Source organism: Leadbetterella sp. DM7, from assembly GCF_040829825.2.
In the GTDB taxonomy this organism is placed as follows: Bacteria; Bacteroidota; Bacteroidia; order Cytophagales; family Spirosomataceae; genus Leadbetterella.
In genome coordinates this window covers 1-57,671 of record NZ_JBFOLH020000008.1, presented here as the reverse complement: position 1 = coordinate 57,671, position 57,671 = coordinate 1, and the positions used below count along the sequence as shown (strand labels likewise).

Genomic DNA, 57,671 nt, shown 5'->3' with positions numbered 1-57,671 from the left:
GACGGCGAGCAGGCCAGCAAAGGCATTGAGCTGGAGATCCTGGCTAACCCGGTTCAGGGCTGGACCCTTATGGGTGGATACGGGTATAACGACAGCAAGTTTGTCCGGTCTACACCCGATGTGGAAGGCCGGAGACCCCAGGGGTCCGGACCGGAGCATACGGTGAATTTCTGGACCAACTATACCTTTACCTCTACCGTTCTCAAGGGCCTGGGAGCAGGTATCAGCGCCAATTATGCCAGCGAGGCCCTGGCTGTAAGCCTGGCACCAGACGGCGACCTGGTTGTGCCGGCCTATACCCTGATAGGCGCGCACCTGACCTATGACACCCCGAAATGGAAGCTGGGTATCAAGGTAAATAACCTCACCAATGAAAAGTACTGGATGGGCTGGACCAACATGATCCCCCAAAGACCCCGGCAGGGCATAGTGACCGTGGGATATAAGTTTTAGAAATACAATTGCTAATCACCAGGGAAACAGGATAGGGAGCCGCAATGCGGCTCCCTTATTCATTTATTCCCAACTTATGCAATTTTCTTACTCCTGATCATCATTTCCTCTGAAATTATTTGAACACAAAGGCAGGAACCCAGCTGGCAGAGGCCCTGGAAAACTACCTCTTTGATAAGATCACGGCCTTCCCGGTTTCAGCGCTTTTCCGGGCCGCATCCAGGATCTCCACTACCAGCATATTGTTTCCCAGCGAACTGAGGTCATAGGGCGGGAGGCTTACCTCGTTCCGGATCACCGCTTTGAACAATGAAAACGGGTCGTCATACGGTTTTTCCCTTTCAGGCAGCTTCTGCCGGGTTTCGCTGAAACCGTCATAGCCTTCGGCCATCCGTAAGCGCAGATCGTATTTATTATCGGCATAGATAGCCCCCGTAAGCCCGTAGATCTCCATATCTTTCCGGCCTATAGGCCAGTTCCAGGAAGGCTGAATGACGGCATTGGCATTATCGTACGTCAGAATGATGGTGGCGTCATCGTCGGCTTCCGGGTTATTCTCCGGCTGAAGCTGCTGAAAAGCGGCCAGCACACGCCGGGGTTTCTGACCATTCATGAGCCAGGTCATCAGGTTCGCGCCGTAGCACCCGAAGTCGGTGCTGGCTCCACCGCCATTGTACCGGGGATCAATGAGCCAGTCGAGAAACTCCCGGTCTATCCCGATCTTCTTAGGCCCCCTGTGGCCGTCTCTGACCACCACTTTCCGGATCCCGCCAATGGTTCCCTCCTTTACCATTTCAGCCGCCCGGGCGTTAGTGGGGTACCAGGTCGTCTCATAGTTCGTCAACAAATGAATACCGTATTTTTTAGCCAGGGCCTCCATTCTCCGGGCCTCTTTCAGGTTTATGGCCAGAGGCTTCTCCACCATCACGTGAATGCCGTGTGGCGCCGCCTTTTCCACCACTTCCCGGTGTCCGGAAATCGTATTGAATGCCGCTACGGCTTCCGGTCTCTGCGCAGCGATCAGCTCTTCCATGGAATTATAGACCTTATCGGGAGAAAAGCCGTACCATCCGGCATATTTGGCGATCACCTCCTTGTCCTGCTCCACAATGCCCACAATCTCAAAATCGCCCCGCTTCTCACTGGCGAAAACCGTGTGCACATGGGTATGCGTCAGGCCGATCACCCCGAGCCGTAAAGGCCTGTTATCCTGAGCATAAGCCAGCAAAGGGAGGAAAAAGAACAGGAAAAGGGTCTTGATTTTCATGGGTTTAAGTGCTCAGGTGTAATAATCTGTTTGTCGATGTTCAAATATATAATTTTTTCTTACTTTTGGACTACCATTACGACTTTAATATGAACCAAGAAAGTTATCCATTCAATTTTATTGATCAAATCTTTGTTTTTGAATTTGAGAGCATCAGCCCGGGCAAAACAATCAAAAAGCTGGTCGAGATTTCATTAGTTGATTATGAAAATCAGGTTTTCAATATAGCCCTTGTAGACGTTTTACCAGATAATACCCTGAGTGATTTAACCGTCAGTAATAATTCGGATATGCCTAAAGTATTAGCTACCGTTTTCAGGGCTTTAGATCAGTTCTTTAAATTCATACCAGGGGCAAAAGTTCTTTTATCCGGAAGTACCCCATCCAGAACACGGCTTTACCAAATGGCCATATCCAAATACCTTTGTGAATTAGAACTTAAATTTAATTTTTGGGGTTTTATAGGAGATAAATCCGAAAACTTTACAAAAGGGAGAAACTATGAAAGGTTTACGATTTCACTAAAACAATTGTGAAGATGAATACAAAAAAAAAACGGGAAGCCCCTCGTGTTTTTAAAACCCTGGAAGAGGCCAGAACTGTCTGGAGAAATGAAGCCAGAGAATTCTTGAAGAAGGTGGACATCGCGCAGTTGGATACATTAATTGCTCAAAAAAGGCAGCGTCAGACTAATTCATAAAAGGTTCTCCTTTCCTTAAAATAATTGGAGCCCCAACAAGCGGAGACTCTGCAAAACTACCTCTCTGATACGACTACGACCTTGCCGGCAGCTTTTGCCGGGTTTCCTTATACAAAAAAGCTCAACCCGTTCATGACGAACGGGTTGAGCTTTTTCAGGGGAATAAATAATTATTTTACCTTTACAATAGCGGTGATCCGGCCGCCCTCCACCTTCAGGCCTTTGGCGGCTTTTGCGCTGGCCACATCAATAGAGTATACCCAGCTGCCTTCTGCTGTATTTAAGCCGATGTAAACCGTTTTACCGTCATCGCTTACGGTGTTATTGTTGTATGAGGCAGACGAAGACGAAATTTCGGCAGGTGTACCCGTAACCCAGGTAAAGGTTTGGTTGTACACATCGGCAATGGCCAGCTTCCTTGCGCCGGTGGTAGCGTTTTTGTCACCGTACATGTACAGTAAAAACTTACCGTCTTTTATATAGGTCTGGTTGGAAATATGGTGCCCGCCTGATTTTTCCTCTACATTAAAGAAGTAGCTCTTGTCAAATTCGGTAGCATCTTTCTTCACCCGCAGGAAGGCCGACGGCTTCTTGGAGGTCAATACACCGCTGTTGGTTCCTGCGGCCGGAGAAAAAGCGTAAACGTCTCCTTTCTCATCTACCGCCAGCCCGTCGTTAAAATAGGCGCCGATGTAGCCGGTCCGGTTGTCTTTGATCACTTTTTCGAGCGTAAGATCGGGGTAAGAGAATACCGCAATCCAGGAGCTGTCGGCGTAAGCCGTTCCGAATACATCACTGCAGCAGCCCTTGATGCTCATATAAGGGGCAAATACTTTGTTTCCCACCTGTTTGGCCCAGGTAAAGTGTGCTCTTTCCCCGTTTCCGGCCAACTGAACAATATTGGCCTGCTTTTCACCCACAATCTGGGAGTTTTCCGTATTGATCCGGAAGAAGGTGGCACTTTCATTCCCGCTGCGGGGCACCTTAATGGTCAGGATATCGTCATTGACCACGGTAAAGACCTGTACGGTCTCGCTCTGGAAGTCGGAGATCTTCTCCAGCTTTCCGCGGTCATCCAAATGATAGGTGGTAACGGCTCCGGGGTTTCCCTGGCCGTAAAGCAGGCTGAAGAATTTTCCTTTGTGCGACAGGTAATACCGGTAGCTTCCGTCCTGCTCAATTCCCTGCCCGATGGTGCTGATGGTACCCTGGGTCAGGTCATCGGTGGTCAGCAGGTAGTCTGCCACGCCCTGTGAGCCCACAGGTGCAGAGGCGATAACATAGCGTGATTTTGCCTGAGGTTCCGGCTCCGGCTCGGGATCCGGCTTGGTTGTACTTTCAGAGCAGCTCATTACAACACCTGCCAGCAGTGTTGCCATTACTATTAATTTAGGTGACTTTAACATAATATATTGATTCATTTATTTACTGATGAAATACCTGGCTTTCAGGTAAAAGGCCCGGCCGGGTTTCTGCAGGCTGAAATTGTCATACAGCCGGCTGTCAAGAAGGTTCTTGCATTCGAGCGAGAGGTTATACTTCCCGTCTTTCATGGTATAGACCACATTGGCATCGTGAGAAAGCTGCCGGGGAATATCCAGCTTATCGTTTCCGAGGCTGGGCCAGTAGAGGTAATACGCATGAACATACAGCAGGTTATACCCTACCGACAGCATGGTACCTTTTTTACCGGCTATATTTTTAAAGAAAAATGAGGCGTCAGTATTCCCGAAGAGGAAAGGCATATTGGGGATCCTGTCGCGGTAGAGCGGGCTCACAATGGTGTAGCCTTCTTCGTATTTCGTGTTATTCCGGAGATTCTGGTACGTGAGGTTGGTACCGGCGGTAAACAGGTGGCTGTACGAATACCTGAACTCCCCGTCCAGGCCGAAGTTGGTCACGTCGGCCAGGTTATCCATTACCTGCTTGGTCTGGTTATTGTTCAGCCGCGCGCGTATAAATCCACGGGCATCCCGGTAGATCACATTCCCGTCAAGACTGTACCGGTGCCGGCTGCCGATTTTTCCTTTGTGGTCAAACCCCAGGTTATAGTTGTAGCTCGTTTCGGGATCCAGCTCAATATTTCCTTCCAGGTTGATGAGGTCACCGAAGAGCTCATCGGTTTCGGGCAGGCGGTAGCTTTTTTCGAAAGAGGCCTTCATCTGAAGGTTGGAGAGCAGGTAATAGGAAGAAGCGAGGCCGTATCCTACTTCATTGAAGGTATTTTCCTGCACCATGTAGGCTACATCGCCCCAGTTTCCGCTGGGATTATAACTCTGGGAGTATTTGTTCCACTGGTGGAAGTACTTGACAAAGGCTGAAGTGCTCCATTTTTCATTGGGATCGTATTTATAGCCAATGCCCAGCACATTTTTGGTGTTTATTTTAGGGAGATCGTATTTTTCGTCCTGGGGGAAAAGCTCATCCGAGCCTTTCCGGTTAAAGGTATTAAAAACATTATTGACGGTAAGGGTATTTTTGTCATTGACCCGGTAGTTTACATTGGCGGTGACCAGCCCGTTATTGTTTCCGAAACGGTACAGCGACCGCTCTCTTTCGCTCCCCAGGCCCTGGTACTGCTTGTATTGCTGAAACCAGTTGTACCGGCGGTAAACGGTATCCACATTCTGCTCTTTCCCGAGGTTATAGTTGGCATTGACGGTCACGTCAAGTCCTTTGACAAGAAGGTCGCGCTTCATATATTTCAGCGAGGGCATGACGATGCTTCCTTTCCGGTACCACTGCCCGAAAACGCTGACCATCCTGGCACCGGTCTGGATTTCGGCCCGGTTCTGGCCCAGGGTCACCCCTACCAGCAGGCGGTCGGCATATTTTTTCCCCACTACCCCGATGTTGGCAATGAGGGTCTCGTTATGGTAATTGTCGTGGAACCGTCTTACCCGCTGGTCCCTGAAGTATTCTCCCGTGTTAATATCAGCTACGTCAACGTTTACCCAATAGTTGTTATCCGAATAATTCTGGAATGCGTTGAGCTGGAATGTAAAGCCCGACTTCGTGGTTATCCCGGTGTTAATGGCGGTACGGTGGGTGTTGAACGAACCGAAAGAGTAGGAGGCATCCAGGTAAGACCGCTGGTTATTGGCCGTAACAATGTTGACGGCCCCGCCCAGGGCATCCGAGCCCAGCCAGATAGGTACAACCCCCTTGTAGACTTCCACCCTTTCGGCCAGGTTGATGGGGATATTGTTGAGCTGGAACGACGAGCCGAAGTTGTCCATCGGAATGCCGTCAATAAAAAATTTTACCTGGCGGCCCGTAAAGCCATTCAGTGAAAAATTGATCCGGGAACCCAGTCCGCCGTTCTCCCGCACCCGAACGCCGGAGACCCGGTCAAGGGCGTGCGACAGGTCGAGGGTGGAGTTGTGCAGCTTGCCGGCATCAATGGCCGTAACATTAAACGACTGCCGGTTCACTTCCCTGACTTCCGAGCGGCCTATGACCGACACGTCTTCCAGCTGGTGCGCATCCGGCTCCAGAACGAGGTCTAGCCGCTGATGCTCACCCGCTTTTAATACGATTTTCCGTTCTACCGGCTGAAAGCCCAGGAAAGTTACCCGGAGGGTATACGCACCGGGCGCAAGGCTGGCCAGTGTATACCTGCCGGCCTCTGTTGAGAACACCCCTTTGGAAATACCGGCCAGGTATAACGACGCTCCAGGAAGCAATTCTCCGTCAGCACTTTTGACTGTTCCTGAAATAGTACAATTATTCTGTACCTGGGCCTGCAGCTTTCCTACACAGATGGTTATAAGGAATATAAAAACAAGAAGTAGAGTTCTGGTATTCATAGCAAACTAGTTATTTAAGCAAACTCCTTTAGACGAGTTCATTATTTACGAGGGCAAAAGTATCTATATTTTTATTTAGACTAATTAAAAATAGTATTTTTTTCTCTTGTGCCTGGAAAAAGGCAGAATTAGTTTAGATTATTATTGGTATAGTACAATTTTATTGTTATTTTTATTTAATCTAATTAAAATTTAAAAACATCTTCTAATTTTGCACCATCGAAACCCTCCGGCGGGGCTCATTAAACCTTTTATACCGGATGTTTACATTTATTTGTTTTCTTTTTATGTCGGGATTCATGTTGTGGATGAATACCTCCCAACGGATCACGCAGCCTGCTAAAACCGGCTTTATGGCTACCTTACCGGCCCGGCCGGGTCCGGGCAAATGGCTGGCTACACTGTTGTTTGCGGTAGCGTTTTTCCTGGCTGTCCTCGTCCTGGGAACGGGTAGCGGAATTTTTGCCTCGGTGGTTATCCTGATGGCGGCAGGCGGGCTCACCGTACTTCTCCGCCCGTTTAATTATCTCGGCAGAAGAGGTGTACTGCTCATTTTTATTATCTGCTTACTGCTTGAACTCCTGTTTAACTATGCCGGCCAATAAAAAATATTTAACCCGGTCTCCCTGGATGAGGCTGAATAAAATTCTTGCCGGAAGCGCCGGCGGCTACCTGGTTATGGTAAGCTTTCATGTTTTCCTGGGTTACGTGCTTCCCCGGCCCGAGGTTATGGCCACCGCGTTTTTTTCCGGGTATATCCTGTGGGCATTCTTGCTGCTGTGGGCCTTTACCACCCGTCACATCTGGAGGCTCTGGATGTTGTACCTGGCCTTAACCTTTCTTTTCCTCCTGCCTCATTTTTTGAAAATTACCCCTCTCTATGGATCTTAGGAAATACAATATCTACTTTCATACGCATACCATCAGCGGGATCATCATTGCCGCGCTGCTGTATGTGATCTTTTTTGCCGGTTCATTTTCTTTTTTCCGGGATGATATTACCGCCTGGCAGAAGGGACGGTCTGCCGTATCGGGGAAAATAGATGCCGACTACAATTTCCTGATGGACTCCCTGGCCCGGAATTACAACCTCCGCGGGCGGGACTTCGGATTTTACCTCCTCCGGCAGGGGCACGGTACCTACCTCAATATGTCTTCTTCCAAAGATACCACCATCAGCAAGCCGCGGAAAGAGGCTCCGGCTCGCGGGCGCGGGAGACGAGGGGGCGACAGCGATTCGGCGTATTTCCTGTACCATTTTACCGACAAGAAGCCGGTTACGTATACCGAAGGCTACGATATGGGCGAGTTTCTGTACCGGCTGCATTTCCTGGCGCAGCTGAACCAGGTTCCCATCCGTATCGGCACTCCTTTCGGGTACCTGCTGGCAGGTATCGTGTCTTTCCTTTTCCTCTTTGCCCTGATCACGGGCCTGCTGCTGCATTGGGACAAGATCGTATCCAATTTCTTTATATTCCGGCCGTGGAGCAAGTGGAAGACCGTATGGACAGACATGCATACCGCTTTGGGGGTGATCGGCTTCCCCTTCCAGTTTGTTTTTGCAGTAACGGGCATTGTACTGATCGTTAATTTCGTGCTGATCTCGCCCTTCACCCGGCTGCTCTATAACGGCGACCAGGAAAAAGTATACGAGGAGCTCGAATACAACATCCCCATGAAAGCCGAATACAGCTACCGCCCGCTTGCCGGCTCGTTTAACCTGAACGCGTTTGTCAGCCACTGGCAAAATCAATGGGGGGAAAACCCGGTAACCCGCATTAATATCATTAACTACCTGGACAGCAGCATGCAGGTGCTTGTAACATCCAAACCTGACCCGGCAGAAAGCTTTGCGGGCTCGGGCTATGCGCTTGTTGATGTGGCTTCGGGTAAGGTTCTGCAGCAGAAATCACCCGTTTCAAATACCCGTTACATTGACCGGGTAAAGAGTGTGCTTTACCACCTTCATTTCGGTGATTTCGGCGGTAAACCCCTGCGGATCGTGTTTTTTCTGCTGGGCCTGACCGGGTGCCTGGTTATTATTTCAGGAATTGTGATCTGGCTGGTAGCCCGCGATAAGACCGCCACACCCCGCCATAAACGGGTATTCAACTTCTGGGCCAGTAATTTCTTCCTGGCGGCCTGCCTGAGCATGCTCCCGGTCACCGCCTTTACCTTTATTATGATCAAAGCCCTGGATGAAGTGAACCAGTCGGTCATTTATGATGTCTATTTCTACAGCTGGCTGATCCTGGGAATCTTTTTAATGGCCTGGAGAAATTTACCCCTGATGAATAAGATAACCCTGGGGCTTTCAGCGGCTTTGTGCCTGGGCGTACCCCTGGCCAACGGGTTCTGCGGCGGCCTCTGGATGTGGGATACGTATATACGGCACGAATGGGATATTTTCTTTATTGATGCCCTGTTCCTGGCGCTCTCAGCCGTATGCGGATTTGCCTTATGGCGGGTGAAACGGGATGCCCGGCCGTTCAAAATTATAGGATGATGAAGTCTCCCGGCCAGTTCCGGGAGACTCCCCCGTTAAATTATATCCGCACTATTTTCTGAACGGTATCTCCTTTCTTAATGGCGTCGTCTGCCTTTCTGGCCGACTTGTTGGTCACATATACGGTACCCGTATTTTTATCCAGGACAATGGTATTGGCCAGTCCTTCGGTAGGTACCCGCTCTTTCACCTTATACGTTTCGGTATCAATAACGGCTACTTCTTTTTTCTCGCGGTTGGCAGTAAACAGCAGGCCGCTTTTTTCATCGTACACCAGGCCTATGGGTGAAGCGTCATATCCCAGGTAAACCTTGTCAATGATCTCCCCGCTGCCGGCATCCAGCACGGTGATGTTATTGTCGTTCGACTGGGAAACAAACAAGCGGTTCTTTTTCAGATCCAGGGCAATATTCAGCGGGCAGTACGACCAGGTCTTCCATTTCCCTACCAGCTCATTGGTTTTGGAATCATAGACCAGCACATTCCCCTGCATGGTGCCTGAGTCTGTGACATATATCCTTCCCTTCCTGCTGTCTACGTTCAGTCCCAGCGGAAACGCCCCCGGTATGGCTATGGTTTTCAGGTATTTATTGGTTTTCCCGTCTACCACCCAGATAGAAGGATCACCGTGATCGGAAACGTACACCAGGTTCCTGTCCTCATCTACCACGATCTCCCGGATCTTGGATTTCTCACGCCCGCTGGGGATAAGGGTACTTTTCCGGGTTTTCAGATCCACAGCACTGATGTTCTGCTGGATAGAATGCCCCACGTACAAGGTTTGTGTCCTGGTATTGATGGCCATACCAAACGGGGTGTATTTCCCGATATTGATAGAGTCTTTTACGGCCAGTGTAGCCTCATCCAGGACATAGACGAACTGGTCTGTTTCCGCCCTGAACCCTCCTTTGGGCCCCGCCACATACACACTTTTGGTGACCGGGTTGTGCACCAGCTGGTAAATGCTGGCATTGATCTTCTGAACGGCATCTACTTTGAACATTTTAGGAGCCACCTCCTCTTTTTGCTGGGCAAACGCGCCTAAGCATACCATTGAAAAGCCGAGCACTGCTATACTTTTTTTCATGTTGATATTTGATGGTTAATAATACATATTCCGGCCATTTGACCGGTCAGGGGCAAAATTAATATTTTTATTTAGACTAATTATAAATAATAACAAAATCTCTTATAATTCCGGAGAAAGAAGGCATACTCCGCCGGTACGGATCATCAAAGCTCATGGCAGGTTACCCCACGGCCTGAAAGGTTTTCAGCACACTTTCCAGCCCGGTGCTTCTTGAGCCTTTCACCAGGAAAAAGGTGTTTTCAAATTTCATGTCCAGCAGCCAGTTATGCATGGAGAATTTATCCGTAAAGTAGAGGGCTTTGGGTAAATACGGGAGGGCGTGCTGCATATTTTCGCCGTATAAGATCACGTAATCAAAACCCAGGCGGCTCACCAGCTCGCCCAGGGCGGCGTGCTCTTTTTCAGCGTAATCGCCCAGCTCAAACATATCGCCCAGGATCACCACTTTCTTTTTGGGGGTCTGCAATGCCGCAAAGCTTTTTACCGATGCCTCCATAGACGACGGGTTAGCGTTATAGGCGTCCATCAGGAAGGAGTTGGAGCCCGCTTCTACCGTTTGTGAGCGGTTATTATCGGGATTGTACCCGGCAATTGCCGCGGCGGCGGCGGCTTCTTCCACATTGAAATACAACCCAATGTTAAAGGCCGTCTGCATGTTGTCAAAATTGTATTTCCCGCCGATGTGCGAGGTGTAGCGCTTGCCGCTGTGCGGAGCCGTGAATTCAACCACGGGGCTTTCGGCTGTCATTTGCAGTGCATTTTCATCGTTTCCGTAATACACCACCGGCAATATGTTTCTTTCTTTTACCAGGCTGACCACCTTTTCATCGGTAGCGTTGACAAAGACTATCCCGCCTGATTTTTTCAGGAAGTCAAACAGCTCGCCTTTGCCTTTCCGGATCCCTTCTTCTCCTCCGAAGCCTTCCAGGTGTGCTTTGCCCAGGTTGGTAATGAATCCGTGGGTAGGTTCGGCGATAGCGCACAGCAGCTCAATCTCTTTCTGATGGTTGGCCCCCATTTCTATAACCGCTACCTGCGTATCATCGGGCATAGACAGCAGCGTGAGCGGTACGCCGATGTGGTTATTCAGGTTTCCCTTTGTAGCGTGAACCTTATATTTTTGTGCCAGTACCCGGGTCAGCAGCTCTTTATTGGTGGTCTTGCCGTTAGAGCCCGTCAGCCCGATCACCGGCACGTCAAACTGTTGCCGATGATATCGTGCAAGCCGCTGAAGGGTTTCCAGCACATCCTCAAACAGAAGGCAGCGCTCGTTGACCGCATATTCCGCTTCATCTATTACGGCGTAGGCCGCTCCTTTACCCAGGGCTTCTTCCGCAAAGGTGTTTCCGTTGAATTTGCCGCCTTTCAATGCGAAAAAAATACATCCTTCGGTAATATTCCGGGTATCAGTGGTAATTCCCGTAGCGGTTTTATACAGCGCGTATAGTTCTTCTGTTGACATCTATTGTTTTGTAAAATCTTTCAAATTTCAGCAATTTTCATAACTTCGTAATTCATTATGGAAGAAACTTTTGAAACCTACGTATCGGCTTCGGGGAAAACACTGAAGATCGTTTCTGACGCCCACAGCGTTAAAGATATCAGCTTTGTCGAAGAGAAAGGCCCGGATTCTTCCACACAGCCGGAGATCCTGGAAAAAGCAGCCCGGCAGCTGGAAGAATATCTTTCGGGGAAGAGAGAAACATTTGATTTGAAGCTCGATCCTGACGGTACTGATTTTCAGAAGAAAGTATGGGATCTGCTGCAGACCATTCCTTTCGGGAAAACCAAAACCTACGCCTGGATGGCCGATCAGCTGGGCGACCCCAAGGTGATCCGGGCCGCCGCCTCTGCCAACGGGAAGAACCCCATTGCCGTTGTCATTCCCTGTCACCGGGTGATCGGCTCAGACGGCAGCCTGACGGGCTATGCCGGCGGACTGGACAATAAACGGTTTTTGCTGGAGCTGGAGAGGGCGAACGGGGTACTAACCTTATTCAATTGACAATTGACAATGTACAATTGACAACTGTTTCATTGTCAATTGTACATTGTCCATTGTCAATTATTAAAACAGCCACTTCAGCGCCTTCGGGAACTCCTGTCCCCAGCGCTTTTCATTGTGCAGCCCTTCAGGATCAAGCTCTGCTTTGATCTGTACTTTTTCAGACGAAAAGCCCTGTCCTTCAATGGTTGAAATCAGCTTTTCAATATTGGTAAACATGGTGGTACTTTCTTTTCCTCCACCATAGATATAAATTTTGGTATCGAGCGGATTAAAAAATTCCACCGCATCAAAATAAATTTTGGGGCTGGTCCACAAGGCCGGCGAGAATACCATTAAACGGCCGATTTTCTCCGGGTACATCATACCGGTATATATGCTGATGAGGCCGCCCATAGAGCTGCCGCCGATACCGGTAAACTGGCGCTCAGGCAGGGTACGGTATTGCTCATCGATCAGGGGTTTCAGCGTACGCACAATAAACGTGGCATACCGCATACCTTCTCCTTTCTGGTTTTCTTTCGGCGTTTTGTAGGGCGAATATTCCGAATTCCGGGTTTCGTCGCCGTGATCAATGGCCACTACGATGACATCCGTCTCTCCCTGTCTTTTCAGCAGCGAGATCCGCTTGTCAATTTCCCAGTTGCCGTAAGCCGAGCCGTTTCCGAACAGGTTCTGGGCATCGTTCATGTACAAAACCGGGTAGCGTTTTTCCGTATTCGTATGGTAATCGTGCGGCAGGAGAACCGATATTTTCCGCTTCCGCTTCAGCTGGGGAATTTCAAAGGCATCCGAGAATATTTCCACCAAAGGCATGGTTTCCTCATCAAACGGCGTGTAGCCGTTCTGCCTCCATAACGGCACGAAATCAGGATTTCCGAGCTCTTCCTGGTCAAAGAGGCGGTTCCGGGGGCTGTTTCCCAGCACATCCAGCTCTACATTGTCCCAGCCTCCTTTAGTATATTTATAGTACGTTTTTTCTACCAGGTCAGGCACTTTATCCAGGCTGATCCTGAACCGGCCTTCGTCTACCCTGTCCATAATGAAATCAGGGTCAGCAGGATTCCAGTTACAAAAATCTCCAGTCAGGAAAACGGGCCGGTCGTCTTTTATGCGTGTTTCTACTTCTAAAAACATTTTTCCAATTAAACGGGACACAAATTTAACATTTATGTATAAACATGCTCAAGGTAGAGACGCAAAATTTTGCGCCTCTACCGGCACCGTTATATTTCCAGTATCCTGAATCCTTTGGCCGGAACCTTCACTTCTTTCTGCCACGATGACCCGTCCAGCACATCTTTCATGCGGGCCCCGTCAGGGATCATTTCCGCATAATCGCTGCTTCTGACTATCGTTTCTTCTTCGTTTTTGTTGAGAATGACCCACAGCTTTTTCTGTCCGTCGAAACGGAAATAGCTGTAAATCCCGTTTTCCGGCACAAAATGCACCAGCTTCCCGTGATGCACCACCGTGGCGGTCTTCCGCCAGTTAAAGAGCTGACGGGTGAAGTCCTGCAGCTCTTTCTGCAGCGGAGAGAGGTTTTCGCCTGTAAAGGCATTTTTCAGGTCTCCCGGCCAGCCGCCGGGCATATCGGCCCGTAATACCCCGTGCTCTTCCGAATCCGGGTTAGACATGCCTATTTCCGTGCCGTAGTATACCTGGGGAATCCCCCGTACGGTAGCCAGGAACGCCAGTCCCATTTTGAATAAGCGCGGGTCTTCTTTTACCTGGGTAAAAAAGCGGTTCATGTCGTGGTTATCACCAAAAACCACCAGGTTATCGGGTGCCGGGTACAGGTAGTCGTCTGAAAGAGCCTGGTACAGGCGGGCCAGCCCGGTATGAAAACCTTCTTTTTCGGTTAGCGCCTGGCCCAGGGCCGCCTGCAGCGGGAAGTCCATCATTGACGGTATGTACGTTTCGTAGCCGTCTTCGTTGCGTTTCCCTTTCTGCCAGTAGGCAATGGTATTGGCTTTGGTGGTCCATTCCTCTCCTACCACATTCAGGTTCGGGTATTCGGCCAGGATGTCTTTCATCCATTGGGTAAGGAATGCTTTTTCAGAATACGGCCAGGTATCTACCCGCAGGCCCGACAAGCCCGCATATTCGATCCACCAGATGGTGTTCTGGGTCAGGTAGCGGGCCATAAAAGGGTTCCGCTGGTTGAGGTCGGGCATAGACGGTACAAACCAGCCGGCCTTCATGGCCTCCTGGTCTTTTTCAGAGGCATGGATATCCTGGTGCACTTCGCGGCGGTGGTTGGTAGGCTGGAATTTCCCGCCGTTGTTGATCCAGTCGCTGAAAGGCATATCGGCCATCCACCAATGGTCAATTCCGCAGTGATTCGGAATCACGTCCATAATCCATTTCAGGCCCATGGCATTGGATTGACGCACCATTTCTTTGAACGACTCGTTGCTGCCGTAGCGCGGATCGATCCGGTAATAATCGGTGATCGAATAGCCGTGGTAGGTGACCTGCTGCAGGTTGTTTTCCAGGAGAGGCATGCTCCACAGGGTGGTGAAGCCCATGTTTTTTATGTAGCTGAGGTGCTCGGTAATGCCCCGGATGTCGCCGCCGTGCCGGCCGTTATAGTGCGATCGGTTCAGCTTTTCTTTGGTGTCAGGAGTGTTATCATTGCCGGTATCGCCGTTGGCAAAGCGATCGGGAGTGATCAGGTAGATCACGTCTGAGTTATCAAAACTTTTGCGCGAAGCCGAGTTTGCCACCCGGTTTTCGAGCTTCAGCGTACGGGAAATTACTTTCCCGCCGGCCGATGTGAAGTCGATCTTTACATCGCCCGCTTGGGCCGATTTCTCAATCTTCAGGTCAAGAAAAAGGTAGTTCGGGCTGTCGGCCTTGTGTGTTTTCACCAGCTTCACCCCGTTGTATTTTACAGAAGGCCGGGTTTCGGAAATGTTCTTCCCGTATACCAGTACCTGGAGCCCGGGGTTATGCATGCCTGTCCACCAGACCGACGGTTCCAGGCGCTGGATTTCCTGCGCCGACAGGGATATGCAGACAAAAAGGAGTACTATTATTTTTTTCATTTAAATTTCTTTAATGACCAAACGGTATAACTTTTAGCTGAAGTGCTGATCTCTGCCCGGCCACCCGCATCGGTAGTGAGCGTCAACCCGCTATTCCCGGAATAATCATAGATTACAGCATTCTTCCACGGTGTTACAAGGGTGCGCTTAATAGTGCGCGATGCATTATTCAGCGTTACCACCAGGCCGGGAGTAGCGCTGTCACCGCTGCGCTGCGCCACGTAAAAATCCGTATCGGAATACAAAACCACCAGGTTTCCCGCGGCCAGTGAACGGTTAATTTCAATCAGCTTTTCCAGGCGGGGCTTTGACAGGATACTTTCGTAATCGCTGTAAAAAATGCAGGGATAGCCCGGGTGGGTCAGGATATACGCATAGGCCAGCATCCGGTTTTCTGCCGAGCCGATGCGGTTGCCCTGGTTGGTGTCTTTCTCGGTATCGTGGTTGTTGACAAAGGTCACGGCTTTTTCCGGGTACACTTTCCAGAGTGCGTTCCGCTCCCCGAGAATTTTCATATTGTTGCCGTCAAGGGCTTGCTCCAGGTTATAAAAATTGGCAAAATCAAAGGCCCGGATACCGGTTTTATCTACCCAGGTTCTCAGGTAGTCGGTATTGCCATCCCATGCTTCCAGTACCCCGAAACCGCCTACGGCATCCATCCACGATTTCACCACCGAGGGATCAAAGCCCTTTACGTAATCAAAACGCCAGCCGTCAAATTTCATGGTATTTTTATAATACCGCGCCACGGAAGAGTCCGATTCCCATAACCATTTTTTCACATTGGGATTTTCGTGGCAAAGATCCTGCTCTTCAAAAAACAGGGCCTCGGCGTCCCGGTCGTGGATATGGTTGGGATGAAAGTCTTCGTAGCTGCGGTTAAAGCGGCCCGAAGCCGGCCGGAATAAGGTATAGGTCTCCTTGTTCCGGTAAGGATTGTATTCCGCCTGGCCGCCGCTGTTGTGGTTCAGCACAATATCTGCAATGACCTGCATCCCCAGCCCGTGCGCTTTGGAGATCAGCGCTTCCAGCTCGGCTCGTGAGCCGAAACGGGTTTTCACGGTACCCATCTGGTTATATTCCCCGAAATCGAAGTAATCCATAGGGTCATAACCCATGGAGTACCCGCCCGACATCCCTTTGGAGGCCGGCGGCAGCCAGAGGCGGTCCACTCCTATTCCCTTCCAGTCGTCCAGCCGGGCACTAATGGTATTCCACCAGGCCTGACGCGGTTCCACATCCCAGTAGAAGCCCTGCATCATCACGCCTTCCGGCCGCAGGTAAGAGGTAAGGTCTTCGGGGTTGGTGCTGGTCTTCGCCGGGTCATTGCCGCTTTTGCAGGCGGCAAGAGCCAGTACGAGAAGGAGAATCCTGATGCTTTTTTTCATAGCCATAAAGAGTATCTGAAAGATGGGGTACCAGTGTCACCTCGGGCGAAGACGAGAGGCGTTTGGTTCTCGTCTTCGCCCGAACTGACACCAGCACCCATACTTGTCAATAACAAGGTGACAAAGGTACCCCTGCCTGCAGTTCGGGCGTAGCCGGGGCCTTCAGACAGCCACGTATATTTTACTTCTTCGTCAGCTTATACGTAGGTGTTGAACCGGAGAAGTCCAGCACAATATCGTACGTTCCGGCTGCTACCTTGATGTTATCGCCACCGGATTCCAGTGAGCCGTCAGCCCCGGTATCGCCGTAGTTAAGATCCCAAGCATTGTCAGCCCTGAACTTGATCTCCCCGGCTTTCAGCACCACGTTCCTGGCAACCCACACTCCTTTGGTATCAAAGTCGGCAGCGTACTGCGAATAATCCAGGTCCATCAGCACGTCCGGTCCGTCCCATCCGTTCGGAGAGGCATCGCCTACCACACCCCACAGGTGCGTTACCGGCAGCAGGCTGTAGGTATTATCGTTCAGGTTCATGGTCACCAGGTATTTCCCGGCAGCCACTTTGATGTTATCGCCGCCATCGTCAAGGGTACCGTTGGCCCCGTTATCGCCGAAGTTAACTCCCCAGTCAGCGTTTAAACGGAACTTCATTTCTCCTTCTTTCAGGGTAATGATGGTTCTCCACTGATCAGAGAACGGATCGTAGGTCATTTTTCCGTCAGGAGTAGCGCCCCAGTCGTTAAAGGCACTTCCTACTATGCCCCATGAATATTTCTCGAGCTTGTAGGTCAGCTTGCCCAGGTCCAGGGTGATTTTATAGGTTCCGGCAGTTACCTTGATGTTGTCTCCGCCGGCGTCAAGCGTTCCGTCAGCCCCGCTATCCCCGTAGTTCACATCCCATCCTGAATCTTTCCGGAATTTGATCTCCCCATTTTTCAGGGTGAGGTAGGCCACGTATACCTCGTTCTGAGCCGTTCTGTAGAATGGCCCGTCAGGAGTAGCGCCCCAATCGTTATAGGCATCGCCTACCACGCCCCAGGGCGTGCTCAGATCCAGCACATTCGCATATGGTGTAGCGCTCAGGCTGGCTACCGGTGATACGATAGAGGTAGCAGAAGACAGTACAATGCTTACGCGTACATCCAGGAGGTGCACTTCGTCAGGCTTCAGGCCCAGGTTTAGCAAAATGGCGTTCAGCTCGGAGCCTTTGAATTCCTTTTTCAAAGCTGAGCCAACCGAGGTGCTGTAGCCTTTTGAGAAGTCTCCGCCTTTCTTATCGATCTGGAGCAGGTAAGACGGCGCTGCCGCGTAACCGAAGTCAGGCGCTGCCCAGGAAACGGTCAGTACCGGGTTGCTGGCTTCGTCTTTGCTCAGCACCAGTGAAGGGGCCGAAAGCGTGATCTGGGTACCGGCGCCCTCGTTCATGACGGCCCTGATCTCATCTTTCTCACACGACCAGAGACCTGCCACCGCAAAAAGTATAATTAATATTCTTTTCATTTCTACATTCATTTTAGCGTTGTTTAATAACCCGTGGTTTGCGTAAGATTAGGATTCACCATAATGGCCTCCGCAGGTACCGGGTACAGCTTGTACTTGGCATCTACGGCTCTTCCGCCCTGTACTCCGCCTTTCCAGGCCCACAGGTAGGTATCGGTCACCAGCTGGTTAAAACGGATCAGGTCGGTTCTGCGGTGTCCTTCCCAATACAGCTCTCTTGCACGCTCATCCAGGATGAACTGCAGGTTAAGTGACGCATCGGAGATGTTTCCGGAGGCATTACCATAGGCCCTGCTTCTTACGGTGTTCACATAGCTGAGCGCCGTAGCCTTATCACCGGTGGTTGCTCCTCTTAAAACCGCCTCTGCATAAATCAGGTACATTTCTGATAAGCGGAAAACCGGGAAATCGGTATCGGTGAAGTTCCTGTCGGGGTGATTGCCTATTCTTCCGTCCACATAGTTATTGGTCCATTTCTTAACGTGCACGCCGTTATTGAAATTGGTGATGTCATCAATTTCGTTTTCTACCGGGTCAATTTTATATTTCGACGTGGTAAAGAGTGCCCGCTTGTCGTTGGTAGTTGTGGTATTTCCTGAGTAAAACTTACTGGAAAGACCTTTGGTGGCCCGGTAACCGGCCCAGCCGCTGCCTACATTGTAATCCGGGGCATCGTCTCCTGAAGCAGCATGTACCAGGAAGGTCGTATTGCCGTGTCCCTGTGTCATCAGTCCGTCACAGTTAATGGCCCAGATCACCTCGTTGGTCTGGGTATTGTTATCTGCCTGGAACAACCGGTAGTAATCGGTGCTAAGCGAATATCCCGACTCAATCACTTTTTTAGCATACGTGGCGGCTTCGTTGTATTTGCCGGCGCCGGTATAGGTTTCGGCGTTCAGGTACATACGTGCCAGAAGGGCCTGCGCAGCGGCTTTATCCACCCGTCCGTATACGTTTGACCGGGCAGCAGGTAAAAGCTCTTCCACCGCTTTAAGCTCGGTTTCGATATACGCAAAGATCTCGTTGGCCGGCTTTTCTACCGGCGTGGTTCCGGTCTGGTCGGCTTCGGTCAGGAAAGAATACTTACCGAACAGGTCCATTGCCACCCAGTAATTAAATGCCCTGATGAATCTTGCTTCTGCCGCCATATTTTTGATGTTGGCAGCATCTGCACCGCTAAAGCCTCTTTCCGATATTTTGGCATCGGTTGCTTCTCTCAGGAAGGCATTGATCAGGCCGATATTCCATATTGGCCGGGCATAGGCACCTTTAATAAACGGATCGGAGCTGGTCCAGGCCAGGTTATGAAAGTCTTTGATGGTCTGGTCATTCCATGCACAAACGGCCTCATCGGTAGGCAGCTCCTGCAGGTTAAAGAAAGGCCGTATGAAGGAAATCTGTGATCCGCCGTCCAGTCCTGAAATATCAGGGGAGCCGTCACCTTCATTTCCTCCCAGCGAAAGGCTGCCGTAAATTTTAGCCAGAACGGAGGTATACCCGTCCATGGTAGCGTATGCATTATTCGGCGTCATGTCGTTCTGCGGGAATAAGTCCAGCTTATTGGAACATGAGGTCACGATGCTCATGCTCAGGAAGGCTATCGCTATATTCTTAATGATATTTTTCATATTTTATCTCTTTTAGCTCGTCTTAAAAATCAAAGTTCAACCCGAAAGTGTACATTCTCGGACGCGGATAAATGGTATTATCCACCCCCGTGCTGGATGAGTTTTCCGGATCTAAGCCGCTGTATTTGGTAATCACGAACACATTGTTTACGCCCGCGTTCAGGCTGAGGGTGGCGTTTCCAAATACTTTTCCGACATAGTACCCTACATTGATATTGTCTAGGCGGAAGAAGGAGGCATTTTCGATATACAGGTCAGACTGGTACTGGTTGTTATAGAAACCGGTGGTCAGCAATTCTGTAGAGGCGTTGTTGATGGTCAATACCGGATCCAGCAGGTTACGCATCACCGAACGTTCCGAACGGAAGTTGTTATAGAGGTAGTTTCCGAACATCCCGTGGCCCGATGCCCTGGCCGTCCATTTTTTGTAATTGATGGCCGTATTTATCCCCAGCAATGTATTCGGAGCCGGCTGCTTGTACAGGTAACGGTCGGCATCTGAGATCTGCCCGTCGCCGTTCCTGTCCACATACACGCCTTCCAGCGGTTTCCCGTTGTGATCGTATACCTGCTGAAACACATTGTAGGCATAAGGCCACTGGCCGATCATGTGCAGGCCGATGGTGTTACCGGTACCCCCGGCTATACCGCTCACGGGAATTCCCGTAAAGTTGGGGTCATCCTGCTTCCTTAAAGAAACAATTTCGGTTTTCGTTTTGGTAATGTTGAACCCGATATCCCACCGGAAGTTGTCGTTCAGCACCGGCGTGGTGTTTAATACAAACTCCATCCCCTTGTTGGTCAGGTTACCCACATTGGTAAACACGCTGATGTCAAAGGTAGATCCGTAGGCCACCGGCGCTACGGCCAGCAGGTCACGGGTGTCTTTGTTAAACCATTCTACCGTACCGGTGATCCGGTTGTTGGCAAAGCCGAAGTCCAGGCCCACGTTAGTGGTGGTAGTGGTTTCCCATTTGATGTTGGCATCTACGGCCGCCGGGCGTAAAAACTGGTAAAACTCATCCCCGAACTGGTATTGCGCCGTATTGGAACCGTAGGCATAACGGGCCATGTACGGGTAGTAGTTGTTAAAATCCTGCTGACCGGTTACCCCCCAGCCTACTCTCAGCTTCATTTCCGAAACCGCTTTCGACCGGGCAAACAGACCTTCTTTGATCTTCCATGCAGCAGCCAGGGCCGGGAAATAACCTACCCGGTTCTCAGGCGAAAATTTCGAACTCGCATCCCTTCTCAGTGAGGCGGTCAGCAAGTAGGTATCATCAAAGGTATAGTTGATCCTTCCCAGGTAAGAATCCAGGCGATATTGCGGCCTGTCGGTAGCAAATGCCGGAGCGCTGTTCGGGATAATTTCAGACCGGTCTGCGCTGTAGGCCGGGTTCATGAACACTTCTGTCAGGAAATCCTGGTACGAGTGCAGAGCCAGCACATCAAATTTGCTTTTGATTCCGGGCAGGTTTTTTTCGTAAAATGCGGAAACATCCCACAGCTTATTCGATTTCTTCTCGTCTTCGTTCTTGTAATACCCGTGTGTACGGTAGTTGGAAGCCGCCAGGGCGCTGATGGTTTCCGTACGGTTACCGTTGGTATGATCCAGGGCCAGGTTTGTACGCAGGCTCAGTCCTTCTATCCACGGCAGCTTATAGTCCAGCTCCACGTTCCCGATGAAGCGGCTGGCTTTCCGGGCGTCGTTTCTCAGGTCGAGCATAGCCAGCGGGTTTCTTCCGGCCAGGTTGTTCCAGTCGCCGGTAGAGGTCAGCCATTCAAAATATCCGCCATACGCATTGTCGGCATATACGGGTTGGGTAGGGTCCATACGAAGCGCCGCTCCTACGGCTCCTTCGTCAGCCTTGCGGTTCTGCGTACCGGCCACACGTGCGTTGATGTTGACCGAAAGGGTGTTATCCAGGAACTTAGGGCTCAGGTTAAGGGCACCGGAAGTTCTCTGGAAATTATCGGTTTTCAGGAGACCGTTCTGGTTCGAGTACCCTAAAGATACCCTGAACGGGATATTTTTTACCGATCCGCTGGCGCTCAGGTTATTGTCTGTACCGGTAGAGTTCCGGAAGATCACATCCTGCCAGTCGGTATTTTCGGCTCCCAGCATGTCTTTGTAGGTATTGTTCCCGGTAGATGCGGCATGTGCGTTGATCAGGTCTCTTACCTGGTCACCGTTCAGCATATCTACTTTTTTGGTGATTACCCCGGCAGAGAACTGGGTGTTGAAGTTAAAGCGCGGCTTGCCTGAAGCTCCTTTCTTGGTGGTAATGATGATCACCCCGTTAGAAGCTCTTGAACCGTACAGGGCTGCTGCCGAAGCATCTTTCAGCACCGACATGCTCTCAATATCGTTCGGGTTAATGGTGTTCAGGAGGTTATCCGACCCTTTGATGCCGTTTCCTTCCACCGGGATCCCGTCAATAACAATCAGCGGGTCATTCGAAGCGTTCAACGAGGCCGCACCACGGATACGGATGGTACTTCCGCCACCGGCAGAACCGCCTCCGGGGGTTACCTGGAGACCGGCAACCTTGCCCTGCAGCAACTGCTCCGACGACTGGATATTTCCCTGCTGGAAATCTTTGGCATTCACGGCGATCACCGAACCGGTAAGGTCGGCCTTTTTCCGGGTACCGTAAGCTACCACTACCACTTCTTCCAATAACTTGGGATCATCAGCCAGGCTTACATTGATCACCGACTGGTTACCCACGGTTACCTCCTGAGCTACTTTTCCCACATAAGAGAAAACCAGAACGGCGTTGCTCTCCGGTACACTGATCCGGTAGTTCCCGTCTACGTCGGTCACCGTGGCCGTGGTGGTTCCTTTCACCATCACCGTGGCACCTATTATTTCCGAATTATCCCCGGCATCCGTTACTTTCCCGGTAACTGTCTTTTGTGCCCAAGCCGTGGAAACCGCCATCAGGAATACGAGCAGACCCGCCATATTCCGGAACGCGAAATTCCACTTCCTCAATCGTACGTGTTTTTGCATATGAATTGTTCAATAAAATGGTTAAATACAAATAGCCCTACCTCTCTGTATTGGAAGATACATATAGAAAATAGGAAAATTCTGCGACAAAGATACGGCGGTCGCCTCCTACGGGTCGCCCCGCCTTGTACAATTTGAATAAAAAATTGTATTACAATATTTTGCTGATAATCAATAACTTATAAAAACAAAAGTGCCGCTTTTAAAAGCGGCACTTCCTGGTTATCCGAAACCGGGTATTGAAACAGAGCTGATTCTATTCCTTAATAGCCCGGATTTTGCTTCAGGCTGGGGTTGGTGGCAATCTGATCAGGAGGGATGGGGAACAGCCGGGTATGAGCCGGTGATGCCGGCTTAAACCGCCAGGCATTGTTGAATTTCCCGAAACGGATCAGGTCCTGGCGGCGGTGCAGCTCCCACGACATCTCTCTTCCTCTTTCGGCCAGAAGCTCATCAAGGGTCAGCTGTGCTGCCGTATACGGCTTCACGCCCGCTCTTTCCCGGATGATGTTCACATCGGCCAGGGCGGCAGCGGTATTCCCGAGGCGCAGGTTGGCTTCACCCCGCATCAGGATGGCATCGCCGAGGCGGAAGATCACGAAGTCGTTATCCTGCTGGTCAATGGGGTTGTTCCGCTGAATTTCATATTTGGCCGCCCTTGCTCCCCTTACACGGGTATCAGCACCGGCCGGCATCACCAGCGCAGGCACTTCGGGGTTCAGCACCAGCGGGATGTCGTCATCCATCAGCGGAGTTACACCGTCTGCGGCATACCGTTGTCCTACCATCCACATTTGCTTACGGATGTCATCGTCAGTAAACGAATAATAGTGTTCGGGCACGGCGCAGGGTCCGTTCCACGGGCTGTTTCCTATGTTAAACTCCAATTGCTGGCGGTAGTGCAATACCGGCATCTGGATATTAAAGCCTGTTCTTTTGGTCCGGTCAAAAGCCGTAGCCAGTATGATCTCGGGAGAGTCCTGGTTCCGGGCCGAGAACGTGCTGAAGAAATCAGCCGGCAATGAAAACTTACCCGATTCGATAATGCGGGTGGTATAGTCTACAGCCTTGGCCCACTGGGGCGTTCCGGTATAAACCTCCGCATTCAGGTATAGCTTGGCAAGGAGCATATCTACCACGTATTTGTTAAACCGGGTATAGTAGGCCCCGCCCACGGTCACGCTCAGGTCAGGATACACCTCCAGCAGCTCTTTTTCTATGAATTCAAATACCTGCTTCGTGGTACTTTGCGGCGGATTTCCGGACGACACCCCGTCTGCAATAATCACGTTTCCGAAATTATCCATAGCGATGTAATGGAAAAATGCCCTCAAAGCCCGTAATTCTGCCAGCTTAGACGGTTCAGACACAAATTTCATCTGCAGGTTAATGGCTGTAATGGCGTTATAGCACCAGCTCCAGATGCCGTTAAAGCGGCCGTTATCCTGGGCAGCTTCCCAGGTATGGGTATACATCCGCACATGCTGACCGCCGTCGCCCCAGTCACCACCCCGGGTAGGGATCATCATTTCATCGGTGCTGGGCTGTACCCAGAAGAGTGTAGGCCAGTAGTCTCCCACCCGGTTATAAAGCGGGCCGAGAAGGGCTTCCTGCTGCGCCGGGGTGCTCCCGAAGCTTTCAGTAGGTATGACATCGTAGGTTTTCTCCGTGAGGTCGGTACATGCCTGTGACATTATCAGAGCCCCTACAGCTAAAATTCTATATATTCCTTTCATTTTCTTCAAAGTCTTTTTAGTTAAAATGTAAGATTAACTCCCAACTGGAACGACCGGGTTTTAGGATAAACCGTCAGATAATCCAATCCCAGTGCATTAGGCCGCTGCGAACTGTTGTTCTCCAGGTCTCCCCGGGTCTGAAGCTCAGGGTCAATCCCTTTGTACTTCGTAAAGATCAGCAGGTTATTGCCGCCCAGGTAAATCCTGGCGTTGGAGAGGGTTTTACCGTTTACCGGCACGTTGTATCCCACCTGCCAGTTGTCCAGCCGTACGAACGACCCGTTCTCTACCCACATGCTGGTCAGCCGGTTGGTCTCATAGTTATCGGGCAACGTGTTTACGTCTTTCAGCATATTGGTTTCCAGGATTGATCCCGGAATCATCAGGTTATTCCGGATGTTGTTCAGGATGCTGTTTCCGAATGTTCCTCTCAGCTGGAAGCTCAGGTCAAAGTTGCCGTACCTGAACGTATTGCTCAATGCACCGGTCAGGAAAGGCTGCGGGTTGCCGGCTGAAATCGGGTTGCCTGCCTTGAATGCTTCGTACGCATCGGATACCGACACATCGGTGGTGTTGCCTTTTCCTTCAGCTCCTTTCATGACTACTTTTCCTTCTGAATTAAATTCTACGAAAGTAGGCACATAGTTAAATTCACCCAACGGTCTGCCCGGGGTCAGGTAAGAAGCAAACACATCGCTTAGCCCGCGTCCTCCGAAGGGGTTAAAGCGAACCTGGCCGGTAGAGAACTGGTCGTTTGACAGCGAAACCACCTTGTTTTTGTTGTACGAGACAACCAGCTGAGGCGTCCACGAAAAGTTTTTCTTCTCGATCACAGCTCCGCCAAAGCTAAGCTCCAGCCCCGTGTTTTTCATGGTTCCCACGTTAGCCAGGATGGTAGGGGTAAAATAATCTACCCCGTTGGCAGGTACGCTGTAGTTGTACAGCATGTCCCGGGTCAGCTTGTTGTACCATTCAATCGTACCCGAATACCGGCCCGAAGCCAACTGGAAGTCGAGACCCACGTTAGTGGTTTCCAGCACCTCCCATTTCAGGTTAGGATTGGCATTCTGCGTGATGGCATAGCCGGGAAGGAAATCGCCCACGGCTCCGTCATAGTAGGTGCCGCTTAAGCCGTACAGCATGATCGAGTTATAGGGGTTGATCCCTTCCGAGTTACCCGTTTGCCCCCAGCCCACTCTCAGCTTCAGGTAATTCAAGCCGGAAGGCTGCCCGAAGAACGCTTCGTTGGAGATGATCCAGCCCGCACCAAACGAAGGGAAAAGCCCCCATTTGTTGTTGGCTCCGAACTTAGAGCTTCCGTCTTCTCTCAGCGTGGCGGTCAGGTTATAACGGTCTTTCAGGTTCAGCGTGGCCCTTCCGAAGAAAGAGATCAGCTTGGTCTGGTTGCGGTAAGAAGTGGCATAACTATTACTGGGATTGATCAGGGTACCCGAGCCGAGCCCCAGGTTATCAATGGTCACAAAGTCGGTTACAAAACCGGTATTGGCGGCTGCGAACCCGTCGTTGTCATTCTGCTGGTACGAATACCCCACCAGGAATGCCATGTTTGATTCGCCGCTCAGTGCCTTAAAGTAATTGGCGGTCAGCTCCATCAGCTTACTTTGCGCTTCGAAATACGAGCGGCTGGCCCGGCCGTTGGCTCCCTGGTAGGCTTTGATATTGGGGTCGGTCCAGTAATCCGTTACGCCGTTTTCGCGTTGGATCTGCCCGCTCGCCCCCAGTGTGAAGCCGTCAAAAAGCTCGTATCTCAGGATCAGACCTCCCTGAACCAGCTTTTTATTCTGCTCATTGGTGTAGTTTTCTATCATGGCCACCGGGTTAAACAGGCTGAAGTTACCCAATACTTCATAATAGCTGCCGTCTGCATTTTTTACCGGGAGAGTAGGCAGGAAGGTAACCGCCCTTTCTATGGCTCCGCCTATGGTATATTTGTTCAGCGTTTCGGTATAGGCCAGGTTATACTGGATGTTCAGCCGGTTATCAAACGCCTTTTGGTCCAGGTTGATCCGGGCGGTGGTCCGGTTTAGTCCCGAGTTTTTGATTAAGCCCTCCTGGTTCAGGTAGTTCACTGAACCGCGGTAGGTAAGCCCCTGCGAACCGCCCGAAATGCTGAGGTCATGGTTATGCACAAATGCGTTCCGGGTAATCTCTTTCACCCAGTCGGTATCGTAATAGTTCCCGCTGGCATCTTTCGGAAAGCGCAGGTTGTCAGATAGCGCACTGGCTCCTTTGATCCGTGTTACGGCATCGATATACCCGGGACCATCCAGCAGATCAAACCGCTTTGAAATAACGGAAGTACCGATATAATTGTCAAACGAGATGGTCGGCTTGCCCACTTTTCCTCTCTTGGTGGTGATCAGGATCACCCCGTTTGCCGCTCTTGAACCGTAGATGGCCGCTGCAGAAGCATCTTTCAGCACATCCATGGTTTCAATATCATTCGGCGAAATGGTATTGATGGGCACACCGATCATGCCGTCTACCACATACAGGGGATCGCTACCGCCGGCCAGTGAGGTATATCCCCGCAGTCTTACGGTAGGGCTCTGGGTGGGGTCACCCGAAGGCTGCGTAATGACCAGCCCGGCTACTTTGCCCTGGATGGCCTGCAGGGGGTTGGGGTTGATACCGGCGTTCAGATCCTTGGAAGCAATAGAAGATACCGAGCCCGTCAGGTCTTTGCGTTTGGCCGTACCGTATCCCACCACCACCACTTCCGAGAGGCTCGTGGTTTCATCTACGAGGCTTATGTCAATGAGGGTCTGTGCTCCTACCACAACCTCCTTGCTGACTTTACCGATGAAACTGTAAACCAGCACTGCCTGATCATTGGGTACCGTAATTGAATACCGGCCGTCTACACCGGTCATCGTTGCGTTGGTTGTACCTTTTACAGCTACGTTCACGCCCGGCATGGCCGAGTTATCGGTGGCATCTGAAACCGTACCGGTAACCGTTTTCTGGGCAAATCCGCTGCTGCTGAAAAACACGGATAAAAGTAGAACGGTCAAAGCCCTCCAGACTTCCGTTTTTACACGAAATCCCGAATGAAGAAAAAATAGATTTCTTTTCATTACTGTTTATTTAAGGTTATGTTTAAAAAATAAAATACATCCAGATGTCGATCTCCCTGCAGGTCGTTTCCTGCTTTATTTATATAAAGCAAAGTTGACTGCTTTTACCTAGAAAGATTATCTCCCTATTAATTGCTTTTTGTTCTCTATTAATATTTAAGGAAAAAACAGGACAATTCCCCTACAGGGGCCGGGCAGAGCCGGGTGCATATTATGCTCTCATAATCAGCTCATTCCGGAATTCCATAGGTGTTTTTCCCTTCACCTTTTTAAAAACCTTGCTGAAGTACGACTGGCTGGAGAACCCGCATTCAAAACTGATATCCAGCATGCTTTTAGGAGTAACCAGCATCTGGCAGGCTTTCCGGATCCGGTAGTCGTTCACAAAATCGGTATAGGTCATACTGACCATCCTCTTAAAATAGTTGCAAAATGCGGGCACCGATAAGTTCACCAGGGCAGCTACTTTTTCAATATCCACGCCCTGGTGGTAATTCTGCTCCAGGTGCTCGTATATTTTCCGCAACCGGTCCTGGTCCCTGTTCGTAAAACCGTAGGTGTTGACCGATCCGTTGAGTACAATATACTCTTTCGATGCCGCCAGCTCCTTCAGCACGCCCATCATAACCAGGAAACGTTCAAACGAAGACAGCCCGGGAAGTGCCCGGATTTTTTCGCCCACCTCTTTTTTGGTTTGCCCGTAAAAGCACATCCCGTAGCGGGCATTTTCCCACAGGGTTTCAATGAAGCGGATCTCGGGGATACCCGATGCATCCCGGCCGAAGGTGTCGCTTTTAAACTGAACCACGATTTCCTCATGCACTCCTTCTGAACCGTACCCGAAGCCCGAATGCGGCAGTTCAGGTCCTATCAGCACCAGGTCGCCGTCCTGGTAATAGCTGAGGTGATTGCCCACATGGCGGCGGCCGGTTCCTTCACATACATAGACCAGCTCCCACTCCGGGTGACAATGGTAATTCCAGAGAAAATTATCTGCCCTGACCTTGTGGTGCAGCAGCTTGAATGAGCTTCCCTCATCCAGCTGAATAATTTCAACGGGAGTCTTCGTGTTTAAAAGACCTGCTTTCATGGTTATAACTTAACAGGAAAACAAAAATATTAATATAATACAAAAAAACCACTATTCCGTGCTATTTATTTTCCCTCCTTCCGGTTACTTTTGCACAGGATTTGCCTGTCACATCTCTTTCCGTTCCGGTGAAAAAACCGGATTTAAGCCCCATGAAAAACCGGAAAATCAAGATCTCCCTGTTTATCAGCTATTTTGTTTTTGCCATCCTTTTAAACAGCGTGGGCATCCTTATTCAGCGATCGGTGAACCAGTACGGCACAGATGAGCTCAGCGCCGGTTTGCTGGAGGGCTTCAAAGATCTTTCCATTGCCTTTGCCTCTTTCCTGGCCGGCTCATTCCTGCCCCGTTTAGGCTATAAAAAGGCAATGCTTCTCGCGCTGGCACTGGTTTTCTCCGGGTGCCTGATCATGTATTACGGCAATTCCTTTAATGCGGTCAAAATCCTGTTTACCCTGCTGGGCATTTCCTTTGCCTTTATTAAAACCTCGGTTTATTCACTGACGGGGCTGCTCACAACGGGTGAAAAAGAGCATACGGGTTTTTTAAGCGCTATAGAAAGCGTCTTTATGATCGGCATTGCCACCGCATTTATCGGGTTTCCCCTGTTCTACAGCGATACGGATCCTGACGCCTGGCTGAACATTTACCCGGCCATTGCCCTCCTGGTGGCATTTTCCTTTATTTTCCTTCTTACTTCTGATTTCTCCGCTCTTACACACAAGTACCCCGCCGTCAACCCCCTTCATGACCTGAAGCAGATGTTTTACCTGCTGAAGAGGCCGGCCGTACCGGTGTTTGCGCTGGCGGCATTGATGTATGTTATGGCCGAGCAGGGCATTATGAGCTGGCTGCCCACTTTTAATGAACGCGTACTTCACCTGCCTGAAGCCCTGGCCGTCAGGATGTCGGTCATCCTCATCCTGTCTATTGCTGCCGGGCGCTATGTTTCGGCACTTCTGGTCAAAAAAATGAGCTGGCTCCTGTTGCTGCTTATCTGCCTGGCAGCGGCCGGCCTGATGGTGATTACGGTGCTTCCTCATGCCGCAAACCCCGGTGCAGAAGAGATAAAAACCTTATCCGATGTACCGCTCATTGCCTGGGTATTTCCGTTGATCGGCTTCTTCCTGGCTCCCGTTTATCCTATGGTAAGCTCGGCGGTTTTAAGCAGCACCGAAAAAATCTTCCATAGCCCTATGGCATCGCTCCTGGTGTTTTTTTCTGCCCTGGGAGGTACCGCAGGCTCACGCCTGGCAGGATGGCTTTTTCATACCATCGGCGGGAGCAAAGCCTTTTATTTCTCCCTTATCCCGCTGACGGCCCTGGTGATCTGCCTGCTCATGCTCCAATTGATCATCTCACGGAAAAAAGTATAAAGCCGGCACACTCCGGTTGCTTCAATAAGTTTTTTAGGACAGATGCTGCCAAAAGCAAAACCAAATTTTGTATATTTGATTTTCACTAAAACCTGTTTTATGAATCACTTATCCGACTTCGAAAATACCCTGTATGTCAGTACGCCGGGTCAACAGTTCCTGAAAGAAAGCGCCAAATGGGCCAAATTCCTGGCTATTGTAGGTTTTGTAACCACCGGGCTCATTGTTCTTGCAGCCGTTTTTGCCGGTTCTGTTTTCGGTTCGCTCGCAGCTACCGCACCTGAGCTGAATTTTTTCCCCACCGCAGGCATCACCATTACTTACCTTATCTTAGCAGGGCTTTACTTTTTCCCCTGCCTTTATCTCCTGCAGTGGTCCCAGAAGCTGACCCTGGCCCTGCAAAGCGGCAGCAGCGAAGACCTGACCGTGGCATTTGAAAAGCTGAAAAGCTTTTTCCGGTTTGTGGGGATTATGACCCTGGTCATCCTGTCTCTGTATGCCCTGATGCTGATATTCCTTGTTCTGGGTGGCGGACTGGCTCTTTTGGGCACCGGGTTGTAGGCCTTCCGGAATGCTTTACCTGCAATTGGTGTTTATACTATAAAGCAGGAAGCTATTTCTATGGATCTTTATATTAAAAATATGGTATGCCCCCGGTGCATCGCCGCGGTAGAAGATTTACTGAGAGAGCAGAATATTCCTGTTCTTAAAGTAGGCCTGGGGCATGCCGTTTTAGCCGGTGAGCTCCATAAAAAGCAGGTCTCAAAAGTAGAGTCCGGGCTGAAAAAGCTGGGCTTTGAACTGCTTGACGACAAACGAAAGCAGCTGGTGGAGCAGGTGAAAAACATCATTATCCGCTCGGTGCACCATACCCCCGAAATACTCCATAAAAAGAACCTCTCCGACCTTCTCAGCGAAGAGCTGGGCCAGGACTACAAGCATATCAGCACGGTTTTCAGCGAGCTTACGGGTACCACCATTGAAAAATTCCAGATCCGGCACAAAATAGAACGGGTGAAAGAGCTGATTGTTTATGACCAGCTGTCGCTCAAGGAGATCGCCTTCAGAATGGGCTACAGCAGCGAAGCCTACCTGAGCAACCAGTTCAAAAAGGTCACCGGCTTTACGCCTTCTCATTTTAAAAAGACCGGCGAGCACGAACGGATGCCTATTGATCAGTTGCTGTAGCACGCATTTTCAAACTATTCTCGAAAATCTTATCCCTTATTCAGGATTGAACATAACCTATTCCGTTTTTGTTTATTTATTACAAAACCCTTACCTTAACTCAGGATTTATTAAAGCATCAATTAAAAATCTATCCGACGATATGAGTACGAAGATGATGACGGCATACGATCAGCTGATGGCAGAAGGCATGCAAAAGGGAAAGGAGGAGGGAATTGCCGAATTACTGCAAAAAACAGTTCTGAACGCGTTCGGCAATGGCTTTGATGTAGCCATCATTAGTTTGATTACCGGGGAAAGCCGGGAAAAATAAATCATATCCTGGTACAAAACAACCGCATTAAGTATACCGATTAACATTTATGGTACGAGTTATCCTCCTTCTTCTCATCTCCTTCCAGGTAGCCGCTCAAACCTCTTTTCCAAAGCTGGAAAACAAATCGCGCTTCACGGCCGCAGAAAGTGCCCTGATCCGGAGCGGGGATACCGGCCGTATGATGCGGGTAACGCAGACCACCAACCCCGAAGATTTTAAAATCCTGACCGCTGTATCTGACGACATTGCCTTTGACGACCCGTTGCTGCCCCTGCTGGCCCGGCGTATGTACCTCTCGGTTACCGACAGCAGCACCAACGGTGTGGGTATTGCTGCACCCCAGGTCGGCATTAACCGGAACCTGATCTGGGTAAAACGTTTCGACAAAGCGGGCACACCCTTTGAATTCTACATTAACCCGAAAATTACCTGGAAATCTGAGCTGCTGCAGCTGGGGGCCGAAGGCTGCCTCTCCATTCCCGACACGCGCGACAACGTGATCCGGAGCTACGCCATCCAGATCACCTATAATACCCTGGAAGGCGGCTATTTCACAGAAGTAGTGGAAGGGTTTACCGCCGTGATCTTCCAGCACGAAACCGACCACCTCAACGGCATTCTTTTCCCGCAGCGGGTAGACGACCAGAATACGCAGGAGTTCCGCAAATCAGAAGAGAAAGGAAAAACGCTTTTGTATAATAAAACGAATAATAAGCGCATGTAGGAGGAGTGAACCATATAAGGCATATGAGTCATACAAGTGAGGATTTCAAAAAGCCTGTATGACTTATATGCCTTATATGGTTTTATCCGGGCGCAGCGAGGATTCCCGCACCACCATCTCCGATCGCAGCACAATTGCGCTCCCCTGGTTCACATTCAGGTTGCCCTCCAGGTGGCTGATAATGGTCTGTACCGCTATTTCTCCCATCTCCATGGCCGGGTAATGCACCGTGGTAAGATTAGGTTCCACTACCTTCGAGATAGGATCATCGTTAAAGCCCACCACGGCAATATCGTGCGGCACACGGTACCCTGCCTTTTTCATTAAGATGATCGTGGAGGCGGCACAGGCGTCATTCGTGAAAAATATCCCGTCAGGGGGTGTCTCCATAGCGGCAATCCTGTCCATAACGGCGTTGGGGGCTTCGGCATCAAACCCGGTCACCAGCAGGGAGGCTTCGGTATACGGCAGGCCGAATTCTCTAAGGGCCGTTTCAAAGCCTCTCAGGCGGTCGCGGTATACGTTTCGCTTCAGGCTTCCGGTTACATGCAGCAGGTTCCGGCAGCCCTGCCCGATCAGGTGGCGGGTGGCTTCGTAACCGTCACGGAAGTTATCGATCACCACGCTGGTACAGGAGGGGTGGTCCAGCACCCGGTCAAAAAACACCACCGGAATCTTCTTCTTTATAAAAGGAGCAATATGATCAAAGGTATCCGTATCAAAAGCCAACGATATCAGCAGCGCATCTACCCGGCTGTTAAACATGGTGTGGGCGTTTTCAATTTCCTTCTTCTCCAGCTCCAGCGACTGGCTGATGATCAGGTTATAGCCCCCCTCATTCGCCACCCGTTCCATCCCGGCCAGGATGGAAGACATTACCACCGAATTCAACCGGGGTACAATCACCCCCAGGGTATTGCTCCGCTGCTTCCGGAGGTTGCTGGCGAATTTATTCGACTGGTATCCTAACAACTGCGCGGCCCGGGTTACTTTTTCTGCCGTTTGTACATTAATACCGGGATGCCCGCTTAATGCTCTGCTTACGGTGGCAGCAGAAATGCCCAAATGCCCCGCTATATCATAAATGGTTGTTTGCTTCATTATTTAAATTTATGCAACAATTGCAAAGTATCAATAATCAAAGTTACATCTTAAGTGCCCAAGTTAATCGTTTAACCTCATCATTTTTAAAAAATCAAAATAATGAATAGGATTATTTGCCAATCAAATTGATTTTTTCCGAAAGGGAGTAAAGTAAATATAATTTAATTACAAAAAAATTAATGCAATCGATTGCATATACAAATTATTGTTTTGATATTTGTCAAGCAATAATCGATGAGATGCCGTAATCTGTCGAGATGTCAAATTAATAACCTTAAATAATTATGCAATCAAATCTCTATTTAATCCTGAAGGACCTCAGGATCCATTATGGCCTGAGATCCTTGACCTTTGTACTTTTAGTGATGGGGGTTTTTACCTCCGTTGCGCAGGAAAGACGTATTCAGGGTACTGTTACAGATGAGAGCGGTGAGCGGCTGCCTGGCGTAACTATTACTGTCAAAAACACGGTAAAAGGCGCCATTACAGACGCTGAAGGCAAATTTTCTATTCTGGCCAACCCGGGTGAAATCATCGTTTTTTCTATGGTTGGATATGTGTCAATTGAACACACTTTATCTGCTTCCCAGGCTGCGCTGAATATTGCCCTTCAGTCTTCAGACACCAGCCTGGATGAAATAGTGGTGGTGGGCTATGGTACACAGCGTAAAGAGGCAGTAACCGGATCGGTGGTGTCTATCGCCGGTGACAGGATCAGAGAGGTGCCAGCTCCTAACATTTCGCAAGCCCTGCAAGGTCGCCTGGCAGGGGTAGAGATGTCTCAGACCTCCACTCGCCCGGGGGCTACCATGCAGATTCGTGTACGGGGAACCCGCTCGCTCAGCGCAGACAACAACCCCCTTGTTGTGCTTGACGGCATACCTTTCCCCGGGTCACTTGCCGATATCAACCCCAATGATATTAAAAGTATTGATATCCTTAAAGATGCCTCAGCCACCGCCATTTACGGCTCCCGCGGTGCAAACGGGGTGATCCTGATCACTACCGACAAAGGCACGAAAGGAAGTAAGCCGCGTATTGCATACAATAGCTATTATGGTATCCAGGAGGTCTTTTCCAAATACCCCATGATGGACGGCCCTACCTTTAACAAGTTCCGGAAATATGCCGGCATATATACCAATGCTGTTGATGAAGATGAAAATGCGAACACCGACTGGCAGGATGAGTTTTATCGCCAGGGGTATGTCACCGACCACAATGTAAGTATATCGGGTGGCACCACTTCCGGAAGCTATAACTTCGGCGGCGGATATTACCAGAACCAGGGCGTGATCCCCACCCAGCAGTACACCCGGTATTCACTGCGGGGGTCGGTTGACCAAAAAGTGGGAGATTACTTCCGGCTGGGCTTTACAACCAACAGCAACTTCAACATGAGCAAAGGCAACCAGGTGGGTGTGGGAGGAATCCTGCGAGCCTCTCCGCTGGCTGTATTGAATAATCCTGACGGCACACTTAAAAGAACGGTAAAAACAGGTATCGATGAGTACTATGTACTTACCCGGAGTGTGATAGAAAACCTGAAAGACCAGTGGATCAGCGAGTCCCGCGGTTATGCCAGCTACAACTCTCTCTTTGGAGAAGTAAGCATTCCATGGGTGCAAGGCCTCAAACTGCGCACTAACCTGGGACTTGATTTTCTTCAGAATAACGGCGGAAGCTTTACCGGCGAAGGGGTGAACAGTGTCAATGCCGCCACTCCTTCAGGAGCATCCATCAGTAATTCTCAAACATACCACTGGACGGTAGAAAACATCTTAAGTTACGACAGGACTTTTGCTAAAAAACATAACCTGAACGTAATAGCGCTGTATTCTGCCGAGCAAAACCGGTATAACCGTTCAGCCATGGGAGCACGTGACATTCCGGCCAGCGCATTTCAGTTCTACAACCTGGGTCAGGCTACGGGAGAAATTACGGTCAACCCGAATGATCAGGATTACCAGCAATGGGGCCTCATATCCGGAATGGGCAGGGTAATGTATGCTTATGACGACCGCTACATGATTTCGGCAACCCTCAGGTCAGACGGCTCATCAAGACTGGCCGAAGGGTACAAGTGGCATACCTATCCTGCCGTTTCTGTTGGCTGGAACCTTTCGAATGAATCATTTATGGATAACGTAACCGCCATTAATTTCCTTAAACTGCGCGCCGGTTACGGGCAGACATCCAACCAGGCTATTGCCCCCTACGCCACTCTCGGGCGCCTGGCCACACGGCCGTATAACTTTGGTGATGACAACTATGCGGTAGGATATTATGTATCCCAGCTGCCTAACTCCAGCCTTGGATGGGAATACTCCGAAACCTGGAACGCCGGAATCGACTTTACTGCCCTGAAGAACCGCTTGTCAGGTACCATTGAATATTACGTAACCAATACCAAAGACATTCTTTTGGGTCTTGGGCTGCCCGCCACCTCCGGCGTGGGAAGCTATACCGCCAATATAGGCCAGTCTCAGAATAAAGGGATTGAGATCAGCCTGAACGGCAGGATCATAGAAAACCGCAACGGCTGGAACTGGGATGCCGGCATTAACTTCTATACCAACCGGAATAAACTCGTAGCCCTGGCCTCTGGGCAGACCCGTGACGAGGGCAATTCCTGGTTTGTAGGTTATAATATAAATGCCATTTACGATTATGAAAAGATCGGCTTGTGGCAGGAAGGAGACCCTTATCTCAATATATTGGAACCGGGAGGAAACATCGGTATGATCAAAGTGAAATATACCGGAGATTATAATGCTGACGGAACCCCTGTCAGACGAATAGGACCTGATGACCGGCAAATTATGAATGTAGACCCAGACTTCCAGGGCGGGTTTAACACCAGAGTGGCCTATAAGGGGTTTGATCTCAGCGTAGTAGGGCTCTTTAGAAAAGGAGGACTTTTACTAAGCAACCTGCACGGACCGGCAGGGTATATGAACCTGCTGACCGGGCGTAACGGGAACCTGGATGTGGATTACTGGACCCCGGAAAATACCGGCGCCAAATATCCAAAACCCGGCGGGCTGATTAGCGGCGATAATGCCAAATATGCCAGTACCCTGGCCTATTTTGACGGCTCTTTCCTGAAATTAAGAACCATATCTCTGGGATATGACTTCAATGAGAAACTGTTGCAAAAGTCAAATACCCGTCTCAGGATGTATGTAACCGTACAGAACCCTCTGGTTATGTTCTCTCCTTTTCACAAAGAGTCCGGCCTCGATCCGGAACCTAACTCCTATGGCGATGAAAATAATGCTACGGGAGGATTTCAAAGGCGTTTACTTTCCGTGAGTGCAAATTCGCCCTCTACAAAAAGTTATGTTATTGGTCTGAACTTAACATTTTAACTGGTACGAAAATGAAATTTAAAACTATAAAATCATTCCTGGGAACCATTCTGCTAACGCTGTCAATGGTGGGTTGCACCACTATTCTTGATGAACAGCCCAGAAGCATCTACGAGCCCGGTTTTTTTAAAACTGAAAAAGGAGTTATGGGAGGCCTGACTTCCATGTATGCCCACCTGCGCTGGTTATACGGCGACGGTTACCTGTACAGCGCATGGGAAACCGGAACGGATGAAGCTACCTGGGCGCAAAGTGCTGACGGTAACTTCAAAGATATGGATATGTCAGGAGTGGGAAGCATCAGTGTCACCACCCACCCTACCGGTATCGTATGGAATACCGTTTTCTCAAACATAAATACGGCAAACGGGGTTATTGAAAACGCCAGTGAAGTGGGCTTATCGCCGGCACTGATAGCTGAAGCGCAGTTTTTCCGGGCATTCGACTACTTCCTGCTGGTACAAACCTACGGAGGTGTACCGCTTGATCTGGGGTCAGGAGAGCTGAAATTCAACACTTCGCCTGTAAGGGTTTCTGTGAGGAATACGGTACCTGAAGTATACACAAAGGCTATATTTCCTGACCTGAAAGCGGCCGCTGCCAACTTGCCGGATGCAGGCCGTGTTACCGGAAGCGCTACCAAAACTCTCGCACGTCTCTACCTGGCGAAAGCTTACCTCACTTATGGATGGTGGCTGGAAAATCCGAAAAACATACCTACATACCCGGAAACGGCAAGAACCGATCCGGACGGTCACAATGCGCAATGGTACTTCCAGCAGGCTTATGATATAGCAGTACAGGGAATAGAGAATCCCGGACCCTTCCGCCTCCAGCCTACTTTTTATGATCTTCACGTGGGATCGAACGACAGAAACAATGAAATGCTGCTCTACGCAGACCATACGGAAACCAGCGAATTATATAACGGCGGAAGCCTGACCTACGGGGGTGGAGGCCCCCCGGATAACTGGGTGGTCTGGATGATGACCTGGAATTATACAAATATCCGGAGCAGTACTTCCAATACCAGCTGGAACGCCGTAAGTTCTGTTCAACGGGCGGCTACCCAGGACAAAGGAAGGCCATGGACCCGGATGGCTCCGCCCATTGAGGTCTTTACCAATACCTTTGCAGATAAAACCAATGATGCCCGATATGATGGCACGTTTGTTACGGTGTACCGGTCGAACTGGGATTTGGCAAACGACAAGACCCCTACCTATTATAATGCTAATTTCCTGCCTGTGCAGCCTGGATCGCCTATTCTTACGTTCCTTAACGAAGAACCGGCCACGGCCATCGATTACTCCAATGCCACCTATAAGAGTAACGTAGGAGCCGGTGTTTTACCCGGCAGGGCCGATTTCGTGATCTCCCCCAAAGGCATCAGCCGTTTAAGACATCCGGGGCTCTGGAAAATGGGAACGTATCGTACAGACAATGACGGCGGGTTAGGGCAGCCCAACGCAGGCCTTACCCGGCCCTACTACGTGGCCAAATTCTCTGAACTTTACTTTATTGCCGCAGAAGCCGCCGTTAAAGGCGCTACTGTAAAAGCAGGAAAGAGTGCACGCGAACTAATTAACGTGATCCGTGCCCGGGCCGGAAAATGGCGTTTTTCCAATGCCGAGAATAGCGCCAAAACGGTTGATAACAGTGCCTCAATGACCGCCGCCACTCCGGCAAACATTGATATAAACTACATTCTTGCTGAACGTTCACGCGAATATTTCGCAGAAGGTTACCGCTGGTTCGACCTGATAAGAACACAGAAATGGGGCGAAGTGGCCGCTAAATATACGATTGGAGGTCCTAATCTCACAGATCATACCCCGCAAACCTTTAACCGGGATATTCAGCCCTTCCATTACCTGAGACCGATTCCAAGAGGACAAATCGATGGTATGGAGATGACTCCTGAAGAGAAAAATGCTTATCAAAACCCTGGATACCAGTAATACAATTAATGCGGTTGGTTTTTCAGGTTTGGCCATTCACAGATGTGAATGGCCAAACTTTTACAGGTCTTTTTTAATCTGCCCGTCATAATCACCTGCTGAAATATCCCGTTTCTCCGATAAGGAAATGCTCCATAACAACAATAACCGGATTTTTAATGGTAATATGCAATATAACCAGCCCCTTTGACCTCAAACCCCTGTAAAGGTCAGGATTTGGCCCTTGGAAGTGGTCCGTGTGGGCGCCAGGTGAGGTGTTAGAATAGGGCCGGGCCTTTCAGCACGTCGTATACTGACGCCAGGTATTTTTTATCGCCGTTGTAGAGGTCGTGCTCCCAGAGATGCTGGCTCAGCCAGGCGCCACCGGCATTCCATAAGCCCCAGAAAGCCCCGTCTACGGGCCCCGCAGCCCGCCAGAGATCGGTATTGTGATGCGCCATCCAGCCTCAGGCACCGTACATGGTTTTCGCCGTTACCGCTCCGGTTTCAGAGAGCTCCCGCACCATCCTGATCAGCGGCTGGTGCATTTCGGGAAGGTTGTTCCGTTCTGGATACTTTCGAACGATTTAGCATAGGCCGGAGCCAGGTATTCACGCACCCGCCGGGTTTCATTGGCAGTGATGTCTTTGTAATTCTTAAAGTTAGTGGCTATGGCGATATACAGCGTCACTGAAGTGGCTCCATTAAACTGTCAGGCTTGAATCGGAAGCGGAAAGGGTTCCTCCATTCAGCTGAAGAATTTCTTCTTCCGGGTTTCCGTAGACCATGGCGGCCAGGAAGCCATTGCCTACCGGCAGGGCATTTTCCCGGGTTTTGCCGGAAGGCGTATTGTACCAGAGCTTCAGGTCCTGCGCCCGGGCAGAGAATGCCAGGCATAGTACTGACATCAGGGTGATGAGTGCTTTCATGTGTATATATTTTAGCTGTGAGCTTTCAATAGGAGGTCGGTCTCCCGGCTCATAGCTCAAGGCTTACAGCTCATAGCTTATTTAAAAAGTACCTGTGCAAAACCGTGCAGATCATGCCGCCACACCGGCCAGGTATGTCCGCCGGGGTATTCGCTGTAGGTGTATTTCAGCCCCAGCTCATCGTATTTTTTCATCATCACCCGGCAGTTATTATAGGCAATATCCTCTTTGCCGCCCATGGAGATCCACAGCGCCTTCAGATCCGCATTCAGTTTTGCAGCATTCTCTTTCACCAGCCGGTAATGCGGATCGGAAAGCTCCGTGTTCTGCGCAAACCAGCCCGAGCTGAACACGCCCAGGTAATGAAAAAGGTCAGGGTTTTTGATCCCGGCATAGAGGGTTTGCATGCCACCCAGCGACAAGCCGGCCAGTGCGCGGCTGCCGGCATCGGTCTTCACCCGGAAGCTCTTCTCCACAAACGGAATAGCCCCGCCCTTCAGCTCAGCCTCAAACGCTTTCAGCGGAGCCTCGTTAAAGCCGCCGATACCCCCCTGGAAGGGAAAGTTGCCGTCGAGCATCACCACAATCATCGGCTTTGCTTTGCCCTCGGCGATCAGGTTATCCAGGATGACGTTGGCTTTCCCCTGCATGGCCCAGCCTCGCTGGTCTTCACCGCCGCCATGTAAAAGGTAAAGAACAGGATACTTTTCATCCGATTCATCGTATCCCGGGGGAGTATATACGTACATCTCCCGCCAGCTGCCCATACGGGTGGCATACTTCTTTATCCGGATATCGCCCTGCGGCACATTGCGCTGCTGGTAAAAGCCCTGATCCCTTTTCGGAATTTCTATCCCGGCCGCCTGGCGGCCCATGCCGTAAAACGTTTCGCTGGCCGGGTCAGCCACAGCTACCCCGTCAATCACCAGTGAATAATAATTAAAGCCGCCGTTAACGGGTTCAGTGATGCCGTTCCAGAAACCCTCACTGTCTTTCACCAGGTCATACTTTTTTCCCAGATCCACCTGTACCTTCTGCGCCTCCGGGGCCTTCACCTTAAATATCACCCGGTTATCGGGCAAGACCTGCGGGTATTTTGCACTCCGGATATTGGTAGACGCCGGTGTGCCCAATACGCTGTAGCTGCTGAATGAGGCGGTATCTACCGGCTTAAAAAGGAATCTGGAAAACATATACAGCCCGTTTTTCCACACCTTGAAATCATGCCCGCCGGCTTCTACATAATACACATGCGGCACATTATTTTCATAGAGGTAATCATGGGTACGTTTACTGTTATAAATGAGACCGTCTGCATCACCGCACGAGATCCAGAGCAGCTTCAGCAGGCTTTTTGCCCGCTCCGGATCAGGCACCAGCTCCTGGGGTTGACGGGTATTCGGCGCCGAAGAAAAGCCGCCCACCCAGGCAAATCGATCGAGATTGCCCAGGCCAAAGTTCAGCGACTGCCCCCCGCCCATAGACAGGCCGGCAATGGCCCGGCTTTCGCGGTCGGTGCGTGCAGGGTACATTTTTTCAATATAGGGAATCAGGTCATCCAGCAGATCTTTTTCAAAGGTGGCAAAAGCCTCCACCTTATCCGGGTCAAAAATATTTCCTACGGCGCGGTCGTCTTTCATGGCCCGCCCATTGGGCAGCACCACCAGCATGGGCTCTATCTTCCCTTCGGCATACAGATTATCCAGGATCACCTGGGGCTGTCCGCCGTTCAGCCACTCCTTTTCATCACCGCCAATACCGTGCAGCAGGTACAGCACCGGGTATCTTTTCTTTTTATCAAAGGCGGGAGGAGTATATACCAGGGCTTTGCGCTTTACGCCTACCGTTTTCGACATATACTGAATACTGTCTATTTTACCGTGTGCAATTCCGTCACGGGGCTTGTCAAAGCCGGCGGGTGCTTCTATTTGTGCCTGGAGGCGAATCGCAGTCATAAAGACCGCAGCCATTACTAAGATTACTTTTCTCATTTGTTTGCTTTTAAGGTCAATAATTATACGTCTATCTGTAATTCATCAAGGCTGACTGATTCTGAACCAGTCGAAATCGGCATATCCGCCGGCCTGTTTCGTGGCGTAATTAAATAAGCCGAAACGATACCCCATAAAGTGGGTAAGCTTGTATTTCATCTTCAGGGTATTGCCTATCGGGGTCCAGTTCCTGCCATCCAGGCTGTAGCAAAACAAGGCTTCGTCTTTCATGTCGGTGAAGTCGCAGGCTATGCGGAGAAATACCTTGTCCTGTTTCAGCTCCACAGCTTCCTGCTCCACCGGCCTGCCCTCAGGCGCATTGACCATCACCAGGATCTTTCTCCCGTTTTCGGCTTTTACGCCCACCCAGCCGTAGTCGCTCTGCAGCGCCACCAGCCCGGCGCGGTCGCCGTCCTGCATTCCGCTCAGCTCCAGCGCGGTCTCGCCGGTACTTTTAGGGCCTGTTGTACGCTGGGTCAGGGTATTCCGGGCCTCCACTACCGAACCATCCGTACGGCCTGTCTTCAGCCGCAGATACCCTTTTCTCTCGCGCACAGACCAGAGCCGGTTGTCGGGGTTATGATTCCATTGCCAGACCAGCGGAAGGTCAGCTGATTTCTTTTTCCTTCTAAACTCATCCGAAGCCACAATGCCCGGGATCAGCCCTTTGCCGGCCGGCAGCGCAAGGGTTTCCGGCACCTTGCCGTTTATGCCCAGCACCGGCCAGCCGTCTTTCCATTCCACCGGTACCAGGTAGGGGATGCGTCCTACGGCGCCGTAATCACGGAAAAGGTAAGAAAACCAGCGCCCGTCAGGGGTGTCTATCAGCCCGCCCTGGGCCACCCCCTGGTCCTGCAGCGCCACCCGCCCTTCCCAGGGGCCTTCTATGCGGTCGGCCCGGTGGATAATCACCGTGCGCATGCCTCCGCGCGGCCAGGCAATATTGAACATATAGTACTTCCCGTTATGCTGAAACAGCTGGGAACCCTCGGCATTCAGGATAAAGTTATTGCCGATAGGAGCTGTGGCATTTTCAATAACCACTTTCTCTTTTGTGCCCTCGCGTACCCCGGAGAGGTCATCGTTCAGCTCCACCATCCGCAGCCTCCCGCCCCCGTAAATCAGGTAGGCACGGTCAGCGGCATCAAAAAATAGGGTATGGTCATGAAAGGCCGGTCTGAACGACACCATCTTCCAGTCTCCCTTTTCAATGTCTTTCGTGGTGAAAATGTACGTTTTCCCGGTATTATTCGAGAAGGTAGACAGGTAATAGGTGCCTTTATGATACCGGAGACTGCTGGCCCAGGTGCCGTTGCTATACATATTCTTCCCGTTTTCCAGGTTCAGCCGCTCCCCCTCTTCCAGGATGCCGTAAGCATAATTGATAATTTCCCAGTTCACCAGGTCTCTGGATTTCATCACCGGTACCCCGGGGTTCATATGCATGGTAGTGCTGCTCATATAATACGTATCGCCCACACGGATCATCGACGGGTCCGGCACATCAGCAAAGATCACCGGATTACGGGCCTGGCCGCAGAGCCGGGGTATGCCCCACAGGGAAACAAGAAGAAGTACCAGAAGTTTTTTAAAGATCATAGTCAAGGCTGTTTTAGATAGGTATTATGCCGAATGCAGGCCCGAAGCGCAAAAAAGCAGGCGATTACGCCTTTCTCCGAAACCGGGATTTCCTCTCTCAGACACAGGGAAATGCACATCAAAGCCCGAATATAAATCAAATTGCAAATAATTGCAAAATTTTTATGCAATCGATTGCATATTTAACCACTATTCTCCATATTTGTCCTGTCATTCTGCTTTTAAAAGAACGATATGATCTCAACCTTAAATTTAAATATGCTCTTTAAGGCCCTGCTTCTTCGGGTGCTTTGCAGGCCGGTCGTTACCCCCGAAAAAAGCCGTATCCAACCGCTCCGGGAAAATCACCCCTGTTCACAGGAGGAATCATCCGCCTTATTGCAGAAACAGGCGGATAACAAAATGCAATTACAGAAATTTACCAGTTACTGATCATGATAAAGAAACTAATACTTACTTTCTGCTGTACCGTCAGCCTCCACGCATGGGCCCAGATCACCATCAAAAATCCCATTTTGCAGGGTTTTTATCCCGACCCGAGCATTGAACGCGTAGGCGATGATTACTATCTCATCAATTCCACCTTTGCGTATTTTCCCGGACTCCCGATCTTTCACAGTAAAGATCTGAAAAACTGGAAGCTGGTAGGACACGCCATAGAAAGGCCCGGCCAGTTTGACTTTAAAGGCCACCGTACGTCGGAAGGACTCTTTGCTCCCGCAATTTCTTATCACGAAGGACGGTTTTACGTAGTTTGCACCAATGTTCGCTGGGGAAATTTTGTAGTAACGGCCGAGAACCCCGCCGGCCCGTGGTCTGATCCGGTGAAGCTCCCCGAAGTCAGCGGAATTGACCCCTCCGTATGCTTTATTGACGGCAAAGCCTACATTGTCTATAACAGCGAAGCGCCCGATAACAAGCCCCTTTACGATGGCCACCGGACCATCAGGATAGTAGATTTTGATTACAAAAACCTGAAGGTCACCAGCGAACCGAAAATACTGGTAAACGGCGGGGTAGACCTCTCCCGAAAGCCGGTCTGGATAGAAGGCCCCCACCTGTTCAAGCGTGAAAATTACTACTATCTCTCCGCGGCGGAAGGCGGCACCTCGGTAAACCATTCCCAGGTGATCTTCCGGAGCGACAAGCCCACCGGGCCGTTCCGCCCCTGGGATAAAAACCCCATTATGACCCAGCGCGACCTGGATCCGGACCGTCCCAAACCGGTTACCTCCACCGGTCATGCCGACCTGTTCATCGGGCCGGATAACAACTGGTATGCCGTGTACCTGGCCGTGAGGCCTTACGAAGGCAACCACTATAACACCGGCCGCGAAACGTTTATTTCGCCCGTGACCTGGACGGCCGACGGCTGGCCGGTGATTATCCCGAAAGGCGAAGAAGTCAAATATTCCTATACCTTTAAATGGAAAGAGCAGCCACTGAAAGATACCTACCCGCTTAACGGCAACTTCAGCTATAAAGCCGATTTTAAACACCCGGATAATTCATTTATATTTCTCCGGGATTATGACCCCGGCATGTTCAGCACCGGCAAAAAAGGCCTGAAAATTAACCTGAAGCCTGCCGCCATCCACGAAAAAGAGGCTTCGGCGTTTGTAGGCAGAAGGCTCATGCACATGTATGCCGGCTTTAAAACTTCTTTTGACTTTACCCCGGCTTCGGAAAACGAAGATGCGGGGATCGTTCTCTACCAGAGCGACTGGAATACCTATTATGCGGCCAAAACCCTGAAAAACGGCCGGCAGGTCATTGAACTGCGGAAAAGCAAACGAAACGGAAGCTACGATATCCTGGCTTCGGAAAACCTGCAGGGCGGAAAACCCCTGAACCTGTGGATAGACTTTGCTGCCGATAAGCTTACCTTCTCCTATTCGGAAGGAAAGGAAAAAACCCGGGTGCTGGCCGCAGGGGTAGACGCCAGACACCTGAGCACGGAAACCGCAGGGGGATTTGTGGGCGTGACCATCGGAATGTACGGAAGCTCCAACGGTCAGCCATCTCATAACTCCGTTACTTTTAAAACCTTTGAATACCAGGGAAATGATCACTAAACACGCCATGCGCTGGTACGGTCCGAAAGACGCCGTTTCCCTGATGGACATCCGCCAGTCGGGTGCCTCCGTTATTGTATCGGCTCTTCATCATATCCCCGTGGGCGAGGTGTGGAGCGAGGCGGAAATCAGGCAATACAAACAAAACATTGAGGCCGCTAACGATACCTGCACGCCCCTGTACTGGGAAGTGGTGGAAAGCCTGCCCGTTCACGAAGACATCAAAAAAGGCCTGCCCGAACGCGGGAAATGGATTGCCAACTACCGCGAATCACTCCGTAACCTGGCGGCCTGCGGCATAAAAACGGTTTGTTATAACTTTATGCCGGTACTAGACTGGAGCCGCACCGAAACTGCCTATGAAATGCCCGACGGCGGAAAGGCGCTGCGCTTCGACCGGCTCGAATTTGCGGTTTTTGACCTGCATATCCTGAAGCGGCCGGGCGCGGCAGGTGACTATCCGGCTGACCTGCTGACCGCCGCCGCAGCGTTTTTTGAGCAGGCGCCTGAAGACGTGCTGAAAAGAATCAGCAATAACGTGCTGATGGGGCTTCCCGGATCTGACGATGCCTTCGAGCCGGATACTTTTCAAAGCCTGCTGGACGCCTATAAAAATATCGGAGATAAAGACCTGCGCCAGAACCTGTACTATTTTTTAAGAGAGGTTGCGCCTTATGCTGAAGAACTGGGCATGAAACTGGCCATCCACCCGGATGACCCCCCGTTTCCGCTGCTGGGCCTGCCCCGGGTGGTCAGCACGGAAACAGACCTGGAGCAGCTGCTGGCTGCCAGCGAGGTAAGGGCTAACGGCCTCACCTTCTGCACGGGCTCCCTGGGGGTTCGGGAAGATAACGATGTGCCGGCCCTCGCAGAGCGTTTCGCCTCGCGGATTCATTTCCTGCACCTGCGCACTACCAAGCGGGAAAATACCCGTTTCGGCAGCTTCCATGAAGCCCGCCACCTGGAGGGAGACGTAAATATGTACCGGGTACTGCAAGCCATTAAAGCCGAACATGACCGCCGGAAGGCCGTCGGCCTTCCCGACTACCGGATCCCGATGCGGCCCGATCATGGCCATGCCATTCTCGATGACCTGACCAAGAAAACCTACCCGGGCTATACGGCCATAGGCCGGCTGAAGGGCCTGGCCGAATTACGCGGAATAGAATATGCATTAACCCAGGCTTCCCTATGAACTTATTTACCAAATACCTTCACTCTGTCACCCTGAGCTTATCAAAGGGCATTCAGAAGATCGCCTGCCTGCTGCTGCTCAGCATCCCCCTCTTTACACAGGCCGAAGACGGCTATAAGCTATGGCTCCGCTACGATAAAATAACCGATAAGGCGCAACAATCGTATTACGCCCCCCGCCTGAAAACCGTTTACGCTGACCTCAGTGACCCTTCCGTGAAAGTGGCGGCTGATGAGCTTCAGCTGGCTGTAAAAAGCCTGCTGGGTTTTACGCCCGTGGTGAAAGCAGCGGGTACCGGCAGCCAGGGCCTCACCCTCACCATTGACCCAAAAACGGAAGGGATTAACGAAGAAGGTTTCAGCGTAAGCACCACTCCCAAAGGCATACACATCAAAGCCCGTTCCGGGGCGGGTGTTCTTTACGGCGTATTCAACCTCCTGAAAAATATACAGACCGGCGCCGACCCGAACGTAACCTCTTCCCCGGAAATCCAGCGCCGTCTCCTGAACCACTGGGACAATCATAACGGTACCATTGAGCGGGGATATGCAGGCATGTCGCTCTGGAAATGGTACGAGCTGCCCGAACGAATCGACCCTCGATATATAGATTATGCCCGGGCCAATGCCTCCATCGGTATTAACGGCACCGTACTCAACAATGTGAACGCCAGCGCGCGGTTTCTCACCCACGAATACCTGGGTAAGGTAAAAGCCCTGGCCGATGCGTTCCGGCCCTACGGCATCCGGGTGTACCTTTCGGTGAACTTTGCCGCACCACGCATTCTCGGCAAGCTCAAAGATGCCGACCCCCTGAACCCGGAGGTACAAAAATGGTGGGCCGATAAAACCAAAGAAATCTATGACCTGATCCCCGATTTCGGCGGCTACCTCGTAAAGGCCAACTCCGAAGGAGAGCCCGGCCCCATGGATTACGGCCGCACCCATGCAGACGGTGCCAATATGCTGGCCGCAGCCGTAAAGCCTTATAACGGCATCATCATGTGGCGGGCTTTTGTTTACGCGCCCGATCCTAAAGGTGACCGCTTCAAGGCGGCCTATGAAGAATTTAAGCCGTTCGACGGGAAATTTGCAGATAATGTAATCCTCCAGGTGAAAAACGGCCCGATCGACTTCATGCCGCGCGAGCCCGTATCGCCCCTTTTCAGCGCCATGGAAAAAACACCCGTTTCTTTGGAATTCCAGGTCACCCAGGAGTACCTCGGCTGGGCCACCCACTGGGTTTACCTGGCGCCTATGTTTGAAGAGGTGCTCAAAACCGACACCCACGTCAAGGGCAGCGGCTCTACCCTTTCCGGCATACTTAAAGGCGACACCTTCGGGTATAAAATGACGGCTATGGCGGGGGTGGCCAATACGGGCTCCGACCGTAACTGGACCGGCCACCCCATGACCCAGGCCAACTGGTATACCCTGGGCCGGCTGGCATGGGACACCCGCCTGACCTCGGAAAGTATTGCCGACGAATGGATCCGCCAAACCCTCACCCGGAATAATGCCGCCGTGGAAACCATCCGGAAAAGCATGATGAAAACCCGGGAGATCTACGTGAATTATACCTCACCCTTCGGCCTGCATCATGTGATGGGCGAAGGGCATCACTTCGGGCCGGAACCCTGGCTGGATAAAGCAGCGCGCCCCGACTGGACCGCCGTGTATTACCACCGGGTCGACAGCACGGGAATAGGCTTTAACCGCACGGCTACCGGCAGCAATGCCCTGGCGCAATACCCCGGCGGACTGGTGGAGGTTTACCAGGATGAAGCCACCTGCCCCGAACCCTTCCTGCTGTGGTTTCACCACGTGCGCTGGGACAGGCCCATGAAGAGCGGCCTCTCTTTCTGGAATGATTTTGTGAAGCACTTCTATGAGGGTGCCCGGCAGGTACAGGATCTGCAGGCCGAATGGCAATCGGTAAAAGCACAGGTTCCGCCTGAAATCTTCAATAATGTGGAAGCCCGCCTGCAGACCCAGTACAAAGAAGCGGTCTGGTGGCGCGACGCCTGCGTGCTGTATTTTCAGACCCATAGTAAAATGCCGGTGCCGGCTCCCTACAAAGCCCCGGAAAGAACACTCGAAGAAGTTAAAAAACTGGTAGACATATACCATATAAGATGAATCTGAAATCGTCAGTAGACTTAAACGCAAGCCCCGCTCAAAGCCCGGCGGTCTTCTCGCTGGAAGGCAAAACGGCCCTTATCACCGGCGGTGGTGCCGGAATAGGCCTGGAAATAGCCCGCTGCATGGTGGCTTCGGGTGCACATGTGATCCTCACTGGCCGTACGGAGGCCCGGCTGAAAGAGGCGGTAAAAGACCTCGGCCCTCTGGCCGCCTACCGCGTCAATGATGTGACCCGGCTCGAAACCCTGGAAGACCTCGTTAACGACCTGGAAACCGAATTCGGACCGCTGGATATCCTGGTAAATAACGCTGGCATCAACATGAAAAAACCGGCGTTGGAAGTCAGCGATGATGATTTTTCCCACATCATCGATACCAACCTGAACGCGGTATTTGCATTGACCCGTACCTGTGCAAAAAGAATGGTGGCCCGGGGAAGCGGCTCCATCATCATGATTTCTTCCATGGCGGCGTACTACGGCATTGACCGGGTGGTGGCCTATGCCGCTTCCAAATCCGGGGTAGAGGGAATGGTGAAAGTGCTGGCCTCCGACCTCTCCAGATACAATGTGCGGGTAAATGCCGTGGCGCCGGGTTTCATTGAAACCAACATGATGAAAACTGCCTTCGGTTCTGACCCTGACCGCATGAATAAAGCGATGGCCCGTACCCCCATGGGTAAGTTTGGTAAACCGGAGGATGTGGGCTGGGCAGCAGTGTTCCTGGCCTCTGAGGCCGCCGCTTATATCACCGGGGTATCGCTGAGGGTAGACGGCGGAAATGCGATAGGATTTTAAAGTCATGATCATGAAACAAACTCTCTTCATAGCAGCAACCTGCGCACAGGCGCAATCCCGGAAGGTGATCCTCGCGGCGATCCTGGTTTTACATGCATGGGGCCTGCACGCGCAGATTCTTTCAGAAACACCTACAGCGCTTGATCTGTCCAACGCTTCCATTTATGTGGACCTGAACGACTTCACCGTAGTAAAAAAATCGGCAGAACTGTTAAGCCGGGATATCGAAAAGGTGACCGGGAAAAAAGTAAAGGTGGTTCATACTCCGGCTACCGGCTCACTTATCGTCATTGGCTCGGCTGAAAAATCGGCCTGGATCAGGCAGCTGGTGAAGGCCGGGAAGATAAAAGTAGGGTCCGGCTGGGAAGAATATAACATCAGCACCCTGAAAGAGGCGAAAAATAACCTGCTGGTCATTGCCGGCAGCGACCGCCGCGGCACGGCCTACGGGGTGTTTGAGCTGTCACGGCAAATAGGTGTTTCGCCCTGGTACTGGTGGGCCGATGTGCCGGTGAAGTCAAAAGCACATCTCTATGTTTCCGCGCATGTAAATATCACCGATGCCCCTAAAGTAAAATACCGCGGCATCTTCATTAATGATGAGGCCCCCGCCCTGAGCGGCTGGAGCCGGGAGAAATTCGGCGGCTTTAACAGTAAGTTCTATGCCCATGTTTTTGAGCTGATGCTCCGCTTAAAATCCAACTACATCTGGCCTGCCATGTGGGGCAGTGCCTACTACGATGACGACCCGCTGAATGTTCAGCTGGCCGATGACTATGCCATCGTGATCGGCACCAGCCACCACGAACCCCTTGACCGCGCCCATGACGAATGGCGGCGGTACGGACAGGGAGCCTGGAACTATGAGCAGAACAAAGAAAACCTGCAGAAATTCTGGCGGGAAGGGTTCCGGCGCTCCTGGAACGAGAAGGTGACTACCGTGGGTATGCGGGGCGACGGCGACGAGCCCATGAGCCGCGAAACCGCCACAGAACTGCTGGAAAAAATTGTTAGCGATCAGCGGAAAATCATAGAAGAAGTCAGCGGGAAACCTGCCGCCGAAAGCCCCCAGATGTGGGCACTTTACAAGGAAGTACAGGACTACTACGACAAGGGTATGCGTGTACCCGATGATGTGACCCTCCTGCTGTGTGACGATAACTGGGGGAATATCCGGAAGCTTCCTGCCCCGGGTACCGCACCCCGCAAAGGCGGCTATGGCATTTACTATCATTATGACTACGTGGGCGGGCCGCGAAACCATAAATGGATCAACAATACCCAGCTGATCCGGGTATGGGAACAGATGAACCTGGCCTACCGCCACGGCGTAAAAGACATCTGGATTGTAAACGTGGGAGACATCAAGCCCATGGAATACCCCATCTCTTTCTGGTGCGATTTTGCCTGGAACCCCGACCGCATCAAGGCAGAAGACGTAAGAGCCTACACCGAAAACTGGGCCGCCGGGCAGTTCGGAGAAACGGAGGCCCCCGCTATTGCCGAAATCCTTACTCTTTACACCAAATACAACAGCCGCCGCAAACCCGAGCTGCTCGATGCCCGCACCTACAGCCTGGAGAATTACAACGAGTTTGAACGGGTTACGAAAGAATATGCCGCCCTGCTCGAAAAAGCCGGAAATATCAGCAAAAGGCTGGACAAAAAATATCACGATGCCTACTTTCAGCTGGTGCTGCACCCCGTAAAGGCCATGGCCAACCTTTATGACCTGTATTACCAGGTAGCCCTCAATCAGCGTGCCTTTGAAAAAGGGGAGCTTAGCGCGAACCGGTATGCCGATGCAGCCCGTAAAGCCTTTAAAAAAGACTCGCTAATCACCGTGGAATACCACACCCTCAATAATGGCAAATGGAACCGGATGATGAGCCAGACCCATATAGGATACACCTCCTGGCAGGAGCCCCGCAGGAATATTATGCCGAAAGTAAGTTATCTTGAGCAGGGAATTACAGCAGAACCGGCGGCTGCCGTTCCACTGCCCGTTACCCCGCGCCCCGGGACTCTCCCGCCGGGCGTCACCGGCAAAGCTTTTTATGAGCAGGACGGCTACGTTTCCATCCATGCCCAGAACTTCAGCCGGGCCATTGAGGAAAACGGAATCCGCTGGCAGATTCTGCCTGACCTCGGGAAAAGCGAAGATGCCGTCACTACCCTGCCCCCTGATGCCGCACCGCAGGTTCCCGGCGGCAATAGCCCCCGACTGGAATATGATATCTATACCGGCAGTGAGGGGATACTCGAGCTTACCGCTTACTTCTCTCCTTCCCTGAACTTCCATTTCACCGAACAAGGCCTTCAGTATGCGGTTTCGGTAGACGATGAAGCCCCGCAGATCATCAGCCTGAATAAGGAAGATAAAGACAGCATCAGCGGTATCTGGAACAGGTGGGTGGCCGAAGGGGTCATCAAAAAAACCAGCCGGCATACCCTCACGGGCAAAGGAAAGCATACCGTTAAATACTGGATGGTGAACAGTGGCGTGGTGCTGCAAAAGCTGGTAGCCGACTTCGGTGGCGTTAAGCCCAGCTACCTCGGGCCACCGCAAACCCTTTTTAAAAAATAGATTAACCTGTTAAAACAATGAAAATAACCCGTTTTTATTTAAGTATTATTGCTCTGCCCGCCATTCTGAATTGTACGGCACAAAAAAAAGTAGCTCCGCTCCTGCCCGTCCTGAAAGACGTTTTCTGGAATGATTTCAGCGTAGGTACTGCCCTCAGCGCTCTGCAGATCGAAGGTCGTGATCATAAAGCTGATTCCCTCGTTAAGAAACAGTTCAATGTGCTGACGCCCGAAAACAGTATGAAGAGTATGTTTCTTCAACCGGAATGGGGCAAATTCGATTTCCGCATCGGCGACCGCTTAACAGATTATGCTGCAAAAAATAATATGCAGGTGGTGGGACATACCCTGATCTGGCACAGCCAGCTTCCGGCCTATGCCCAAACAATCAGGAGTAAGGATTCCCTCCAGGCTTTCTTTAATAACCACATCCGAACCGTAGCTGCACACTACGACAAAAAAGTGCTGGGCTGGGACGTAGTTAATGAAGCTCTCAACGAAGACGGAACCATGCGGCCTTCCATCTTCCAGCGCCTGCTCGGCGATGATTTTGTTACTGAAGCCTTCCGCCTGGCCCAGGAGGCGAGCCCTAACTCCGAGCTCTATTATAACGATTATAACAATGAGCAGCCGGCAAAGCGTGCGGGAGCCATCCGCCTGATCAAAAAAATCCAGGGTGCCGGTGTCCGAATTGACGGCGTGGGGATACAAGGCCACTGGCACATAGGTAAAGTACCTTTTGATGACATTGAGAAAAGTATTCTTGAATACAGTGCCTTGGGCATAAAAGTGATGTTTACCGAGCTGGATATTGAAGTTCTCCCCCGTAATTTTACCGGAGCGGAAGTGAATCAGCGTATGCGAAACACCAATGACACCGCTTTAAATCCTTATACAGCCGGCCTTCCAGACAGCGTCCAGAAGCAGCTTGCAGACGACTACGCCCAACTGTTCAGGCTCTTTTTGAAACACCGCGACAAGATCTCCAGAATCACCTTCTGGGGGGTGAATGACGGGCAAAGCTGGCTTAACGGATGGCCTGTACCCGGAAGAACTAACTATCCTTTGCTTTTTGACCGGAACTATCAACCTAAACCGGCATATTACGCCGTAATCGCTACAAAACAGCAATAACATGAATCAGAAGCTATCTGTAATGGAAAAAGTAGGCTACAGCCTGGGCGACCTGTCGGCCAACCTGGTCTTTCAAACCCTGATGACCTACCTGGCCTACTTCTATACCGACGTTTACGGCCTGGCACCTGAAGTGGCCACTCCCGTGATCTTTACGGTGGGTATGGTGGCGGCATTTGCTTTCAATCCTATCATCGGGGCGCTGGCAGATCGTACCTATACCCGCTGGGGGAAATTCCGCCCCTGGGTGCTGTTTACCGCCATACCCTTAAGCCTGGCTGCCCTGATGGCGTTCACCACTCCTGATTTCGACGAAAAAGGCAAGGTGATTTATGCCATCGTTACGTATGCGGTTCTCCTTTTTCTCTATGCCGCCAATAACCTGCCGTATGCTGCTTTAAGCGGGGTGATCACCGGTGATATGGGCGAAAGAAACAGCCTTTCTTCCTACCGTTTTGTAGCGGTAATGGTGGCCCAGTTTTCGGTGCAGGCGCTCATGTACCCCATGATCGAATACCTGGGCAACGGCAATAAGGCAGCCGGGTTCTCGCAGGTAATGATCTACCTGGCCATCATAGGAGCGGTGCTGATGCTGATCACGTTTTTTACGACCAGAGAAAGGATTGTGCCTACCCGCGAGCAAAGCTCCAGCCTGGGTCAGGACCTGAAAGACCTGAGCCGGAACCGCCCTTGGCTGATCATGCTGGTATCTACTATCCTGGTCTTTATTACCCTGGCCATGAAAGGCGGCACCTACCTGTATTACTTTGAAAACTATGTAAGCAAAGACGCCCTGTCTTCTTTCCTGGGAACTTTCGGGGTGCACAATTCCGAAAACCCGGCCGCTACGGGCTTCAGCATCTTTAACGGACTGGGCATTATCTTTATGATCACCGGGATCACGTTCTCCAAGCGGTTTGCCGATAAATACGGGAAAAGAGACACCTTTAAAGCCTCTTTGTTTTTATCTACCCTGCCTGTTCTCCTGTTTTACGTTTTTCCGCCCGAATCGGTCTGGCTTATATTCCTGGCACAGGTCATTCACGGGCTTTTCTACGGTATTTCCACGCCCCTGCTTTGGGCCATGATTGCCGATGTGGCCGATTACAGCGAATGGAAAAACAACCGGAGAGCCACGGCCATTATTTTTTCGGCCATGATGGTGGGCCTGAAAGCGGGTTTAACCTTAGGACAGACTTTTATAACCGGTTTGCTGGATTTCTTTCATTATGTTCCCAACGCCGTTCAATCAGGCGAGACCGTACAGGGGATCAAGCTGACCGTCAGTATTTTTGCCGCCATTCCTTTTTTATTGGCCACAGGTCTTTTATTTTTCTATGAAATAGATAAAAAAATGGAGGTACGGATCGAAAATGATTTAAAATTGCGCCGTACGGGCGTTGCCCGCGATACCCCGGCAGCACCCGACGCTCCAACCCATCAATAATACAATTATGCCCGAAGACAACATTGACCATATCAATTTCGACGACCTTGACCGGCGGGCCATTTCCGCCCCCCTGGTCAGTCACCTTTACACGGCCGATCCGTCGGCTCATGTGTTTAACGGACGGATTTACATCTACCCGTCGCACGATATCGAGGCCGGCATTCCCTTTGACGATCTTGGCAGCCATTTCGCCATGGAAGACTACCACGTGTTTTCCCTGGATAAGCCGGGCGGCGAAGTAACCGACCACGGTGTGGCTCTCCATGTCAAAGAGGTGCCCTGGGCCGAAAAACAAATGTGGGCGCCGGATGCAGCCTGTAAAAACGGGAAATATTACCTGTTTTTCCCGGCCAAGCAGGCCGACGGAATTTTCCGGATCGGTGTAGCAACCGGTACGCAACCCGAAGGCCCGTTCACCCCCGAACCAGAGCCCGTCAAGGGCAGCTATTCTATAGATCCGGCGGTTTTTGCCGATGATGACGGGAAATATTATTTATATTTCGGGGGAATATGGGGCGGTCAGCTGCAATCGTACAGGAACAACGTGTACGATGTGAATAACGAAGAACCGGCTGATGATGAGCCTGCTTTAGGCCCAAGAGTGGCCCGTTTAACAGGCGATCTCCTGCAGATGGATGAGGAAGCCAGAGAGATCCTTATCACGGATGAGAACGGCGGGCCGCTCCTGGCCGGCGATCATGACCGGCGTTTTTTTGAGGCGGCCTGGATGCATAAATACGGGGGAAAGTACTATTTTTCCTACTCTACCGGTAATACGCACTTCCTGTGCTATGCCATTGGCGGGAGTCCTTACGGGCCTTTCCGCTATGCGGGCAGGATCCTGAACCCCGTGGTGGGCTGGACCACCCACCATTCCATTGCAGAGTTTGAAGGGAAATGGTACCTGTTCTACCACGACAGCAGCTTAAGCCGCGGGGTAACCCATTTAAGAAGCATCAAAATGACAGAAATTGAATACGATGAAAACGGTTTTATTCAAACGCTTGACCCATATAGAGAAGTGAAAAGTTAAAAACTAAAAGTTAGGAAAGCATTCTTCTATATTATGTTCCTTAACTTTTAGCTTTTAGCTTTTAACTTATCCCCCGGAATATTGCATCCCATGAAAAAGATAACCCTGCTTCTCCTCACCCTGATCGTCTTCCCGGCCGTCGGCCAGGTAAGACTTCCGGCCATCGTCAGCGACGGCATGATTCTTCAGCGCGATGCTCCCCTGAAAATCTGGGGTTGGGCGTCACCGGGTGAAAAAGTGACGGTACAGTTTGACCAAAAGAAATACACCGCCAAAACAGGTAACGACGGGAAATGGCGGGTGAAATTGCCTGCCATGCCCGCCGACGGGGCATCTCACACCCTTACCGTCAAAGGGAAAAATACCCTTACCGTAAACGATGTTCTCCTTGGCGATGTGTGGTTTTGTTCGGGACAAAGCAATATGGTGCACCAGATGGACCTGCACGATGTAACGTATGCCCGGGATATTGCAGAAGCCAACTTCCCGCATATCCGGCAATTCTGGGTACCCAATACCACTAACCTCGTTGCTCCTGCAGAAGACCTGCCTTCGGGCAAATGGGTACCGGCCATAGGCGACCAGGTCAGGCCGTTTTCTGCGGTAGCCTACTTTTTTGCCCGGGCCTTGTACGAAAAATACCGGGTGCCCACAGGCATTATCAATGCCAGCTGGGGAGGAACGCCCATTGAAGCCTGGATCAGCGAAGAAGGTCTGAAGAGTTTTGACGATATACAGCCTGTTCTCCTGAAAAATAAAGATACGGCCTATGTGAATCAAACCAACCGGCTGGCGGCGGAGGCTAACCGGCCCCGTCCGTCTCAGGATCTGGGTCTGCAATCTTCTCCCCGGTGGTTTGAGGCAACGTACCGCCCGAAAGGCTGGAAACCCATCAATATACCGGGGTATTGGGAGGATCAGGGCATCCGTAACCTTGACGGCGTGGTCTGGTACCGGAAAGAGATCGATGTGCCCGCCTCCATGACCGGGAAAGAAGCCGGAGTCTGGCTGGGGCGAATAGTGGATGCCGATGAGCTCTACATTAACGGGCACCGGGCAGGCGGTTTCACCTATATGTACCCCCAACGAAGGTATAAGCTGGCGCAGGATGTATTAAAAGCCGGGAAAAATACTATCGTGGTACGGGTGGCCAATTATGGAGGCAAAGGCGGCTTTGTACCCGATAAGCCTTATTGCCTTTTTGCCGGAAACGATACCCTGGATCTGAAAGGCACCTGGTACTACAAAGTAGGCGAGGTATTTGAACCGGTAGAAGGGCCCCGTGTGCAGGCCATTGCCGTTCACTACCAGCCCGCAGCCCTGTACAATGCCATGGTTCATCCCCTGGTTGATTACGCCATCAAAGGCGTGCTTTGGTACCAGGGCGAGAGCAATACCGCCCGGCCGGAACAATACGACACCCTTTTGCCTGCGCTCATCAGCGACTGGCGGAAACGATGGGAAAATCCGGCCCTCCCCGTTATTTTTGCTCAGCTTCCGGGCTTTATGGAATACAATTACCTGCCTGTGGAAAGCAACTGGGCCCGCCAGAGAGAGGCTACGCTCAAAACATTGAAGAGCATACCCTATACGGCCATGACGGTAAATATTGACCTGGGCGAATGGAACGACGTTCACCCCGACAACAAGAAGGAGGTAGGCGACCGGATGGCTTTAGCAGCCCGTAAGCTGGCTTACGGCGAAGATCTTGTTTATTCGGGCCCGATATTCCGCTCAGCGCGCACAGAAGGCAACCGGATTCTTCTCTCCTTTGATCATACAGGAAGCGGGTTAATCACCTCTGACGGGGAAGCCCCTGCTGAATGGGCCATAGCTGGCGCAGATAAAAGGTTTCGCTGGGCGAAGGCCCGGATCGAGGGCAACCGGGTGGTGGTCTGGCATGAGGATATCCCGGAGCCGAAGTACGTCAGGTACGCCTGGGCCGATAACCCGGTCAACCCCAATTTGTATAACCGGGAGGGCTTGCCGGCTTCACCGTTCCGCACGGATGATTAACCATATAAGTCACGAAGGTTGTTGAACCATACAGGCATAGAAGTGAAAAGATAAAAGTGAAAAACTAAAAGTTGCGGAACATGCTTTCATTATAGACTAATGTACCGCAACTTTTAGTTTTTAGCTTTTCACTTATTTAACCACATAGATACATAGGCATTCCAGATAAACGTAGAGAACTATGTATCTATGTGGTTAAAAAAAGATCCCCGTGGTTATAACCAAAAAAGCCTGTCAACTTCCGCTGACAGGCTCATTAATAAATATCCGGCATCTACCTACTCTCCCAGGTTTGATCCTAGTACCATCGGCGGTGTGGGGCTTAACTACTCTGTTCGAAATGGTTAGAGGTGGACACCCATCCTATTG

General features: G+C 51.0%; 42 protein-coding genes, 1 rRNA gene and 1 pseudogene (1 of these 44 running past the window's edge). 23 read left to right on the top strand and 21 right to left on the bottom strand.

Annotated features, from left to right (window positions below; all coding sequences use genetic code 11):
• Positions 1–453: the 3' end of a TonB-dependent siderophore receptor gene (locus AB2U10_RS10905; RefSeq protein WP_367914672.1), read on the top strand. It extends 1,863 nt beyond the left edge of the window; the window shows 453 of its 2,316 coding nt (coding positions 1,864–2,316); its start codon lies beyond the left edge, outside the window; the stop codon is at positions 451–453.
• Positions 454–616: 163 nt separating this feature from the next.
• Here the strand turns inward: AB2U10_RS10905 and AB2U10_RS10900 are convergent, their stop codons facing one another.
• Positions 617–1,720, bottom strand: coding sequence for a Gfo/Idh/MocA family protein (locus AB2U10_RS10900; RefSeq protein WP_367914673.1), 1,104 nt, complete (start codon positions 1,718–1,720; stop codon positions 617–619).
• An 89-nt stretch (positions 1,721–1,809) separates the two neighbouring features.
• Here AB2U10_RS10900 and AB2U10_RS10895 point away from each other — a divergent pair, with 89 nt between their 5' ends.
• Together AB2U10_RS10895 and AB2U10_RS10890 are read left to right on the top strand one after the other, a co-directional pair.
• Entirely contained in the window at positions 1,810–2,256 is a 447-nt protein-coding gene (locus AB2U10_RS10895) for a DUF6934 family protein (protein ID WP_367914674.1), read from the top strand.
• Positions 2,257–2,258: 2 nt separating this feature from the next.
• The gene (locus AB2U10_RS10890; RefSeq protein ID WP_367914675.1) at positions 2,259–2,420 is read left to right on the top strand and encodes a hypothetical protein; all 162 of its coding nucleotides are present in this window, start codon (positions 2,259–2,261) and stop codon (positions 2,418–2,420) included.
• Between the two features lie 170 nt (positions 2,421–2,590).
• Here the strand turns inward: AB2U10_RS10890 and AB2U10_RS10885 are convergent, their stop codons facing one another.
• Positions 2,591–3,799 (bottom strand): DUF4374 domain-containing protein, encoded by a 1,209-nt coding sequence (locus tag AB2U10_RS10885; protein ID WP_367914676.1) that lies wholly within the window; start codon positions 3,797–3,799, stop codon positions 2,591–2,593.
• Between the two features lie 42 nt (positions 3,800–3,841).
• Positions 3,842–6,229 (bottom strand): TonB-dependent receptor, encoded by a 2,388-nt coding sequence (locus AB2U10_RS10880; protein WP_367914677.1) that lies wholly within the window; start codon positions 6,227–6,229, stop codon positions 3,842–3,844.
• Positions 6,230–6,489: 260 nt separating this feature from the next.
• Between AB2U10_RS10880 and AB2U10_RS10875 the strand changes: the two genes are divergently transcribed.
• The 3 genes from AB2U10_RS10875 to AB2U10_RS10865 are packed head-to-tail and all read left to right on the top strand — an operon-like array spanning position 6,490 to position 8,735.
• Entirely contained in the window at positions 6,490–6,834 is a 345-nt protein-coding gene (locus tag AB2U10_RS10875; protein WP_367914678.1) for a hypothetical protein, read from the top strand.
• Between the two features lie 25 nt (positions 6,835–6,859).
• On the top strand, positions 6,860–7,120 hold the full coding sequence (locus AB2U10_RS10870; protein ID WP_367914679.1) for a hypothetical protein: 261 nt from the start codon (positions 6,860–6,862) through the stop codon (positions 7,118–7,120).
• A complete protein-coding gene (locus AB2U10_RS10865) occupies positions 7,110–8,735 on the top strand; it encodes a PepSY-associated TM helix domain-containing protein (protein WP_367914680.1) in 1,626 nt (541 codons plus the stop codon). The genes AB2U10_RS10870 and AB2U10_RS10865 overlap by 11 nt, the downstream gene beginning before the upstream one ends.
• Before the next feature lie 40 nt (positions 8,736–8,775).
• Here AB2U10_RS10865 and AB2U10_RS10860 read toward each other — a convergent pair whose 3' ends face one another.
• Both AB2U10_RS10860 and AB2U10_RS10855 read right to left on the bottom strand, forming a co-directional pair.
• Positions 8,776–9,822 (bottom strand): YncE family protein, encoded by a 1,047-nt coding sequence (locus AB2U10_RS10860; protein WP_367914681.1) that lies wholly within the window; start codon positions 9,820–9,822, stop codon positions 8,776–8,778.
• A gap of 163 nt (positions 9,823–9,985) precedes the next feature.
• On the bottom strand, positions 9,986–11,287 hold the full coding sequence (locus AB2U10_RS10855; RefSeq protein WP_367914682.1) for a UDP-N-acetylmuramoyl-tripeptide--D-alanyl-D-alanine ligase: 1,302 nt from the start codon (positions 11,285–11,287) through the stop codon (positions 9,986–9,988).
• Positions 11,288–11,344: 57 nt separating this feature from the next.
• On the opposite strand from AB2U10_RS10855, the gene AB2U10_RS10850 reads away from it, so the two are divergent.
• Positions 11,345–11,830: a methylated-DNA--[protein]-cysteine S-methyltransferase gene (locus AB2U10_RS10850; protein WP_367914683.1), complete on the top strand. Its 486-nt coding sequence runs from the start codon at positions 11,345–11,347 to the stop codon at positions 11,828–11,830.
• 63 nt (positions 11,831–11,893) lie between these two features.
• Here AB2U10_RS10850 and AB2U10_RS10845 read toward each other — a convergent pair whose 3' ends face one another.
• The 9 genes from AB2U10_RS10845 to AB2U10_RS10805 all read right to left on the bottom strand — a co-directional run bounded on the left by AB2U10_RS10845 (position 11,894) and on the right by AB2U10_RS10805 (position 28,337).
• Complete coding sequence (locus AB2U10_RS10845) at positions 11,894–12,967, bottom strand: alpha/beta hydrolase (RefSeq protein ID WP_367914684.1); 1,074 nt, start codon at positions 12,965–12,967, stop codon at positions 11,894–11,896.
• 89 nt (positions 12,968–13,056) lie between these two features.
• Entirely contained in the window at positions 13,057–14,880 is a 1,824-nt protein-coding gene (locus tag AB2U10_RS10840) for a glycoside hydrolase family 13 protein (RefSeq protein ID WP_367914685.1), read from the bottom strand.
• On the bottom strand, positions 14,877–16,268 hold the full coding sequence (locus AB2U10_RS10835) for an alpha-amylase (protein WP_367914686.1): 1,392 nt from the start codon (positions 16,266–16,268) through the stop codon (positions 14,877–14,879). The genes AB2U10_RS10840 and AB2U10_RS10835 overlap by 4 nt, the downstream gene beginning before the upstream one ends.
• A 181-nt stretch (positions 16,269–16,449) precedes the next feature.
• Positions 16,450–17,769, bottom strand: coding sequence for a SusE domain-containing protein (locus tag AB2U10_RS10830; protein ID WP_367914687.1), 1,320 nt, complete (start codon positions 17,767–17,769; stop codon positions 16,450–16,452).
• Positions 17,770–17,792: 23 nt separating this feature from the next.
• Positions 17,793–19,397 carry a RagB/SusD family nutrient uptake outer membrane protein gene (locus tag AB2U10_RS10825; RefSeq protein ID WP_367914688.1) on the bottom strand — a complete coding sequence of 535 codons (1,605 nt, stop codon included), beginning with the start codon at positions 19,395–19,397 and terminating at the stop codon, positions 17,793–17,795.
• Positions 19,398–19,419: 22 nt separating this feature from the next.
• Positions 19,420–22,395 (bottom strand): SusC/RagA family TonB-linked outer membrane protein, encoded by a 2,976-nt coding sequence (locus tag AB2U10_RS10820; RefSeq protein ID WP_367914689.1) that lies wholly within the window; start codon positions 22,393–22,395, stop codon positions 19,420–19,422.
• Between the two features lie 281 nt (positions 22,396–22,676).
• A complete protein-coding gene (locus AB2U10_RS10815) occupies positions 22,677–24,149 on the bottom strand; it encodes a RagB/SusD family nutrient uptake outer membrane protein (RefSeq protein ID WP_493820489.1) in 1,473 nt (490 codons plus the stop codon).
• A gap of 20 nt (positions 24,150–24,169) precedes the next feature.
• Positions 24,170–27,247, bottom strand: a complete 3,078-nt coding sequence (locus AB2U10_RS10810; RefSeq protein ID WP_367914691.1) for a SusC/RagA family TonB-linked outer membrane protein — start codon at positions 27,245–27,247, stop codon at positions 24,170–24,172.
• A 211-nt stretch (positions 27,248–27,458) separates the two neighbouring features.
• Positions 27,459–28,337: an AraC family transcriptional regulator gene (locus AB2U10_RS10805; RefSeq protein WP_367914692.1), complete on the bottom strand. Its 879-nt coding sequence runs from the start codon at positions 28,335–28,337 to the stop codon at positions 27,459–27,461.
• Positions 28,338–28,489: 152 nt separating this feature from the next.
• Here AB2U10_RS10805 and AB2U10_RS10800 point away from each other — a divergent pair, with 152 nt between their 5' ends.
• From AB2U10_RS10800 to def, 5 genes are all read left to right on the top strand, one after another.
• Positions 28,490–29,713 (top strand): MFS transporter, encoded by a 1,224-nt coding sequence (locus AB2U10_RS10800; protein ID WP_367914693.1) that lies wholly within the window; start codon positions 28,490–28,492, stop codon positions 29,711–29,713.
• Between the two features lie 99 nt (positions 29,714–29,812).
• The gene (locus tag AB2U10_RS10795) at positions 29,813–30,274 is read left to right on the top strand and encodes a DUF5362 family protein (protein WP_367914694.1); all 462 of its coding nucleotides are present in this window, start codon (positions 29,813–29,815) and stop codon (positions 30,272–30,274) included.
• Positions 30,275–30,334: 60 nt separating this feature from the next.
• Positions 30,335–30,901 carry a helix-turn-helix domain-containing protein gene (locus tag AB2U10_RS10790; RefSeq protein ID WP_367914695.1) on the top strand — a complete coding sequence of 189 codons (567 nt, stop codon included), beginning with the start codon at positions 30,335–30,337 and terminating at the stop codon, positions 30,899–30,901.
• Positions 30,902–31,043: 142 nt separating this feature from the next.
• Positions 31,044–31,214, top strand: a complete 171-nt coding sequence (locus AB2U10_RS10785; RefSeq protein ID WP_367914696.1) for a hypothetical protein — start codon at positions 31,044–31,046, stop codon at positions 31,212–31,214.
• Positions 31,215–31,263: 49 nt separating this feature from the next.
• Positions 31,264–31,941 (top strand): peptide deformylase, encoded by a 678-nt coding sequence (gene def, locus AB2U10_RS10780; protein ID WP_367914697.1) that lies wholly within the window; start codon positions 31,264–31,266, stop codon positions 31,939–31,941.
• 72 nt (positions 31,942–32,013) lie between these two features.
• On the opposite strand, the gene AB2U10_RS10775 is transcribed toward def, so the two are convergent.
• A complete protein-coding gene (locus AB2U10_RS10775; RefSeq protein ID WP_367914698.1) occupies positions 32,014–33,042 on the bottom strand; it encodes a LacI family DNA-binding transcriptional regulator in 1,029 nt (342 codons plus the stop codon).
• A 287-nt stretch (positions 33,043–33,329) separates the two neighbouring features.
• On the opposite strand from AB2U10_RS10775, the gene AB2U10_RS10770 reads away from it, so the two are divergent.
• Positions 33,330–36,416: a SusC/RagA family TonB-linked outer membrane protein gene (locus AB2U10_RS10770; RefSeq protein WP_367914699.1), complete on the top strand. Its 3,087-nt coding sequence runs from the start codon at positions 33,330–33,332 to the stop codon at positions 36,414–36,416.
• An 11-nt stretch (positions 36,417–36,427) separates the two neighbouring features.
• Positions 36,428–38,377: a RagB/SusD family nutrient uptake outer membrane protein gene (locus AB2U10_RS10765; RefSeq protein WP_367914700.1), complete on the top strand. Its 1,950-nt coding sequence runs from the start codon at positions 36,428–36,430 to the stop codon at positions 38,375–38,377.
• A 260-nt stretch (positions 38,378–38,637) separates the two neighbouring features.
• On the opposite strand, the pseudogene AB2U10_RS10760 reads toward AB2U10_RS10765, so the two are convergent.
• The 5 genes and pseudogenes from AB2U10_RS10760 to AB2U10_RS10740 form a co-directional block, all read right to left on the bottom strand.
• Positions 38,638–38,925 (bottom strand): annotated as a pseudogene (locus tag AB2U10_RS10760) (glycosyl hydrolase family 95 catalytic domain-containing protein); the annotation flags it as partial.
• Positions 38,889–39,047 (bottom strand): hypothetical protein, encoded by a 159-nt coding sequence (locus AB2U10_RS10755; RefSeq protein ID WP_367914702.1) that lies wholly within the window; start codon positions 39,045–39,047, stop codon positions 38,889–38,891. The pseudogene AB2U10_RS10760 and the gene AB2U10_RS10755, both read right to left, overlap by 37 nt.
• A gap of 13 nt (positions 39,048–39,060) precedes the next feature.
• The gene (locus tag AB2U10_RS10750) at positions 39,061–39,285 is read right to left on the bottom strand and encodes a glycoside hydrolase N-terminal domain-containing protein (protein ID WP_367914703.1); all 225 of its coding nucleotides are present in this window, start codon (positions 39,283–39,285) and stop codon (positions 39,061–39,063) included.
• Positions 39,286–39,362: 77 nt separating this feature from the next.
• Positions 39,363–41,276, bottom strand: a complete 1,914-nt coding sequence (locus AB2U10_RS10745) for an alpha/beta hydrolase-fold protein (protein WP_367914704.1) — start codon at positions 41,274–41,276, stop codon at positions 39,363–39,365.
• Between the two features lie 45 nt (positions 41,277–41,321).
• Entirely contained in the window at positions 41,322–42,875 is a 1,554-nt protein-coding gene (locus AB2U10_RS10740; RefSeq protein ID WP_367914705.1) for a glycoside hydrolase family 43 protein, read from the bottom strand.
• Between the two features lie 434 nt (positions 42,876–43,309).
• Here AB2U10_RS10740 and AB2U10_RS10735 point away from each other — a divergent pair, with 434 nt between their 5' ends.
• The 9 genes from AB2U10_RS10735 (at position 43,310) to AB2U10_RS10695 (ending at position 57,302) form a co-directional block, all read left to right on the top strand.
• On the top strand, positions 43,310–44,950 hold the full coding sequence (locus AB2U10_RS10735) for a glycoside hydrolase family 43 protein (RefSeq protein WP_367914706.1): 1,641 nt from the start codon (positions 43,310–43,312) through the stop codon (positions 44,948–44,950).
• Entirely contained in the window at positions 44,940–46,145 is a 1,206-nt protein-coding gene (gene uxuA / locus AB2U10_RS10730) for a mannonate dehydratase (RefSeq protein ID WP_367914707.1), read from the top strand. The genes AB2U10_RS10735 and uxuA overlap by 11 nt, the downstream gene beginning before the upstream one ends.
• A complete protein-coding gene (locus tag AB2U10_RS10725) occupies positions 46,142–48,283 on the top strand; it encodes an alpha-glucuronidase family glycosyl hydrolase (protein ID WP_367914708.1) in 2,142 nt (713 codons plus the stop codon). The genes uxuA and AB2U10_RS10725 overlap by 4 nt, the downstream gene beginning before the upstream one ends.
• Positions 48,280–49,083 carry an SDR family NAD(P)-dependent oxidoreductase gene (locus AB2U10_RS10720; RefSeq protein WP_367914709.1) on the top strand — a complete coding sequence of 268 codons (804 nt, stop codon included), beginning with the start codon at positions 48,280–48,282 and terminating at the stop codon, positions 49,081–49,083. Before AB2U10_RS10725 ends, AB2U10_RS10720 begins: the two co-directional genes overlap by 4 nt.
• A gap of 10 nt (positions 49,084–49,093) precedes the next feature.
• Positions 49,094–51,670, top strand: coding sequence for a glycosyl hydrolase 115 family protein (locus tag AB2U10_RS10715; RefSeq protein ID WP_367914710.1), 2,577 nt, complete (start codon positions 49,094–49,096; stop codon positions 51,668–51,670).
• Between the two features lie 17 nt (positions 51,671–51,687).
• Positions 51,688–52,803 (top strand): endo-1,4-beta-xylanase, encoded by a 1,116-nt coding sequence (locus tag AB2U10_RS10710; RefSeq protein ID WP_367914711.1) that lies wholly within the window; start codon positions 51,688–51,690, stop codon positions 52,801–52,803.
• A 1-nt stretch (position 52,804) separates the two neighbouring features.
• Positions 52,805–54,250 carry an MFS transporter gene (locus AB2U10_RS10705; RefSeq protein ID WP_367914712.1) on the top strand — a complete coding sequence of 482 codons (1,446 nt, stop codon included), beginning with the start codon at positions 52,805–52,807 and terminating at the stop codon, positions 54,248–54,250.
• A 7-nt stretch (positions 54,251–54,257) separates the two neighbouring features.
• Complete coding sequence (locus AB2U10_RS10700; protein WP_367914713.1) at positions 54,258–55,286, top strand: glycoside hydrolase family 43 protein; 1,029 nt, start codon at positions 54,258–54,260, stop codon at positions 55,284–55,286.
• A 90-nt stretch (positions 55,287–55,376) separates the two neighbouring features.
• Complete coding sequence (locus AB2U10_RS10695) at positions 55,377–57,302, top strand: sialate O-acetylesterase (RefSeq protein WP_367914714.1); 1,926 nt, start codon at positions 55,377–55,379, stop codon at positions 57,300–57,302.
• Positions 57,303–57,567: 265 nt separating this feature from the next.
• Here the strand turns inward: AB2U10_RS10695 and rrf are convergent.
• Positions 57,568–57,671 (bottom strand): 5S ribosomal RNA (gene rrf, locus AB2U10_RS10690); the annotation flags it as partial.

What these genes read in the sequence shown, in the direction of transcription:
- AB2U10_RS10815 (WP_493820489.1), bottom strand. Translation starts at nt 24,149, where the DNA reads ATGAAAGGAATATATAGAATTTTAGCTGTAGGGGCTCTGATAATGTCA.
- AB2U10_RS10765 (WP_367914700.1), top strand. Translation starts at nt 36,428, where the DNA reads ATGAAATTTAAAACTATAAAATCATTCCTGGGAACCATTCTGCTAACG.
- def (WP_367914697.1), top strand. Translation starts at nt 31,264, where the DNA reads ATGGTACGAGTTATCCTCCTTCTTCTCATCTCCTTCCAGGTAGCCGCT.
- AB2U10_RS10835 (WP_367914686.1), bottom strand. Translation starts at nt 16,268, where the DNA reads ATGAAAAAAAGCATCAGGATTCTCCTTCTCGTACTGGCTCTTGCCGCC.
- AB2U10_RS10725 (WP_367914708.1), top strand. Translation starts at nt 46,142, where the DNA reads ATGAACTTATTTACCAAATACCTTCACTCTGTCACCCTGAGCTTATCA.
- AB2U10_RS10785 (WP_367914696.1), top strand. Translation starts at nt 31,044, where the DNA reads ATGAGTACGAAGATGATGACGGCATACGATCAGCTGATGGCAGAAGGC.
- AB2U10_RS10805 (WP_367914692.1), bottom strand. Translation starts at nt 28,337, where the DNA reads ATGAAAGCAGGTCTTTTAAACACGAAGACTCCCGTTGAAATTATTCAG.
- AB2U10_RS10890 (WP_367914675.1), top strand. Translation starts at nt 2,259, where the DNA reads ATGAATACAAAAAAAAAACGGGAAGCCCCTCGTGTTTTTAAAACCCTG.
- AB2U10_RS10710 (WP_367914711.1), top strand. Translation starts at nt 51,688, where the DNA reads ATGAAAATAACCCGTTTTTATTTAAGTATTATTGCTCTGCCCGCCATT.
- AB2U10_RS10900 (WP_367914673.1), bottom strand. Translation starts at nt 1,720, where the DNA reads ATGAAAATCAAGACCCTTTTCCTGTTCTTTTTCCTCCCTTTGCTGGCT.
- AB2U10_RS10825 (WP_367914688.1), bottom strand. Translation starts at nt 19,397, where the DNA reads ATGAAAAATATCATTAAGAATATAGCGATAGCCTTCCTGAGCATGAGC.
- AB2U10_RS10795 (WP_367914694.1), top strand. Translation starts at nt 29,813, where the DNA reads ATGAATCACTTATCCGACTTCGAAAATACCCTGTATGTCAGTACGCCG.
- AB2U10_RS10700 (WP_367914713.1), top strand. Translation starts at nt 54,258, where the DNA reads ATGCCCGAAGACAACATTGACCATATCAATTTCGACGACCTTGACCGG.
- AB2U10_RS10875 (WP_367914678.1), top strand. Translation starts at nt 6,490, where the DNA reads ATGTTTACATTTATTTGTTTTCTTTTTATGTCGGGATTCATGTTGTGG.
- AB2U10_RS10695 (WP_367914714.1), top strand. Translation starts at nt 55,377, where the DNA reads ATGAAAAAGATAACCCTGCTTCTCCTCACCCTGATCGTCTTCCCGGCC.
- AB2U10_RS10770 (WP_367914699.1), top strand. Translation starts at nt 33,330, where the DNA reads ATGCAATCAAATCTCTATTTAATCCTGAAGGACCTCAGGATCCATTAT.
- AB2U10_RS10880 (WP_367914677.1), bottom strand. Translation starts at nt 6,229, where the DNA reads ATGAATACCAGAACTCTACTTCTTGTTTTTATATTCCTTATAACCATC.
- AB2U10_RS10850 (WP_367914683.1), top strand. Translation starts at nt 11,345, where the DNA reads ATGGAAGAAACTTTTGAAACCTACGTATCGGCTTCGGGGAAAACACTG.
- AB2U10_RS10870 (WP_367914679.1), top strand. Translation starts at nt 6,860, where the DNA reads ATGAGGCTGAATAAAATTCTTGCCGGAAGCGCCGGCGGCTACCTGGTT.
- AB2U10_RS10830 (WP_367914687.1), bottom strand. Translation starts at nt 17,769, where the DNA reads ATGAAAAGAATATTAATTATACTTTTTGCGGTGGCAGGTCTCTGGTCG.
- AB2U10_RS10895 (WP_367914674.1), top strand. Translation starts at nt 1,810, where the DNA reads ATGAACCAAGAAAGTTATCCATTCAATTTTATTGATCAAATCTTTGTT.
- AB2U10_RS10715 (WP_367914710.1), top strand. Translation starts at nt 49,094, where the DNA reads ATGAAACAAACTCTCTTCATAGCAGCAACCTGCGCACAGGCGCAATCC.
- AB2U10_RS10775 (WP_367914698.1), bottom strand. Translation starts at nt 33,042, where the DNA reads ATGAAGCAAACAACCATTTATGATATAGCGGGGCATTTGGGCATTTCT.
- uxuA (WP_367914707.1), top strand. Translation starts at nt 44,940, where the DNA reads ATGATCACTAAACACGCCATGCGCTGGTACGGTCCGAAAGACGCCGTT.
- AB2U10_RS10705 (WP_367914712.1), top strand. Translation starts at nt 52,805, where the DNA reads ATGAATCAGAAGCTATCTGTAATGGAAAAAGTAGGCTACAGCCTGGGC.
- AB2U10_RS10800 (WP_367914693.1), top strand. Translation starts at nt 28,490, where the DNA reads ATGAAAAACCGGAAAATCAAGATCTCCCTGTTTATCAGCTATTTTGTT.
- AB2U10_RS10745 (WP_367914704.1), bottom strand. Translation starts at nt 41,276, where the DNA reads ATGAGAAAAGTAATCTTAGTAATGGCTGCGGTCTTTATGACTGCGATT.
- AB2U10_RS10860 (WP_367914681.1), bottom strand. Translation starts at nt 9,822, where the DNA reads ATGAAAAAAAGTATAGCAGTGCTCGGCTTTTCAATGGTATGCTTAGGC.
- AB2U10_RS10790 (WP_367914695.1), top strand. Translation starts at nt 30,335, where the DNA reads ATGGATCTTTATATTAAAAATATGGTATGCCCCCGGTGCATCGCCGCG.
- AB2U10_RS10735 (WP_367914706.1), top strand. Translation starts at nt 43,310, where the DNA reads ATGATAAAGAAACTAATACTTACTTTCTGCTGTACCGTCAGCCTCCAC.
- AB2U10_RS10720 (WP_367914709.1), top strand. Translation starts at nt 48,280, where the DNA reads ATGAATCTGAAATCGTCAGTAGACTTAAACGCAAGCCCCGCTCAAAGC.
- AB2U10_RS10740 (WP_367914705.1), bottom strand. Translation starts at nt 42,875, where the DNA reads ATGATCTTTAAAAAACTTCTGGTACTTCTTCTTGTTTCCCTGTGGGGC.
- AB2U10_RS10840 (WP_367914685.1), bottom strand. Translation starts at nt 14,880, where the DNA reads ATGAAAAAAATAATAGTACTCCTTTTTGTCTGCATATCCCTGTCGGCG.
- AB2U10_RS10865 (WP_367914680.1), top strand. Translation starts at nt 7,110, where the DNA reads ATGGATCTTAGGAAATACAATATCTACTTTCATACGCATACCATCAGC.
- AB2U10_RS10855 (WP_367914682.1), bottom strand. Translation starts at nt 11,287, where the DNA reads ATGTCAACAGAAGAACTATACGCGCTGTATAAAACCGCTACGGGAATT.
- AB2U10_RS10885 (WP_367914676.1), bottom strand. Translation starts at nt 3,799, where the DNA reads ATGGCAACACTGCTGGCAGGTGTTGTAATGAGCTGCTCTGAAAGTACA.
- AB2U10_RS10810 (WP_367914691.1), bottom strand. Translation starts at nt 27,247, where the DNA reads ATGAAAAGAAATCTATTTTTTCTTCATTCGGGATTTCGTGTAAAAACG.
- AB2U10_RS10845 (WP_367914684.1), bottom strand. Translation starts at nt 12,967, where the DNA reads ATGTTTTTAGAAGTAGAAACACGCATAAAAGACGACCGGCCCGTTTTC.
- AB2U10_RS10750 (WP_367914703.1), bottom strand. Translation starts at nt 39,285, where the DNA reads ATGAAAGCACTCATCACCCTGATGTCAGTACTATGCCTGGCATTCTCT.